The organism is Enterovirga aerilata, assembly GCF_013044135.1.
Lineage (GTDB): Bacteria > Pseudomonadota > Alphaproteobacteria > Rhizobiales > Beijerinckiaceae > Enterovirga > Enterovirga aerilata.
The window spans coordinates 999,505-1,056,049 of record NZ_JABEPP010000001.1; the positions used below are offsets into that span (position 1 = coordinate 999,505).

The 56,545-nt window shown below is 69.3% G+C and carries 53 protein-coding genes and 2 riboswitches (2 of these 55 running past the window's edge); of the genes, 30 read left to right on the plus strand and 23 right to left on the minus strand.

Translation table 11 applies throughout. The features are described from left to right. From HJG44_RS04935 to HJG44_RS04945, 3 genes are all read left to right on the plus strand, one after another. Window positions 1-361, plus strand: partial view of a hybrid sensor histidine kinase/response regulator gene (locus tag HJG44_RS04935; protein ID WP_430395033.1) — the 3' end only. The gene continues 5,888 nt to the left of window position 1, outside the view; the window shows 361 of its 6,249 coding nt (coding positions 5,889-6,249); its start codon lies beyond the left edge, outside the window; the stop codon is at window positions 359-361. Between the two features lie 19 nt (window positions 362-380). Further along, on the plus strand, window positions 381-2,519 hold the full coding sequence (locus HJG44_RS04940) for a response regulator (RefSeq protein WP_346767088.1): 2,139 nt from the start codon (window positions 381-383) through the stop codon (window positions 2,517-2,519). Between the two features lie 238 nt (window positions 2,520-2,757). Beyond that, window positions 2,758-3,852 (plus strand): HD-GYP domain-containing protein, encoded by a 1,095-nt coding sequence (locus HJG44_RS04945; protein WP_171217168.1) that lies wholly within the window; start codon window positions 2,758-2,760, stop codon window positions 3,850-3,852. Window positions 3,853-3,949: 97 nt separating this feature from the next. Here the strand turns inward: HJG44_RS04945 and aat are convergent, their stop codons facing one another. Further along, window positions 3,950-4,828, minus strand: coding sequence for a leucyl/phenylalanyl-tRNA--protein transferase (aat, locus tag HJG44_RS04950; RefSeq protein ID WP_246736077.1), 879 nt, complete (start codon window positions 4,826-4,828; stop codon window positions 3,950-3,952). Window positions 4,829-5,023: 195 nt separating this feature from the next. On the opposite strand from aat, the gene HJG44_RS04955 reads away from it, so the two are divergent. Then, a complete protein-coding gene (locus tag HJG44_RS04955; RefSeq protein WP_171217170.1) occupies window positions 5,024-5,656 on the plus strand; it encodes a glutathione S-transferase family protein in 633 nt (210 codons plus the stop codon). 13 nt (window positions 5,657-5,669) lie between these two features. Here HJG44_RS04955 and HJG44_RS04960 read toward each other — a convergent pair whose 3' ends face one another. Further along, window positions 5,670-6,410: an enoyl-CoA hydratase-related protein gene (locus HJG44_RS04960; RefSeq protein ID WP_171217171.1), complete on the minus strand. Its 741-nt coding sequence runs from the start codon at window positions 6,408-6,410 to the stop codon at window positions 5,670-5,672. A gap of 264 nt (window positions 6,411-6,674) precedes the next feature. Further along, on the minus strand, window positions 6,675-7,625 hold the full coding sequence (gene lhpI, locus HJG44_RS04965; RefSeq protein WP_171217172.1) for a bifunctional Delta(1)-pyrroline-2-carboxylate/Delta(1)-piperideine-2-carboxylate reductase: 951 nt from the start codon (window positions 7,623-7,625) through the stop codon (window positions 6,675-6,677). Window positions 7,626-7,717: 92 nt separating this feature from the next. Here lhpI and HJG44_RS04970 point away from each other — a divergent pair, with 92 nt between their 5' ends. Beyond that, window positions 7,718-8,902: an iron-containing alcohol dehydrogenase gene (locus tag HJG44_RS04970; RefSeq protein ID WP_171217173.1), complete on the plus strand. Its 1,185-nt coding sequence runs from the start codon at window positions 7,718-7,720 to the stop codon at window positions 8,900-8,902. Between the two features lie 45 nt (window positions 8,903-8,947). Here the strand turns inward: HJG44_RS04970 and HJG44_RS04975 are convergent, their stop codons facing one another. Next, a complete protein-coding gene (locus HJG44_RS04975) occupies window positions 8,948-9,598 on the minus strand; it encodes a YjbE family putative metal transport protein (protein ID WP_171217174.1) in 651 nt (216 codons plus the stop codon). A 344-nt stretch (window positions 9,599-9,942) separates the two neighbouring features. Here HJG44_RS04975 and HJG44_RS04980 point away from each other — a divergent pair, with 344 nt between their 5' ends. The 3 genes from HJG44_RS04980 to HJG44_RS04990 are packed head-to-tail and all read left to right on the plus strand — an operon-like array spanning window position 9,943 to window position 13,012. Beyond that, a complete protein-coding gene (locus tag HJG44_RS04980; protein WP_246736018.1) occupies window positions 9,943-10,929 on the plus strand; it encodes a Bug family tripartite tricarboxylate transporter substrate binding protein in 987 nt (328 codons plus the stop codon). A 48-nt stretch (window positions 10,930-10,977) separates the two neighbouring features. Next, on the plus strand, window positions 10,978-11,478 hold the full coding sequence (locus HJG44_RS04985) for a tripartite tricarboxylate transporter TctB family protein (RefSeq protein ID WP_171217175.1): 501 nt from the start codon (window positions 10,978-10,980) through the stop codon (window positions 11,476-11,478). A gap of 13 nt (window positions 11,479-11,491) precedes the next feature. Continuing rightward, window positions 11,492-13,012 carry a tripartite tricarboxylate transporter permease gene (locus tag HJG44_RS04990; protein WP_171217176.1) on the plus strand — a complete coding sequence of 507 codons (1,521 nt, stop codon included), beginning with the start codon at window positions 11,492-11,494 and terminating at the stop codon, window positions 13,010-13,012. An 11-nt stretch (window positions 13,013-13,023) separates the two neighbouring features. On the opposite strand, the gene HJG44_RS04995 is transcribed toward HJG44_RS04990, so the two are convergent. Beyond that, a complete protein-coding gene (locus HJG44_RS04995; protein ID WP_171217177.1) occupies window positions 13,024-15,006 on the minus strand; it encodes an AI-2E family transporter in 1,983 nt (660 codons plus the stop codon). Between the two features lie 104 nt (window positions 15,007-15,110). Here HJG44_RS04995 and HJG44_RS05000 point away from each other — a divergent pair, with 104 nt between their 5' ends. Continuing rightward, on the plus strand, window positions 15,111-16,319 hold the full coding sequence (locus tag HJG44_RS05000; protein WP_171217178.1) for a PQQ-dependent sugar dehydrogenase: 1,209 nt from the start codon (window positions 15,111-15,113) through the stop codon (window positions 16,317-16,319). A gap of 206 nt (window positions 16,320-16,525) precedes the next feature. Further along, window positions 16,526-17,164: a glutathione S-transferase family protein gene (locus HJG44_RS05005; protein ID WP_171217179.1), complete on the plus strand. Its 639-nt coding sequence runs from the start codon at window positions 16,526-16,528 to the stop codon at window positions 17,162-17,164. A 14-nt stretch (window positions 17,165-17,178) separates the two neighbouring features. Here the strand turns inward: HJG44_RS05005 and HJG44_RS05010 are convergent, their stop codons facing one another. Then, window positions 17,179-17,715, minus strand: coding sequence for a DUF924 family protein (locus HJG44_RS05010; protein ID WP_346767089.1), 537 nt, complete (start codon window positions 17,713-17,715; stop codon window positions 17,179-17,181). A 200-nt stretch (window positions 17,716-17,915) separates the two neighbouring features. Here HJG44_RS05010 and HJG44_RS05015 point away from each other — a divergent pair, with 200 nt between their 5' ends. The 10 genes from HJG44_RS05015 to HJG44_RS05060 all read left to right on the plus strand — a co-directional run bounded on the left by HJG44_RS05015 (window position 17,916) and on the right by HJG44_RS05060 (window position 27,459). After that, window positions 17,916-18,551, plus strand: coding sequence for a TetR/AcrR family transcriptional regulator (locus tag HJG44_RS05015; protein WP_346767090.1), 636 nt, complete (start codon window positions 17,916-17,918; stop codon window positions 18,549-18,551). 16 nt (window positions 18,552-18,567) lie between these two features. After that, window positions 18,568-19,587 (plus strand): ketol-acid reductoisomerase, encoded by a 1,020-nt coding sequence (gene ilvC / locus HJG44_RS05020; protein WP_171217181.1) that lies wholly within the window; start codon window positions 18,568-18,570, stop codon window positions 19,585-19,587. 143 nt (window positions 19,588-19,730) lie between these two features. Then, window positions 19,731-20,165 carry a nuclear transport factor 2 family protein gene (locus tag HJG44_RS05025; RefSeq protein WP_171217182.1) on the plus strand — a complete coding sequence of 145 codons (435 nt, stop codon included), beginning with the start codon at window positions 19,731-19,733 and terminating at the stop codon, window positions 20,163-20,165. Window positions 20,166-20,247: 82 nt separating this feature from the next. Continuing rightward, a complete protein-coding gene (locus tag HJG44_RS05030; protein WP_171217183.1) occupies window positions 20,248-20,655 on the plus strand; it encodes a nuclear transport factor 2 family protein in 408 nt (135 codons plus the stop codon). Continuing rightward, window positions 20,652-21,419 carry an FkbM family methyltransferase gene (locus HJG44_RS05035; protein WP_171217184.1) on the plus strand — a complete coding sequence of 256 codons (768 nt, stop codon included), beginning with the start codon at window positions 20,652-20,654 and terminating at the stop codon, window positions 21,417-21,419. The genes HJG44_RS05030 and HJG44_RS05035 overlap by 4 nt, the downstream gene beginning before the upstream one ends. Before the next feature lie 84 nt (window positions 21,420-21,503). Next, complete coding sequence (locus HJG44_RS05040; RefSeq protein WP_171217185.1) at window positions 21,504-23,354, plus strand: patatin-like phospholipase family protein; 1,851 nt, start codon at window positions 21,504-21,506, stop codon at window positions 23,352-23,354. Window positions 23,355-23,409: 55 nt separating this feature from the next. After that, complete coding sequence (locus HJG44_RS05045) at window positions 23,410-24,228, plus strand: ABC transporter ATP-binding protein (RefSeq protein ID WP_210260903.1); 819 nt, start codon at window positions 23,410-23,412, stop codon at window positions 24,226-24,228. After that, complete coding sequence (locus tag HJG44_RS05050; RefSeq protein WP_171217187.1) at window positions 24,228-25,013, plus strand: ABC transporter permease; 786 nt, start codon at window positions 24,228-24,230, stop codon at window positions 25,011-25,013. The genes HJG44_RS05045 and HJG44_RS05050 overlap by 1 nt, the downstream gene beginning before the upstream one ends. Window positions 25,014-25,088: 75 nt before the next feature. Continuing rightward, complete coding sequence (locus HJG44_RS05055) at window positions 25,089-26,117, plus strand: ABC transporter substrate-binding protein (RefSeq protein WP_171217188.1); 1,029 nt, start codon at window positions 25,089-25,091, stop codon at window positions 26,115-26,117. A 103-nt stretch (window positions 26,118-26,220) separates the two neighbouring features. Then, window positions 26,221-27,459, plus strand: a complete 1,239-nt coding sequence (locus HJG44_RS05060; RefSeq protein ID WP_171217189.1) for an MFS transporter — start codon at window positions 26,221-26,223, stop codon at window positions 27,457-27,459. On the opposite strand, the gene HJG44_RS05065 is transcribed toward HJG44_RS05060, so the two are convergent. Continuing rightward, window positions 27,452-27,967, minus strand: a complete 516-nt coding sequence (locus HJG44_RS05065; protein WP_171217190.1) for a DedA family protein — start codon at window positions 27,965-27,967, stop codon at window positions 27,452-27,454. The genes HJG44_RS05060 and HJG44_RS05065 overlap by 8 nt on opposite strands. 68 nt (window positions 27,968-28,035) lie before the next feature. Here HJG44_RS05065 and pdxY point away from each other — a divergent pair, with 68 nt between their 5' ends. The 3 genes from pdxY to HJG44_RS05080 are packed head-to-tail and all read left to right on the plus strand — an operon-like array spanning window position 28,036 to window position 30,521. Continuing rightward, on the plus strand, window positions 28,036-28,884 hold the full coding sequence (pdxY, locus tag HJG44_RS05070; protein ID WP_171217191.1) for a pyridoxal kinase PdxY: 849 nt from the start codon (window positions 28,036-28,038) through the stop codon (window positions 28,882-28,884). 27 nt (window positions 28,885-28,911) lie between these two features. Further along, entirely contained in the window at window positions 28,912-29,814 is a 903-nt protein-coding gene (locus tag HJG44_RS05075) for a PhzF family phenazine biosynthesis protein (protein ID WP_171217192.1), read from the plus strand. Next, entirely contained in the window at window positions 29,811-30,521 is a 711-nt protein-coding gene (locus tag HJG44_RS05080; RefSeq protein WP_171217193.1) for an NUDIX hydrolase, read from the plus strand. Before HJG44_RS05075 ends, HJG44_RS05080 begins: the two co-directional genes overlap by 4 nt. Here the strand turns inward: HJG44_RS05080 and HJG44_RS05085 are convergent. Beyond that, window positions 30,512-30,847 (minus strand): hypothetical protein, encoded by a 336-nt coding sequence (locus HJG44_RS05085; protein WP_171217194.1) that lies wholly within the window; start codon window positions 30,845-30,847, stop codon window positions 30,512-30,514. The two genes, HJG44_RS05080 and HJG44_RS05085, sit on opposite strands and share 10 nt — an antisense overlap. A 541-nt stretch (window positions 30,848-31,388) precedes the next feature. Between HJG44_RS05085 and HJG44_RS05095 the strand changes: the two genes are divergently transcribed. The 3 genes from HJG44_RS05095 (at window position 31,389) to HJG44_RS05105 (ending at window position 34,358) form a co-directional block, all read left to right on the plus strand. Beyond that, window positions 31,389-31,922: an NUDIX hydrolase gene (locus HJG44_RS05095; RefSeq protein WP_171217330.1), complete on the plus strand. Its 534-nt coding sequence runs from the start codon at window positions 31,389-31,391 to the stop codon at window positions 31,920-31,922. A 261-nt stretch (window positions 31,923-32,183) separates the two neighbouring features. Continuing rightward, the gene (locus tag HJG44_RS05100) at window positions 32,184-33,626 is read left to right on the plus strand and encodes a mannose-1-phosphate guanylyltransferase/mannose-6-phosphate isomerase (protein WP_171217196.1); all 1,443 of its coding nucleotides are present in this window, start codon (window positions 32,184-32,186) and stop codon (window positions 33,624-33,626) included. A gap of 24 nt (window positions 33,627-33,650) precedes the next feature. Beyond that, window positions 33,651-34,358, plus strand: coding sequence for a GDSL-type esterase/lipase family protein (locus tag HJG44_RS05105; protein WP_171217197.1), 708 nt, complete (start codon window positions 33,651-33,653; stop codon window positions 34,356-34,358). Between the two features lie 117 nt (window positions 34,359-34,475). Here the strand turns inward: HJG44_RS05105 and HJG44_RS05110 are convergent, their stop codons facing one another. The 9 genes from HJG44_RS05110 to HJG44_RS05150 all read right to left on the minus strand — a co-directional run bounded on the left by HJG44_RS05110 (window position 34,476) and on the right by HJG44_RS05150 (window position 42,894). Beyond that, window positions 34,476-35,426: a LysR family transcriptional regulator gene (locus HJG44_RS05110; RefSeq protein ID WP_171217198.1), complete on the minus strand. Its 951-nt coding sequence runs from the start codon at window positions 35,424-35,426 to the stop codon at window positions 34,476-34,478. 113 nt (window positions 35,427-35,539) lie between these two features. After that, on the minus strand, window positions 35,540-36,214 hold the full coding sequence (locus HJG44_RS05115) for a DUF1028 domain-containing protein (RefSeq protein ID WP_171217199.1): 675 nt from the start codon (window positions 36,212-36,214) through the stop codon (window positions 35,540-35,542). 5 nt (window positions 36,215-36,219) lie between these two features. Beyond that, window positions 36,220-36,636, minus strand: a complete 417-nt coding sequence (locus tag HJG44_RS05120; protein WP_171217200.1) for a RidA family protein — start codon at window positions 36,634-36,636, stop codon at window positions 36,220-36,222. A gap of 114 nt (window positions 36,637-36,750) precedes the next feature. Further along, complete coding sequence (locus HJG44_RS05125) at window positions 36,751-38,019, minus strand: flavin-containing monooxygenase (protein WP_171217201.1); 1,269 nt, start codon at window positions 38,017-38,019, stop codon at window positions 36,751-36,753. Between the two features lie 149 nt (window positions 38,020-38,168). Further along, window positions 38,169-39,317 carry an acetylornithine deacetylase gene (gene argE, locus HJG44_RS05130; RefSeq protein ID WP_171217202.1) on the minus strand — a complete coding sequence of 383 codons (1,149 nt, stop codon included), beginning with the start codon at window positions 39,315-39,317 and terminating at the stop codon, window positions 38,169-38,171. Window positions 39,318-39,322: 5 nt separating this feature from the next. Beyond that, window positions 39,323-40,021 (minus strand): ABC transporter ATP-binding protein, encoded by a 699-nt coding sequence (locus HJG44_RS05135; protein WP_171217203.1) that lies wholly within the window; start codon window positions 40,019-40,021, stop codon window positions 39,323-39,325. Further along, a complete protein-coding gene (locus HJG44_RS05140) occupies window positions 40,008-40,805 on the minus strand; it encodes an ABC transporter ATP-binding protein (protein WP_246736020.1) in 798 nt (265 codons plus the stop codon). Before HJG44_RS05140 ends, HJG44_RS05135 begins: the two co-directional genes overlap by 14 nt. A gap of 2 nt (window positions 40,806-40,807) precedes the next feature. Further along, entirely contained in the window at window positions 40,808-41,977 is a 1,170-nt protein-coding gene (locus tag HJG44_RS05145; RefSeq protein ID WP_171217204.1) for a branched-chain amino acid ABC transporter permease, read from the minus strand. Further along, the gene (locus HJG44_RS05150; protein ID WP_171217205.1) at window positions 41,977-42,894 is read right to left on the minus strand and encodes a branched-chain amino acid ABC transporter permease; all 918 of its coding nucleotides are present in this window, start codon (window positions 42,892-42,894) and stop codon (window positions 41,977-41,979) included. Before HJG44_RS05150 ends, HJG44_RS05145 begins: the two co-directional genes overlap by 1 nt. A gap of 282 nt (window positions 42,895-43,176) precedes the next feature. Here HJG44_RS05150 and HJG44_RS05155 point away from each other — a divergent pair, with 282 nt between their 5' ends. Beyond that, entirely contained in the window at window positions 43,177-44,292 is a 1,116-nt protein-coding gene (locus tag HJG44_RS05155; RefSeq protein WP_171217206.1) for a branched-chain amino acid ABC transporter substrate-binding protein, read from the plus strand. Window positions 44,293-44,470: 178 nt separating this feature from the next. On the opposite strand, the gene HJG44_RS23545 is transcribed toward HJG44_RS05155, so the two are convergent. The 6 genes from HJG44_RS23545 to HJG44_RS05185 are packed head-to-tail and all read right to left on the minus strand — an operon-like array spanning window position 44,471 to window position 51,105. Then, a complete protein-coding gene (locus tag HJG44_RS23545) occupies window positions 44,471-45,259 on the minus strand; it encodes an ABC transporter substrate-binding protein (protein WP_171217207.1) in 789 nt (262 codons plus the stop codon). Next, the gene (locus HJG44_RS23550) at window positions 45,256-46,011 is read right to left on the minus strand and encodes a (2Fe-2S) ferredoxin domain-containing protein (RefSeq protein ID WP_171217208.1); all 756 of its coding nucleotides are present in this window, start codon (window positions 46,009-46,011) and stop codon (window positions 45,256-45,258) included. The genes HJG44_RS23545 and HJG44_RS23550 overlap by 4 nt, the downstream gene beginning before the upstream one ends. 10 nt (window positions 46,012-46,021) lie before the next feature. After that, entirely contained in the window at window positions 46,022-47,110 is a 1,089-nt protein-coding gene (locus tag HJG44_RS05170; RefSeq protein ID WP_210260905.1) for a FecCD family ABC transporter permease, read from the minus strand. Beyond that, window positions 47,107-48,072 (minus strand): ABC transporter substrate-binding protein, encoded by a 966-nt coding sequence (locus HJG44_RS05175; RefSeq protein WP_171217209.1) that lies wholly within the window; start codon window positions 48,070-48,072, stop codon window positions 47,107-47,109. The genes HJG44_RS05170 and HJG44_RS05175 overlap by 4 nt, the downstream gene beginning before the upstream one ends. Further along, window positions 48,069-48,896, minus strand: coding sequence for an ABC transporter ATP-binding protein (locus tag HJG44_RS05180; RefSeq protein ID WP_210260906.1), 828 nt, complete (start codon window positions 48,894-48,896; stop codon window positions 48,069-48,071). The genes HJG44_RS05175 and HJG44_RS05180 overlap by 4 nt, the downstream gene beginning before the upstream one ends. Before the next feature lie 10 nt (window positions 48,897-48,906). Beyond that, entirely contained in the window at window positions 48,907-51,105 is a 2,199-nt protein-coding gene (locus HJG44_RS05185) for a TonB-dependent receptor (protein ID WP_346767091.1), read from the minus strand. 387 nt (window positions 51,106-51,492) lie between these two features. Further along, window positions 51,493-51,684, minus strand: a riboswitch (cobalamin riboswitch). 110 nt (window positions 51,685-51,794) lie between these two features. Continuing rightward, window positions 51,795-52,004, plus strand: a riboswitch (cobalamin riboswitch). 100 nt (window positions 52,005-52,104) lie between these two features. Here HJG44_RS05185 and HJG44_RS05190 point away from each other — a divergent pair. The 3 genes in view from HJG44_RS05190 to cobN are tightly spaced (at most 31 nt apart) and all read left to right on the plus strand, a layout consistent with a single transcriptional unit that may run on beyond the window. After that, window positions 52,105-52,530 carry a DUF1636 family protein gene (locus HJG44_RS05190; RefSeq protein ID WP_171217211.1) on the plus strand — a complete coding sequence of 142 codons (426 nt, stop codon included), beginning with the start codon at window positions 52,105-52,107 and terminating at the stop codon, window positions 52,528-52,530. A gap of 31 nt (window positions 52,531-52,561) precedes the next feature. Next, window positions 52,562-53,566 carry a cobalamin biosynthesis protein CobW gene (gene cobW, locus HJG44_RS05195; RefSeq protein WP_171217212.1) on the plus strand — a complete coding sequence of 335 codons (1,005 nt, stop codon included), beginning with the start codon at window positions 52,562-52,564 and terminating at the stop codon, window positions 53,564-53,566. Window positions 53,567-53,575: 9 nt separating this feature from the next. Next, on the plus strand, window positions 53,576-56,545 hold the 5' portion of the coding sequence (gene cobN, locus HJG44_RS05200) for a cobaltochelatase subunit CobN (protein WP_171217213.1). The gene runs 768 nt beyond the window's last position; 2,970 of the gene's 3,738 nt are visible here — the first part of the coding sequence; the start codon lies at window positions 53,576-53,578; its stop codon lies beyond the right edge, outside the window.

Sequence of the window (56,545 nt, forward strand, 5' to 3'; positions counted from 1 at the left end):
CGTGCTGCTCGTGGACGACGACGCCCGCAACATCTTCGCGCTGTCCAGCGTTCTGGAGCGTCGCGGCATGAAGGTGCTGACCGCGACCACCGGCAGCGAGGCGATCTCGATCATCGAGTCGCGGTCGGAAGTGGCCATCGTGCTGATGGACATCATGATGCCCGGGATGGATGGCTACGAGACGATGCAGGCGATCCGGGCCAACCCGTCTTTCCGACGGCTTCCCATCATCGCGCTGACCGCCAAGGCCATGAAGGGCGATCGGGAGAAGTGCCTGGAGGCCGGGGCGTCCGACTATCTCGCCAAGCCGGTCAACACGGAGCAACTCCTCAGCGCGCTCCGCATGTGGCTGCACCGCTAAGGGTCCGGAGACGCGCATCGTGCCCATCCAGGACCTCGATGATCGGGTGAATATCCTGCTCGTCGACGACCAGCCGGCGAAGCTTCTCAGCTACGAGGTGATCCTCTCGGAACTGGGCGAGAACCTGATCAAGGCGAACTCGGCCCGGGAGGCGCTGGAACTCCTCCTGAAGACCGAGGTCGCGGTCATCCTGCTCGACGTCTCGATGCCCGAGCTCGACGGCTTCGAGCTCGCGACGATGATCCGGGAGCATCCGCGCTTCCAGAAGACCGCGATCATCTTCGTCTCGGCCATCCAGATCACGGAGCTCGACAGCCTGCGCGGCTACGAGGCTGGCGCGGTCGACTACGTACCGGTCCCGGTCGTGCCGGAGGTGCTGCGCGCCAAGGTCCGTATCTTCGCCGAGCTCTACCGCAAGACGCGGCAGCTCGAGCGGCTGAATGCGGAGCTGGAACAGCGCGTCGCCGAAAGGACCGCCGCACTCGAGGCTTCCGCTGCGCGCCTCCAGGAGAGCGAGCGCCGCCGCAACCTCGCGATGGCGGCGGGCCGGATGGGGTCCTGGGAGTGGGACTTCGCGACCGATCGCTATATCTGGGACGAAGGCCAGTACCGCATCTTCGGGGTCGACCCCGCGAGCTTCGTTCCGACCGAGGCGGCCGTCGATGCGCTCATCCACCCGGAGGATCTGGATGCCGTGCGGGAGGCGGCCAGGAATGCGGCGGCGACGGGCGAGTATTACGATCGGGAATTCCGGATCTGCCGTCCCGACGGAAGCCTGCGCTGGTGCCTGGCGAGCGGTGCGGCGACGCTCGACGAGCGCGGGCGCCCGATCCGCCTTTCGGGCATTCTGCACGACATAACGGAACGCAAGCGCGCCGAGCAGGCGCTGCAGCTGCTCAACGAGGAGCTGGAGCATCGCATCGAGGAGCGCACGCGGGAGCGCGAGATGGCGCTCGCCCAGCTCTTCGAGGCGCAGAAGATCGACACGATCGGTCAGCTCACCGGCGGCGTCGCGCACGACTTCAACAACCTGCTCATGGCCGTGCTCGGCAGCCTCGAACTGCTCAAGAAGCGCATCCCGGCGGAAGATGCGCGCTCGCACCGGCTCCTCGACAATGCCGTCCAGGGCGCCGAGCGCGGCGCCGCGCTCACGCAGCGCCTTCTCGCTTTCGCCCGCCGGCAGGAGCTGAAGCCCGAAACGGTGGACGTCGCCAAGCTCATCGGCGGCATGGAGGACCTGCTCGCCCGCGCGCTCGGGCCTGCGGTGATGCTGGGCAAGCACCTGCCGAAGGACCTCGCGCCGGTCCGCGTCGATGCGAACCAGCTCGAGCTCGCGATCCTGAACCTGGCCGTGAATGCGAGGGACGCGATGCCGCTCGGCGGCTCCCTTTCAATCCTTGGCCGGGAGGAGCGCATCCCGTCTGAAGACGCGACCGCGCCGCGCGAACTGCCGCCCGGGCCCTATGTGCGGCTCGAGGTGGTGGATACCGGGCTCGGTATGGACGAGGCGACGCTCGCGCGCGCGACCGAGCCGTTCTTCACCACGAAGGGTCCAGGCAAGGGAACGGGGCTCGGCCTCTCGATGGTGCAGGGCCTGGCGGTCCAGTCCGGCGGCGCCATGACGGTCAGGAGCGAGCCAGGGAAGGGAACCACCATCGCGCTGTGGCTGCCGCAGGCCGAGCGCGCCGAGGCCAAGGCGGAGGCGCCGGAACTCGGCGCCGCGGCGGCCCTCGATGGAACGCCCGATGCCGGGCCGGAGCTGACGGTGCTCGTCGTGGACGACGACATGCTGGTCGCGGCCGGGACGGCCGCGATGCTCGAGGATCTCGGCCACCGGGTGATCGAAGCCAATTCCGGCTCGCACGCGCTCGATGCCTTGCGCCGGCACGAGCATGCGATCGACGTGGTCATCACCGACCATGCCATGCCCGGGATGACGGGGCTCGAGCTCGTGCAGCGGATCCGGGCAAGCTACCCGTCGCTGCCGGTGATCCTGGCCAGCGGCTATGCCGAGATCGAGGACGCAGCCGAGTATGGAGCGCTGCCGCGGCTCGCCAAACCCTTTCGGCAGGCCGAGCTTGCCGCAGCTATCGCCGTCGCGAGCGGCCGTGCCGCCGGCCGGGACGGGAACATCGTGCCGTTCCAGCTGCCCGCGTGACGGCCGGAGCTGATCGTCGCGCTCGCCAGGCCGTCGCCGAGCCGGCGGGAAAGATGTCGTATGCGGCTTCGATCTCGTCCGGCTTCAGACCTGCTCCGACGGGCGAGCCACATCCCGCCAAGGTTTGGTGAAGGCGATCGGGTGAATTGTCGGCGGGGGATGAGCCGATCGGTCAGACGGGCCATGCGAGAACGCGTCCGAACGCACGGAGGGCCGTGCCTGGAGACGAGAGTTCGGCATGATTGCGGCCGAAGCACAGGACCGAACCCGCATCCTGCTTCTCGTGTTCGAGCGGCCGGAGGCCAGCCAGGGCTTGGCGCGTCTGCTCGCCAATATCGCGATGGTGCGCGCGGTGCATGTCTCGGAGCTCGAGCGGCACCGTGCCGTCCCGGCCGTGGCGGTCGTCTGCGACTTCAACGTGAATTCCGGGCGGAGCTTCCGGGCCGTCCAGGCGGAGCTTGCCCGGCCGGAATACAGGCACGTCCCGCGCATGGTCGTGATGGACAAGGGCAAGGCGCTGGGCATCGTCGAAGCCGGGGCGCTCGGCGTGACGGGCACGATCTCGCGCCCGTTCGACGCCGAAGCGATCCTCGGCCGCTTCCGCAGCCTGTTCGCCTCGAGCTTCGAGAGGGACATAGCGGAGCTCGACGGGCCGCTGCGCAGCGGGGTCTCCTCCGCCCATTCGGTCGTGGCCAAGATGTTCGAGCGCCTGCCCGCCGGAGACCGCATCACGCTCGACGACATCGCCGTCCAGGAAGAGCCTACGATCGAGGCGCTCCGGGAAGCGAGCCTGCGCGGCTGGCTCGATGCCGTCCGGCGGCACCACTCCCAGAGCTACCGCCATTGCCTTTCGGTGACCGGGGTCGCGGTGTCCTTCGCCCAGCATCTCGGGATGAGCCATGCGGACCAGCGGCGGGTCGCTCGCGCCGCGATCATGCACGACGTCGGCAAGACGCATCTCCCGCTCACGATCCTCGACAAGCCGGGCTCGCTCACGGAGGATGAGATCGCGCTGGTGCGCGAGCATCCGCGGCTCGGCTTCAGGTCGCTGATCGAGACGGGAGAGCAGTTCGCCCGCGACACGCTCCAGGTCGTCCTGCATCACCACGAGATGCTGGACGGGTCCGGCTATCCGCACGGGCTTGCGGGGCGGGAGATCCCCGATCTCGTCCGTATCGTCACCGTCGCCGACGTGTTCTCCGCGATGATCGAGGATCGGCCCTACAGGCGGCCCATGTCGCGTGCGAAAGCCTACGAGGCCCTGCTCGGGATGGAAGGCCGGCTCGACCCCGACCTTGTGCAGGCGTTCCGGCCGGTAGCCCTCCACAACTGAGCCCGGGGGCGCCAGGGCATCGGGACGGCGTAGGCCCGGCGCTTCACGGACGCAACACGAGAAACCAATCCCCGCTCGGGTGTGGCCCGGCCTGGCCTCAGCGCAGCTCCGCCTCGGCCGCATGCGGGTCGAGCTCGGCGCGCCAGCGCCCGACGGAGATCACCTCCCGTGACGCCTTCAGGACGGCGAGGTACTCGCTCCGCGGAATGTCGCGGAAGCCCATCCGGGCCACGTTCTCCGTCATGAGCTTGTTGTCGAGCAGTGCGAAGCCCCAGCGGGCGAGATGGCGGGCGAGCACCGCAAAGCCGATCTTGGAGGCGTTGGGCTCCCGCGCGAACTGCGACTCGATCACGAAGACCCCGCAGGTCGCGACGCCGTATCCCCCGCCGATCAGCCGCCCCTCGCGGTCCCAGACCTCGAAGGAATGCGCGTGGCCCGCGTCGAACAGCTCGGAGAAGGCCCGCATAATGGTGGGCGTGATCCAGGTGAGCGGCGTCTTGCCCTCGCGCGGCTCGGCGCAGGCCGTGATGACGCTCTCGAAATCGCGGTCGAAGGTCACCGAGACGCGGTTCTGGCGCATGTGGCTGCGCAGCCGCTTGGACAGGTGGAGCTCCTCCACCGGCACCACGCAGCGCTGCGGCGGGGACCACCATTTCACCGGGCCGACATGGCAGAAGGGGAAGAGGCCGCGCCCATAGGCTTCAACTAGCGTCGCCACCGACAGCTCGTCCGCAAAGCCGGCGAAGCCGTAGGGGATGTCCGCCGCCTTCTCCGGATCGGGCAGGCCCGGCTCGGCCGCGAGGAGATGGGCGAGCCAGCGCCAGCCGAGCGTCGGCAGCCCGCCGATCCGCTCCGGTTTCGCCGCCCAGGCGAAGCCGAGCGCAAGCCGGCGCAACCTCTCGGACGGGCTTTCCCGGAAGAGAGCGGCGCGTCGCGACCGGGCGTCCTGCTGCGGCAGGGATCCCTCCAGGGCCATCGCGCTCACTCGTCCACTCCCTCGCCTGCCCGCTTCGGACAAGTTGAGCTTCATTGTGCCAAGTCTCCGCAAACCCGGCCTGAAGATGTCGATTCAAGGTTTATGGATCCGGGGCGGGCGCCGTTGCGGGCGAGCCGTGCTTGCCAAGGGCCGCCCGGCCCGACAACAAGATCGTGCCGGGGAACGGGGATGCGCATGGCCGAGGAACTCGTCTTCTACACCAACCCGATGTCGCGCGGGCGCATCGTGCGCTGGATGCTGGAGGAGGTCGGGGAGCCCTACCGGACGGAAGTCGTGGACTATGCCGCGATGAAGGATCCCGGCTACCTCGCGATCAATCCGATGGGGAAGGTTCCGGCGATCGTCCATGGCGGGACCGTGGTGACCGAAGCCGCCGCCATCTGCGCCTATCTGGCCGATGCCTTCCCTCGGGCCGGTCTCGCGCCCCCGCCGGCCTCGCGCGAGCGAGGCCCCTATTTCCGCTGGCTCTTCTTCGCGGCGGGGCCGCTCGAGGCGGCCGTGACGAACAGGGCGCTCGGCTTCGAGCTGCCGCCCGGCCGCGAGAAGATGGCCGGCTACGGCAGCTATGCGGACGTCATGGACACGCTCGAGGGCGCCCTGTCCGGCCGCGACTACATTGCCGGCGACCGGTTCACGGCCGCCGACCTCTATGTCGGCGCGCATCTCTCCTGGGGCATGATGTTCGGCACGATCGAGAAGCGCGCCGCCTTCGAAAGCTACTGGGCCCGCCTGGCGGAGCGTCCGGCGCATCGTCGGGCGGACGAGATCGACGATGCGCTGATACCGCCGCAGGGGCCGGCCTCCTGAGGCGGCGCAGGCGTCACTGACCGGAGAAGACGGGTTCTCGCTTCTCCAGGAAGGCTCGGATGCCCTCCTGGTAGTCGTGGCTCCCCACCGCCCGGAAGGGTTCGTCCTCGTCGAGCATCCGGATGCCAGGGGCGGCAAGTGCCGTCAGGGCAGCCTTGTGCCAGCGCACCGCGCGGGGCGGACCTTCGACGATGCGGGCGACCGTCGCGCTGACCTCCGCGTTCAGCTCGCTCGCCGGGACCACACGCGTGAGGAGACCTTTCTCGAAGGATTCCCGCCCGTCATAGGCCCGGCCTTCGAGCACGAGCTCCATCGCGGTCGCGAGACCGACGATCTCCAGGACGATCCGCAGATAGGGTGCGGGGATCAGATGGGCCGTCCGGCTCGCGCCCATGCCGAGGCGCGAGCTTCGGGTTCCGATGCGCAGGTCGCAAAGGAGCGCCAGGCCGAGGCCGCTGCCGAGGCAATAGCCCTCGATCTGCGCCACGACCGGATGCGGGCAGGCCCGAAGAGCGTCGAACATCCCGCTCGCCCGAGCCTCGTAGCGTCGCGCCTCGTCCGGCGTCGCGCGCTTCTCCGCGAATTCCCGCAGATCCGCCCCGACGCTGAAGGCGCGGGGCTCGCCCGAGCGCAGGATCACGCATCGCAAGGTCTCGTCGGCCGACACGGTCCGGAACGCGGCTGCGAGCGCGTCGGCCGTCTCCAGATCGATCGCGTTCAGCCCGTCCGGCCGCGTGAGGGTGATCGCGGCCACGCGCGCCCGAATCTCCGTCCGCACAACCCCCGCACTCATCCGCGACCCCTCGGGCTCGGACCCGATACCCTGTCGTTATCTCTTCCCGATTATCCTTCCATTCTGCCCGGATTCAACAACAAACACAACAAATTCGTGCTGTGTGGGTTGTTTTTGTACCCGGACGGGTTGTTGGCCTTGCTGTATTGCAACTGCGAGGCAAGATGAGCAGGATCGTTTTTCGATATTTGATATCTTTTGTACGAGGTTCCGAGACGTATTCGTCTATGTACGGTTGCGACCTTGGGCGGCCTGATAAGCCAGGATTGCCGCCGCAAGATCTTCCGCGGCCGCGCCGGTCGATTTGAACAGCGTGATCTCGTCGGGAGAGCTCCGGCCCGCATGGCGCCCCCCGCACAAGGCCGGCAGGTCGGCGAGGATGTCGCCTTCGGCGATCACGCCCGTCCGCAGCGGGACCACGATGTCGCCGGCCTCCTTCAGGGCGCCTTCGGTGTCGATGAACACGCGAGCGCGCCGGATCGCCTCGTCGTCGACCTCCCGCATGGCGGGCGTGAAGCCGCCAATCAGATCGAGATGCGTTCCCGGGCGGAGCCAGGCCCCGTTGACGAGCGGCTCGCGGGAGAGCGTGGCGCAGCTCACGATGTCGGCCTCCGCGACCGCTCCGGCGAGATCGGCCGTCGCACGGGATTCGAATCCGTCCCGAGCCAGCCGCTCGGCAAGGGATCGGGCCTTCACGACGTCGCGTCCCCACACGGTCACCTCTCGGACAGGCCGCACGGCCGCATGCGACTGGGCGAGATGGGCCGCGAGCTGTCCCGTGCCGACGATGAGGAGCCGCGCTGCATCCGGCCGGGCGAGATATCGCGCGGCGAGGGAGGAGGCGGCCACCGTTCGCCGCGTCGTGAGCTCGCCGCCATCCATCGTGGCGAGGAGCTCCCCCGTCCGGCCCGAGAACAGCAGGTAGATGGATTGCACGGCAGGGAGCCCGACCGCGCCGTTGTCGGGAAAGACGTTGGCGACCTTCGCCCCGACGAACTGTCCTGGCACCCAGGCCGGCATCAGGAGAAGCGTCGCGTCGGCGCCGCCGGGCACCTCGACCGTGTGGTGATGGCGGACCGGCGCCTCGCAGCCATCCCGGAAAATCGCCTCGATGGCGCCGATGAGCGAGGCGCGGTCGAGCAGGCGGGCAAGATCGGCGGCGGTGAGCGTGAGCAAGGGCGGTCGGTCCGGAAAGGCGGGACAGCTTAGCAGCCGAGCTCCCGCAGGCTAGAACCGGGGCGATAGCGAAGTCATGTCGGGACGGAAACATGAAGCCCTTCACCTTCCAGACCTCCCCCAACATCCTGTTCGAGCCGGGAGCAGCCCGGAAGGTCGCCGAGATCGTGACCGGGTTCGGCGCAGGCCGGGTGATGCTGGTCACGGACCGCGGCGTGCGAGGGGCAGGGCTGACGCAGGGAGCCGAGGCGGCGCTCTCGGCCGCGGGCGCCAGCGTCACGGTCTTCGAGGAGGTGGTCGCCGACCCGCCCTCGGAGATCGTCGAGCGCGCCGCCGCGCTCGCCCGGCAGGGCCGCGTGGAACTAGTCCTCTCCATCGGCGGCGGGAGCGCGCTCGATACGGCAAAGCTCGTCGCCTATCTCGCCGTGAACGACGAGCCGCTCGACGGGATCTACGGGGTGGGTCTCGCGAAGGGCCGGCGGCTTCCCCTCGTCCTCGTGCCGACGACCGCGGGCACCGGCTCGGAGGTCACGCCCATCGCGATCGTCACGACGCCGACCACGGAGAAGAATGGCGTCGTCGCGCCTCGCCTCCTGCCGGACTGGGCGATCCTCGATCCGGAGCTGACGCTGGGCCTGCCGGCGCATGTGACCGCCGCGACCGGCATCGACGCCATGGTTCACGCGATCGAGGCCTATACGAGCCGCCACAGGAAGAACCCGATCTCGGACCAGCTCGCGCGCCAAGCCGTGGCGCTGCTCGCCGCGAACATCCGGACGGCGTGCCGCCAGGGCGGAGACCTGGAGGCGCGCTCCGCCATGCTGCTCGGTTCGATGCTGGCCGGCATGGCCTTCGCCAACGCCCCCGTCGCGGCCGTGCATGCGCTCGCTTATCCGATCGGCGCGATCTTCCACGTGCCGCACGGGCTCTCGAACGCGCTCGTCCTGATGGGCGTGATGCGCTTCAACCTCGCTTCGCCCGAAGCCGAAGCGGCCTATGCCGAACTCGCGCCGATCCTCGATCCGGGCGCGTCCCGGCTGCCGCGGCCCGAGGCGGCGGCGCGCTTCGTCGAAAGCCTGGCGGCCATCTGCCGGGACTGCGGCGTGCCGGCCTCGCTCGCCGAGGTCGGCGTGCGCGAGGCGGACCTGCCGCGGCTGGCCGAGGACGCGATGAAGCAGACGCGCCTGCTCGTGAACAATCCGCGAGAGGTGACCTACGCGGATGCCTTTGCGATCTATTCGGAGGCGCTGGACGGAAAGCTCCGCCGCGCCGGCTGAGGCGAAGCGGCCCCGGGCGGCTCCTCGCCGGGGCCGCCGTCCCGGCTAGATCCCTGCCGCGCGGGCGAGGTGCGGCCAGACCTCGACGGCGCCGCGATAGATCATCTCGATCGCGACATAGAGGATGATCGCGAGGCCGACATAGGCGATCCAGCGGTGGCGGTTCAGAAGCCGCGCGATGAAGGTCGCCGCGATGCCCATGAGCGCGATGGAGAGCGCGAGGCCGAAGACGAGGATGATGGGATGCTCGCGCGCCGCGCCCGCCACCGCGAGCACGTTGTCGAGCGACATGGAGACGTCGGCGACGACGATCTGCCAAGCGGCCTGCGCGAAGGTCTTGCGCGGCTGGCCGGCCGCCGCCGCTTCGGTCGGTACGCCATGCTCGTCGAGCTCCTCGCCCTCGTGGCCGCCGCTGCGCAGCTCGCGCCACATCTTCCAGCAAACCCAGAGCAGCAGGACGCCGCCGGCGAAGAGGAGCCCCACGATCTGGAGGAGCTGCGTGGTCACCGCCGCGAAGGCGATGCGAAGCAGGGTCGCGGCAATGATGCCGATCAGGATCGCCTTCTTGCGCTGCTCGATGGGCAGCCCGGCGGCCGCAAGGCCGATGACGATCGCGTTGTCCCCAGCGAGAACCAGGTCGATCATGATGACCTGGAGCAAGGCGGTCAGCGCCTCCGCAGTCAGTAACTCGTTCACAGCCCCTCCCGTGCCAGTTGAGCGCGCCTCGCGCCTGGGTCGAACATTGCCCGCCGTCAAGGCCGCCGCGTCCGCCCCGCCACCTGCGAGCGCACGCCAGCCCGCCCGAAGGCGTCTCCGCCGCAACGAGCACCGCGTCACATGGTTGCAGCACGCGCATTCGTCGAGATCACCGTCCGGCCTGTGATGCTGCCACTTACAAAGTTCAGGCCTGGGCGCGGCGGATCGGCAACACTCGGGACCGCAGTAGAAGTGAGGGCCACACTGTCCAGCGAAAGTGTATATTGAATTCAGATTGGTGCCATGCGAGTTTTCGAGCCAAGCACGATTATCGGGAGAAGCGCATGCGCAGGGCGTTCTGGACGATGGCGGCCGCGGCGGCCGTGATCAGCGGCACGGCGGCGGCCGCCTGGGAGCCGAGCCGTCCGATCGAGATCATCGTCCCGTTCCCGCCGGGCGGTTCCTCCGACCAGATGGCGCGGACCATCCAGGCGGCGATCCAGAAGAACAACCTGGTCAAGCAACCCATCATCATCCTCAACAAGCCGGCCGCCGCCGGCGGCGAGGCCATGATGGAGATCCAGAAATCGGCCGGCGACCCCCACAAGCTCATCACCACGTCGAGCGGCATCTACATGACCCCGCTCGCCACCAAGCTTCCGGTGAACTGGCGCGACTTCACGCCGGTCGCGATGCTCGCGCAGGACGACTTCGTCCTCTGGGTGAACGCGCAGAAGCCCTACAGGACGGCCAAGGATTTCATCGAGGCGGCCAAAAGCGCGAGCCCGCCGCTCAAGACCGGCGGCAACGGCTCCAAGCGCGAGGACAACCTCCTCTCCGTCTATATGGAGCAGCAGGCCGGGATAAAGCTCACCTACATCCCCTATCAGGGCGGCGGCCCGGCCTCCGTGCAGCTCGCCGGCGGGCATATCGAGGCCAACATGAACAATCCGGCCGAGGAGGTCGCCAATTGGCGCGCCGGGAGCTCGCGGCCGCTCTGCGTCTTCGCCAACAAGCGCATGAGCTACACGGCCAAGATCGCCGGCGACATGTCCTGGGCGGACATCCCGCCCTGCCCGGAGCAGGGGCTGAACGTCACCTACCAGATGCTGCGCGGCATGTTCATGCCGGGCAAGGTCACGGCCGAGCAGCAGCTCTTCTACGTCGATCTGTTCAAGAAGATCGTCGAGACGCCCGAATGGAAGGAATATCTGGAGCGCAACGCGCTCGTGCCCGACTTCCGGTCCGGTCCGGACTTCGTGAAGTTCCTCGAGGAGGACGAGGCCCGGCACAAGGACCTGATGACCAAGGCCGGCTTCATCGCCAACTGATCGGCGCGGCCGGGCGCCCCCGACCGTCTCCTCTGTCCGGATATCGCAATGTCGGTTGATGCCCTGCCGAGTGCCGAGCGCGGCCTCTCGCGCCGGCTGGTCGAGATCGTCGTCGCCCTGGCTCTGATGGGGCTCGCGGGCCTCGTGCTCTGGGACAGCTACGGCCGCGGCGCGGGCTGGGAGGGCGGTCCGCAGAACGGCTATTTCCCTGCCCGGGTGGGCTGGCTGCTGATGATCGCCGCCGCCTTCGCGCTGATCTCGGCCGTGAGGGCGCGGCGGCGCGAGATCTTCGTCACCTGGGAGCAGCTCCGGCAGGTCGCGCGCGTCTTCGTCCCGCTCCTGCTCTTCGTGCTCGGCGTCGCGTATCTGGGGATCTACATCTCCTCGCTGCTCTTCATGGCGCTCTTCATGCTGACGGTCGGCTCCTTCCGCCTCTGGACGGTCGCGGCGGCAAGCGTCCTCGTGCCGCTGGTCATCTTCTGGGTCTTCGAGATCCAGTTCCTCGTGCCGCTCCCGAAGAGCCCCTTCGTGGCGACGCTCGGCTTCTGACGGATCGACGCCCTTGGACGACCTTCAGCAACTGCTTCTCGGCTTCCAGGTCGCGCTGACCTGGCAGAACGTCGCCTTCATGATCGTGGGCGTGCTGCTCGGGATCGTGGTGGGCGTGCTGCCGGGGCTCGGCGGGCCGAACGGCGTGGCGATCCTCCTGCCGCTGACCTTCGGCATGGACCCGACCTCGGCGATCATCCTCCTGTCCTCGATCTATTGGGGCGCGCTGTTCGGCGGCGCCATCACGTCCGTGCTCTTCAACATCCCGGGCGAGGCCTGGTCGGTCGCCACCACCTTCGACGGCTATCCGATGGCCGTGCAGGGGAGGGCGGCCGAGGCGCTGACGGCCGCCTTCACGGCCTCCTTCATCGGGGCGCTCGCGGGCGTGCTCCTCATCACCTTCGTAGCCCCGCTCGTCGCCAAGTTCGCGCTGCGCTTCGGCCCGGCGGAGTTCTTCGGCGTCTTCTTCCTCACCTTCTGCTCCTTCGTGGGCATGGGAAAGGAGAACAAGGCGAAGATCGTGGCGTCGCTCTCGATCGGCTTTCTCCTCGCGGCCGTCGGGCTCGACACGATCTCGGGCGACCTGCGCATGACCTTCGGCCAGACGGAGCTGATGAAGGGCTTCGACTTCCTGGTGGTGGTGATCGGGCTGTTCGGCGTCTCCGAGATCCTGCTGACCATCGAGGAGGGCCTGCACTTCAAGGGCAAGCGCGCGGCGATCGACCTCAAGGTGGTGCTGAAGACCTGGGCCCGCCTCCCGGCCTACTGGGCGACGCTGCTCCGCTCGTCCGTGGTGGGCATGTGGATGGGCGTCACGCCGGGCGGCGCGATCGCCGCCTCCTTCATGGGCTACGGCCTGGCCAAGCGCTTCTCGCGCCGGCGCGAGAATTTCGGCAAGGGCGAGATCGAGGGCGTGCTGGCGCCGGAAACCGCGGCGCATGCGGCCGGGACCTCGGCGCTCCTGCCGATGCTGGCGCTCGGCATCCCGGGCTCGGCGACCGCGGCCGTGCTGCTCGGCGGCCTCCTCATCTGGGGCCTTCAGCCCGGCCCGCTCCTCTTCGTGGAGAAGAAGGAATTCGTCTGGGGCCTGATCGCATCCATGTATCTCGGCAACGTCGCGGGGCTTCTGATCGTGCTCGCCACCGTGCCGGTCTTCGCCTCCATCATGCGCATCCCCTTCGCGCTCGTCGCGCCGATCATCCTGATCGTCTGCGCGATCGGCGCCTATACGGTCGAGGGCTCGCGGTTCGACATCTGGCTGATGCTGGTCTTCGGCTTCGTGGGCTACGTCTTCAAGAAGATCGAGTACCCGCTCGCGCCCCTCGTCCTCGCGCTCGTGCTCGGCGACCGGGCGGAGGACGCCTTCCGGCAGGCCATCCTCGGCTCGGGGGGCGATCTCTCGGTGTTCTTCTCCAACGGTCTCGTCTCGACCCTGATGATCCTGGCCGTGCTGCTGCTGTTCTGGGGCCCGATCACCGACCTGTTCGGGCGCGTTCGCGGCCGCCGCCGGCTCGATCCCCGCCTCGCCGAATAGCCCGCCGCTCCTCAGGCCATCTCAACCGCCGGGGCGGGAGCCTGGATGGGCTCCGCCGAAGCGGCCGCGTCGGCGGCCTCCATGCAGATGCGCAAGGCCTCCCGCAGGCTGACGACGTAATGGTCCGCCCCGACCTGGCTCCGCAAGGCGGCGTCGGTCAGGATCGCATCCTCCCGCGGCCACAGCCCGACGAGGAGCGGCGCACGGGGCAGCTTCTGCCGGAGGCGGCGCAGCAGGTAGCGCAGATGCGCCGGGCTGCCGCTGATCTCCAGATACGAGATGCAGACCATCGTCACGCCCGTGGTGTCGAGGCGCCGGATGTTGTCGCGCGACACCGCTTCGTGCGGGACCACGCGCGCCCCGAGCCCATGCTTGCGCAGGAGCTGCGCCAGCATCGCGGCCGCACCTTCGTCCAGGGTGCCCCGCCCAGCGATGCAGAGGATCGCGCCGTCCTGCCGCCATTGCGGCGGAAAGCGCTCCTCGGCCGTGCGCTCGTCCTGTTCGAGCGGCGGCTCGGCCGGGATCTCGCGCTCGCGGCGCGGCGGGGCGACCGGAGCCGCATCCGCTTCCTCGGACGGGGGCGACACGTCCTCCTGGTCCTCCAGGTCCTCGACGAGATCCCTGATCGCGCCCCGGATCGTCTCGAGCTGCGGCCGGGTCAGCACGCCCCGGGTCGCGTCGTTGGCGGCGAGCTGGAGCCCCTTGAGCGCGACCTCGTCGTAATAGGCCGAGAGCGAGCGCTCCTTGAGCAGGAGCTCGGCATGTTCCAGCGCCTCGTCGGAATCGCCTGCGAGCATGCGCTGGTAGAAGCTTTCGACCGGCGTCAGCGCCGGCCTGTCCCCGAAGAGCACGTCGAGGAATTCAAGCCGCTCGACGTGGCGGCCGAGCACCACGAGCACCACCGTGAAGGGGGTGGAGAGGAGGAGGCCGATCGGCCCCCAGAGCCATGTCCAGAAGATGGCCGAGATGATCACCGCGAAGGGCGAGAGCCCGGTCGAATGGCCGTAGACCATCGGCTCGACCACGTGGCCCATCAGCGGCTCGGTCACGGCGAAAAGGGCCAGCGTCCAGAGCGCCATGGACCAGCCGCTCGGGTCGACCGCCGCGGCGAGCGCGATGGGAAAGACGGCCGAGACAAGCGCCCCGATATAGGGCACGAACCGCATCAGCCCCGAGAAGACGCCCCAGAGGATCGGGCTCGGCACCCCGATGGCCCACAGCCCGAGGCCGATGACGACCCCGAAGGCCGTGTTCAGCGCGAGCTGCGTCAGGAAATAGCGCGAGAGCCGGCGCGCGGCATCGTCCATGGCCACCGTGGTGCGGTGCAGGTCCTGCGAGCCGAAGAGCCGGATGAGGCGGTCGCGCAGATCCTCCCGCTGGAGCAGAATGAAGATCGCGACGATCAGCACGATGCCCGCGGTCGCGAGCGGATGGACGACCGGACCCAGCACGCGCTGGGCGATCTCGACGGGGGTCGCGGCGCGCTCCTTCACCTCCACGGGGAGCGGCGGCGGGGCGGCCTCGCCGGTGGCGCTCGGCGTGGCGGGCGACGCGGGCGGCTGCTCGTTCGTCGCCTGCTCGATCTGGCGGCCGACGCGCCGGATCAGGTCGTTCACACGTCCGAGCGTGACGTCGCGCAGGTGGTCGACCTTGCTCGTGATCGTCGCCTGGTAGCGCGGCACGTCCTCGGCGAGCTGCGCCACCTGCAAGCCGATGATTCCGCCGGCGGCCACCATCAGGGTGAGGGCGAAGAGGACGGCCAGCACGACGGCCGGCGCGCGCGGCACGTGGATGCGCCGCAGGAGGCTCACCAGGGGCGCCAGCACGAAGCTGAGCAGGATCGCGAGCACGATCGGGATGAAGACGTCGCGGCCGATATAGAGCGCGGCGACGATCACGACGCCGACGACGACGGTCATCAGACCGGACAGGCCCGGAACTTCCGCCGGCGCGACGCGAGTCTCGGCAGGTGGCGTCGGCACGGCGCCCGGCATAACGATCACATCCCGTACGCGGCCACGCTTGCTGCCGCAGCGGTGGAACGCGACCGAGCCTCGTTGGTTCGCCGCAGAACCGGACGCAGCGGAAGAGAGACGGCATGAGGATCACGATTGCGGCGCTGGCGGCTTCGCTCGCGACCTTCTCCGGTGCGCCCATCGCGGCCCAGACGGCCGAAACCCGGGAGCCGAACGCCCCGAACCAGAGGCCGGCCTTTGCCGGCCAGACCCGGGCGCCGCTCCCCGACGGGCCGATCGCGGTCGCGACCGCGACGGTCGCGGAGGGCATCCAGGGCGGCTGGGCCTTCGAGTTCATGCCCGACGGGCGGATGATCGTGACCGAGAAGGCCGGGCGGCTCCGGATCGTCGGACGGAACGGCCGGCCGGGCGGTCCGGTGGCCGGGGTGCCGGCGGTGGATTCGCGCGGGCAGGGCGGACTGCTCGACGTGGCGCTGAGCCCCCGCTTCGCCGAGGATCGGCTGGTCTACCTGTCCTTCACCGAGCCTCGGCAGGGCGGCGGCAACGGCACGAGCGTCGCCCGGGGGAGGCTCGTCGAGGAGGGCGCGCAGCCGCGGCTGGAGAAGCTGGAGGTGATCTTCCGGCAGGTGCCGGCCTGGGACAACAACATGCATTTCGGCTCCCGCCTGGTCTTCGCGCCGGACGGCAAGCTCTTCGTCACGGTCGGCGAGCGCTCCGACCGCGAGCCGCGCGTCCAGGCGCAGTCCCTTTCGAGCGGGCTCGGCAAGGTGTTCCGCATCAACCCGGACGGCAGCGTCCCGCCCGACAACCCCTTCGTGGGCCGTGAAGGCGCCCAGGGCGCGATCTGGTCCTTCGGCCACCGCAACGTGCAGGCGGCGACGCTGGACGGGGCCGGCCGGCTCTGGATCGTGGAGCACGGGCCGCGCGGCGGCGACGAGCTGAACCGCCCCGAGGCGGGGAAGAATTACGGCTGGCCGGAGGTGACCTACGGGCTCGAATATAGCGGGCAGTCGGTCGGGGGCGGGGTCACGCAGCGGGACGGGACGGAGCAGCCGGTCTATTACTGGGACCCGGTGATCGCGCCCTCCGGCATGGCATCCTACGAAGGCGACCTGTTCCTGGGCTGGCGCGGCGCGCTTCTCGTCGGCGGGCTCGTCAGCCAGGGGATCGTGGTGCTGCGAATGGCGGGGGATCGCGTGGCGAGCGAGGAGCGCATCCCCCTCGGCGCCCGCATCCGCGACGTCAGGGTCGGGCCGGACGGCGCCGTCTACGCGATGACCGAGACGCGCGGCGGCGGCGCCTCGCGGATCCTCCGCCTCTCGCCGAAGTAGCGGCGGGTCGCTCGTCCGCGATTGCGCAGGATCGGCCGCATCGGAGCCGCCGGGGCAGGAACCGTTCCCCATAGGCGTCCTGCAGGGTCGCCCGTACCGTGAGGCAGGGGCTTGACGAGCAGCGCCTGAAACCATCGTCCGGGAGGGTCGACACAAGCTCGCCGGGCTGCTTGGAAATCTGGCACGTCCAGGAGTGACCCGCGACCATGAAGCTCTACTACTCCCCCGGCGCCTGCTCGCTCGCGCCGCATATCGCTCTGGAGGAGGCGGCGGCGGATTACGAGCCGGTGCTCGTGAAGCTGGCCGAAGGGGCGCAGCGGCAGCCTGACTACCTCGCCATCAACCCGAAAGGGCGCGTGCCTGCGCTCGCCGACGACGGCTTCGTGGTGACCGAGAACCCCGCCGTCTTGCGCTACATCGCCAGGAAGTTCCCGACCGCTTCGCTGTGGCCGGACGACCCGCGCGACGAGGCACGCTGCGTGGAATGGCTCGGCTGGTGCGCCTCGACCATCCACGTCGCCTATGCGCATGTCCGCCGTCCGGAGCGCTATGCCGCGAGCGACGCCGCCAAGGCTGACGTCGTCGAGAAGGCGCGCGAGACCTGCCGGGACGTCTGGGGCCAGGTGGAGAAGCGGCTCGCGGCCTCCTCGTCCGACTGGGCCGCCGGTGGCGAGTATTCGGTCGCAGACCCGTATGTGTTCCTGTTCTGGACATGGGGCCGGGGACCGGCGCTCGGCTTCGACATGGCGCGCGATTTCCCAGCCTGGACGGCCCACGCCACGCGGATGGGCGAGCGGCCGGCCGTGCAGCGCGCACTGGAGCGGGAAGGCATTGCGCTGCCCTGAATGGCGATTCCCGGTCAGCCCCGGAACGGGTCCGTCTCCAGGTAAGCCGCCTCCTCGGGCGTCGTCTTGCGGCCAAGGACTTCGTTGCGGTGGGGAAATCGCCCGAACCGGGCGATGACGTCCCGGTGATGACGAGCCCATTTCAGGTTCTCGGGATCGCCATGCGCCTCGTAGATCCGAACCGAGCGTTCCTGCGCCGCGAGGTCCTCCGCGTGCATGAAGGGCAGGTAGAAGAATTGCCTCAGCTCCCTCGGGACGTCCTTGTCATAGCCCTTCGCGAGCGCCCGCTCTGCGGCCTCGCGGGCGAGGGGGTCCGTCGCCCAGGTGCGCGGGTCGCCGCGGAACATGTTGCGCGGCATCTGGTCGAGCAGGATCACGAGCGCCAGCGCCCCCTCGGCCGAGCCTTCCCAGGCTGCGAGTTCGCCCCGGGCGGCGGCCTCGTAGGCCGGAAGGAAGCGCTCGCGGCAGAGCGCATCGAACTCCGCGCTCTTCGTGAACCAGGCGCCAGGCCCGGCTTCGGTCCAGAATGCGACGATCTCCTGCGGTGTCACGCCGTTCTCCAAGCTCGCCTCCCGATCACGTGGCCCGGCGCCCGGCGTAGCACGATCTCACGCCCGCGCAGCCGGCGTGAATGCATTCCGGCATTTGCGCTTGACCGAGCCGACCCCGTCCCCTAATCGACCGGGCATCGTACCGTACGTTACGGTACTGCCCTGGCGGCGCCGGCCGTCTTCGCACGGGAACGGCAGGCGTGGAGCTCACGGAACGGCAGCAGGAAGTGCTCGACGCTGCGCTTGCGCTTCTGGTCGAGCGCGGCGAGGCGCCGACCATGAACGCCGTCGCCGAGCGCGCCAGCTGCTCGAAGGAGACGCTGTACAAGTGGTTCGGCGGCCGTGAGGGCCTGCTGACGGCGACCGTGCAGCGTCAGGCCTCGCAGGTGCAGGGCCTGCCGGTCCCGGAAAGCGGCGTCGACGAGGAGGTGCTGCGCACGAGCCTCGTCCAGTTCGCCCGCAACTGGCTGCGGACGATCACGGGAGAGGCCTCGATCGCGCTGAACCGTCTCGCCGTGGGAGAGGCCGGGATCGAGGGGCGGGCGCTCGGCCGGATCGTGCTGGAGAACGGCCCCCTGGCGATGCGGCGGCGTCTCGAGCCCGTGCTGGAGGCGGGCCGCGATGCGGGGCTGCTCGACTTCGCCGACAGCGAGGAGGCGTTCCGCGTCTTCTTCGGGCTGGTCGTGCGGGACACCCAGATCCGGCTGCTGCTCGGGGACGCGAAGCGGCCGAGCCGGCAGGCTATCGACGATCATGCCGTCCAGGCGACGGCGCAGTTCTTCGCCCTGTTCGGGGCGGATCACCGCGGGGCCGATGGGCGGCGCCGCAAGACTTGAGCCGGAGGAAGCCTCTATGCGCGTCTATTACGATCGGGACGCCGACATCAATCTGATCAAGGGCAAGAAGGTCCTGATCGTCGGCTATGGCAGCCAGGGCCACGCGCATGCGCAGAACCTGCGCGATTCCGGCGTGAAGGAGATCGCGATCGCCCTGAAGGCGGGATCGCCTACGCGCGCCAAGGCGGAGGGTGCCGGCTTCAAGGTCTTCACGCCTGCCGAGGGCGCGAAATGGGCCGACCTCGTGATGATGCTCACGCCGGACGAGCTTCAGGCCGACATCTACCGGGACGAGCTGCACGAGAACATGAAGGAGGGTGCGGCGCTCCTCTTCGCGCATGGGCTGAACGTCCACTTCAACCTGATCGAGCCGCGCAAGGACCTCGACGTGCTCATGGTGGCGCCGAAGGGACCCGGCCATACGGTCCGCTCCGAGTACCTGCGCGGCGGCGGCGTGCCGACCCTCATCGCCATCCACCAGGACGCGACCGGGAACGCGCATGACCTCGGCCTCTCCTACGCTTCGGCCAATGGCGGCGGCCGCGCCGGCATCATCGAGACGAACTTCAGGGAGGAATGCGAGACCGACCTCTTCGGCGAGCAGGTCGTGCTCTGCGGCGGTCTGGTCGAGCTGATCAAGGCCGGCTTCGAGACGCTGGTCGAGGCGGGCTACGCCCCCGAGATGGCCTATTTCGAGTGCCTGCACGAGGTGAAGCTGATCGTCGACCTCATCTACGAGGGCGGCATCGCGAACATGAACTACTCGATCTCGAACACGGCCGAGTACGGCGAATACGTCACGGGTCCGCGCATCATCACGGACGAGACCAAGGCGGAGATGCGGCGGGTACTGAAGGACATTCAGTCGGGCAAGTTCACTCGCGACTGGATGCTGGAGAACCGGGTCAACCAGACCTCGTTCAAAGCGACGCGCGCCCGCATGGCCTCCCATCCGATCGAGGAGGTGGGCGAGCGCCTGCGCGGCATGATGCCGTGGATCAAGGAGAAGGCGCTCGTCGACAAGAGCCGGAACTGAAGATTTCGAGGCCGCCGCGAAGGCGGCCTTCCCGTCCCGGAGGGCGGGGGATCTCGCGCCGCGCGGGGTCCCCCAGTCAAGGCCTTTTGCGTTCGGTTCGTCTGTCTCTACTCTGACGCGCAACAAGCGCGAGGGAGGGGCAGATGGCGGACAAGGCTGCGCTCGAGAGGGTGATCCGCGAGATCTACGATGCGCGGATTCGCGGCGATGTCGACGGCATCCTCCGGCACACGGCCGAGAGCGTCGAGTTCTCGATCGCGGGCTGCGGCGCCTCGAGCGCGATCCCGTGCAGCGTCACCGGCCAAGCGCCGCTGCGGGATCTGATGCGGCACTTGATCTCGGCTTTCGAGTTCCGCAACGGCCGCATCCTCGACCTGATGATCGACGGTGACCGGGCCATCGTGCATTGGCGCGTGCATGTGAAGGCGCCGGCTTCCGGCGAGGAGGCCCATACCGAACTCGTCGACCTGATCCGGTTCTCGGGAGAGAAGGTGCTGTCCTTCAGGCAGTTCGCGGACACCGCGCTCGCGAGCCGGCTGCTGGCACCGACCCGCCAGGCCGCCGCCGAGGCCGGATGAGGGCGGCCCGGCACGTCCCGTTACGGACCATGGTTGGCCTCGCGGTTGGCGGAGCGCTAGTCTCCTTCCAGCGGAGGGGGTCATGGAGGAGAGGGCGGAAATCGAGGCTGTCCTGAGGGCGGCGTACGACGCGCGGCGGCGAGGCGACCTGGACGGCGTCATGGCGCATTTTTCGCCCCGGGCGGAATTCATGCTCTTGGGCTCGCCGGCTGCAAGCCCGGTCCCGCTGAGCGCGCTCGGCATCGCGGCCGTGCGGGAGGTGCTGCGGCGGCTCATGGCGAGCTTCGAGTTCCACGACCTGGAACTGCGCACGGTTCTCGTCGAAGGGAACAGGGCGGCGGTCCATTGGAGCGCCCGCGTGCGGGCCCCCGCAAGCGGGCTCGAGGCTTCGACCGAGCTTCTCGACCTCGTCCGGCTGGAGGCGGGGAAGATCGTGTCCTTCAAGCAGTTCGCCGACACGGCGCTCGCCTCCCGGCTGCTTCGCGCATGACGCGAGCCGCGCGGCGGGTGGCGATTGGGGCGCATGCAATCCTCGTCGCCGACGACCAGCCGACCTTCTGGAACCGGGTCGAGGCCGGCACCTGGGAACCGGGCACGCTGCGCGTCCTCGAGGCCTGCCTTGGGCCGGGCTCTCTGTTCGTGGATATCGGCGCCTGGGTCGGAACGCTTAGCCTCTACGCCGCTTCGCTCGGCGCGGAGGTCGTGGCGCTCGAGGCCGATCCCCGGGCGCTGGATCAGCTTCGGCGCAACCTGGACGCCAATCCGCTCCTGGCCGAGCGCGTCAGGGTGATCGGGCGGGCGCTTTCGGCGGATGGAGCTGCGGTCGGCATGGGCGCGCCCCGCAAGGCCGGCGATTCGATGTCGAGCACGCTGCTGGCCGGCAGGGGCGAGACCTGGACCAGCCCCGGCATCGGCGCGCGCGAGCTCGCGTCCGAGCTCGGCGGCCGCCGTCCGGACCTCGTCAAGCTCGACATCGAGGGTGGGGAATACGCTGTCCTGCCGACGCTCGGGCCGCTGCTCGGATCGGGCTCGCCGCTGCTTCTCGCCCTTCACCCGGAGAGCCTGGGTGCCTCCGGGGAGGCGGATGTCGCCGCCGCGACCCGGAGAGCGCTCGCCGGCCTGCACGGGCGGGACGTGGCGCGCGTCGAGGCAGGCGGGCTCGTGCCGGCGGAACTCGGCGACATCGCGGCCGCCCGCGCCGCGGAATGGCTGCTGACCTCCCCGGACGGCGAGGCTACACGGCCAAGCCCTTGACTTCCGGCGAGGCTCGACGCCGCTTATCCCGAAGGCCTCGCCGGGCCGGCGGCGCACCGGCGGGGCGGGCTTCGGGGGAAGCTGATGGCGGATGATCTCGCGGGTCCCAGGCAGCATCGCGAGGAGCTGCGCGCCGCCTTCCGCGAGTTCTTCAAGACGCCGGACGACAGCCTCTTCGAGCAGGTCGAGAAGGACCTGACCGTGCTGGCGCTCCGGGCCGGCGAGACGCTCGTGCGCGAGGACGAACGCTCGGAGGAGCTGTTCTTCGTGGTGAGCGGCCGCCTGCGCGCCACCCGCAGGCTCGGACAGCTGAAGCAGCTCCTGGGGGAGATCGTCCGCGGCGAGACTGTGGGCGAGCTCGCGCTCATCACGGGCGAGCCGCGATCGGCGACGGTCGTCGCGGTACGCGATTCGCTGGTCGCCCGGATGAGGCGCCCGACCTTCGAGCGGATCCTCGCCGGGGGGCCGGCGATCTCGATGAGCGTGATGCGCACCATCATCGAGCGCTTCCGCCGCGAGGAGACCCGCCGCCGGGCCTCCGGACGGGTCACGATCTGCATCCTGCCGGTGACCGCCGTGAAGGACCTGCGCGGCTTCGCCAACGCGCTCACGGACGCGGTCGGCTCCTTCGGCGGCAGCGTGCGGCTGCTGACGGCGGAGGATTACGAGGCGCTGCCCGCGGCCGACCGGGCCGAGCAGGGCAATCCGCACGGCTCGCTCGCCAGGTGGTTCGACGCCGCGGAGGTGACGAGCGCGGCCCTGCTCATGCTCGCCGACCGCGATGCGACAGATTGGACGCGCGCCTGCCTGCGCCGCGCGGACGAGATCCTCCTCTTGGCGGATGCGGAAGCGTCCGTGGAGGTGTCGGAGGTCGAGTCGCGCCTGCTCGACGACGGCAGCAGTGCGGTCAGACCCGTGCAGAGCCTCGTCCTGCTGCATGACGCGGTGAAGCGGAGCCCGCTCGGCACCCGCGCCTGGCTCGACCGCCGGGCGGTGGCCCGCCATATCCACATCCGCCCGGCGCTCGACCGCGACCTGAAGCGTCTTGCCCGTCTGGTGACGGGGCGGGCCGTGGGGCTCGTGCTCTCGGGCGGCGGGGCGCGCGGCTTCGCGCATGTCGGCGTCATGAACGCGCTCAGCGACGCCGGACTGGTGGTCGACGTCGTGGGCGGCGCCAGCATCGGGTCCGTCATGGGCGGCCTGCGGGCCATGGACCTGGTCGGGGAGGACCTGGTTCGTGCCGCGCGCCGCATCTTCGTGGAGCACGGCACGCCCACGGGCGACTACAACCTCTTTCCCCTGATCTCGCTGGCCAAGGGCAAGCGGACGCGCCGCATCATCGAGGCGGCGGTCGCCGAGATCGCCGGGCGCGACATCGGCGTCGAAGATACCTGGATCACCTATTTCTGCGTCGCGGCGAACTATTCCACGGCATCCGAGGCGGTGCTGACGCATGGCTCCCTGTCGCGGAGCCTGCTTGCGAGCTTCGCCATCCCGGGCGCGCTCCCGCCGGTCGTGATCGACGGGCACCTCTATGTGGACGGCAGCACCGTCAACAACCTGCCGGTCGACGTGATGCAGCGCTACGGCGTCTCGAAGGTGGTGGCCGTCGACCTCCAGACGGACCGGATCCGCAAGGTCGATTTCGACCGCATGCCGAACACCCTGTCGCTCCTCCTGGACAAGCTCAGGGGGCCTAGGCGCCACTACGACCTTCCGACCCTTCCCGAGATGTTGCTGAATGCCAGCGCGCTGCAATCCACCGGCCGCCAGCGCGAGATGCGGGCCAAGGCCGACCTCTGCGTGAGGCCGCGGCTGAACGGCGTCGGCCTTCTCGACTGGAACAGGTTCGACGAAGCGGTCCGGGGCGGCTACGAAACGGCGCGGGAGGACGTCGCGCTGCTCGATCCGCGCGAGCTGGTCGCCTATCGCTAGGAAGCCGCTCGGCCGGAAGGTCGAGGGTGGGAGTCGGAACAGGGCAGCGATGTTGATGCAGACGCCTTCGTCGGGGAGTGCGGCCGTGAGGCTGGACGGGGTCGCGATCACCTTCCCGCTGAAGGGGGGTGCCGTCTACTGCGCCGTCGAGGGGATCGATCTCGCGGTCGGCCCCGGCGAGTTCGTCGCGATCGTCGGGCCGACCGGATGCGGAAAGTCCACTCTCCTCAACGCCTCGGCGGGCCTTCTCGCCCCGAGCGCCGGCCGCGTGGACGTCTTCGGCCAGCCGCTCTCCGGCCTGAACGGCCGCGCCGGATACCTCTTCCAGGCCGACGCGCTGATGCCCTGGAAGAGCGCCCTCGACAACGTCGCGGTCGCGCTCGAGCCGAAGGGCGTGCCGCGCCGCGAGGCGCTGGACCAGGCGCGGGCCTGGCTCGGCCGCGTGGGCCTGAAGAGTTTCGTCGAATCCTATCCGCACATGCTCTCCGGAGGGCAGCGCAAGCGCGTGGCGCTCGCCCAGATGCTGATCCGGGATCCCGAGATCCTTCTGATGGACGAGCCCTTCGGGCCGCTCGATGCGCAGACGCGCCAGCTCATGGGCAACCTGCTCCTCAAGCTCTGGGCGGCCGACCGGAAGGCGTGCCTCTTCGTGACGCACGACCTGGAGGAGGCGATCGCGCTGGCCGACCGCGTCGTCGTCATGTCGGCCGGTCCCGCCGCCCGGATCATCGGCGACTTTCCGGTCCCGCTGGCCCGCCCGCGCGACACCGCCGAGATCCGGCTCGATCCGGATTTCCACCGCATCCATAAGGAGATATGGGCCAGCCTTCGCACGGAAGTACAGAAGGCCTACGGGGCCGAGGAGATCGCCTGATGAACCGCGCCAAGCTCCTCGTCCTGCAGGTCCTCGTGGCCGTGGCGCTGCTGGTCGTCTGGCACGTCGTGACGGTCTATCCGATCGTCGGCCAGCCGAAGAACCTCCAGTTCTTCTTCTCGACGCCGCTCGACGTGCTCTCGCGCGTCTGGCGCGAGCTCTCGGGCGGCGAGATCTGGGGCCATCTCTGGATCACGCTGCAGGAGACGATCCTCGCCTTCGTGTTCGGGGCGGGCGGCGGCATCCTGGTCGGCTTCGTGTTCGCCCGGAACGACCTCCTGGCGGCGGTCTTCGACCCCTACATCAAGGCGGCTAACGCATTGCCGCGCGTGGTGCTCGCCCCTATTTTCGCGCTGTGGTTCGGCCTCGGCATCTGGTCGAAGGTGGCGCTCGGCTTCACGCTCGTCTTCTTCATCGTCTTCTTCAACGTGTACCAGGGCGTGCGCGAGGTCTCGCCCACCGTCCTGGCCAATGCCCGCATGCTCGGCATGAACGAGCGCCAGCTCCTGCGCCACGTCTACTGGCCGGCCGCGCTCACCTGGATGTTCTCCTCCCTCCACACCTCCGTCGGCTTCGCGCTCGTCGGCGCGGTGGTGGGCGAGTATCTCGGCTCCTCCGCCGGCCTGGGCTACAAGATCCACGAGGCCGAGAGCGTGTTCGACGTCACGGGCGTCTTCGCCGGCATGTTCATCCTGGCGATCTTCGTGATCCTGATCGACTCGCTCGTGACGGTGATCGAGAACCGGCTCCTCGCCTGGCGGCCGGGACCTTCGGGGGCGCGGTAAGGATCGACGAAAGCGGCGATTGCGCCCTCGCGGCGCCTTGTGCGAGAGACGCCGCAAGACAATCGGAGGATCGCCATGGAACGCCGTTCATTCCTTGTTGGCGCCAGTGCGCTGACGCTCGCGGGGAGCCTGTCGGAGCGCAGCTTCGCCCAGGGAGCGGGCGCGCCCGAGAAGGCCAAGGTCACGCTCGGCGTCGGCGGCAAGCCACTCCTGTACTACCTCCCGCTGACGATCGCGGAGCGGCGCGGCTTCTTCAAGGAGGAAGGCCTCGATGTCGAGATCAACGATTTCGGCGGCGGCGCGAAGTCGCTCCAGGCCCTGATCGGCGGCTCGGTCGACGTGGTCACCGGCGCCTATGAGCACACCATCCGCATGCAGGCGAAGGGTCAGGAGATCCAGGCCGTCTGCGAACTCGGCCGCTTCCCAGCCATCGTCATCGCCGTGAAGACGGAGAAGGCCGGCGAGATCAAGACGATCGCGGATCTCAAGGGCAGGAAGGTCGGCGTGACGGCGCCGGGCTCCTCGACCGCGATCACGATGCAATACGCCCTGGTGAAAGCCGGGCTTAGGCCGAACGACGTTGCCTTCATCGGCGTGGGGGGCGGTGCCGGCGCCGTCGCGGCGATGCAGAAGGGCGAGATCGACGCCATCTCGCATCTGGACCCGGTCATCGCGAAGCTCGAGGGCGACGGCGCGATCAAGGTCCTCATCGATACCCGTACCGAGTCCGGCACGAAGGAGCTGTTCGGCGGCTCGAACCCGGCGGCCGTGGTCTATCTCAAGAAGGACTTCATCGCCGCGAACCCGAACACGACGCAGCGGCTCGTCAACGCGCATGTGAAGGCGCTGAAATGGCTCGCCTCGGCCACTCCCGAACAGGTCGCCGACACGGTGCCCGGCGAGTACCATCTCGGCGACAAGACCCTTTATCTCAGGGCCGTGAAGAATTCCCTCGAGAGCTATTCGCGCACCGGCATCATCCCGAAGGAAGGCCAGGAGAGCGTGCTCGACATGCTGCGCAAGCTCGATCCCGAGCTCGCCAGCGCCAAGATCGACCTCGCGGCGACCTTCACGGACCGTTTCGTGAAACAGGCCTCCGCCTGACCGAAGTCGCATAGTCCCGGCGCAGCGCAGCCTTGCGCCGGGCGCGTGCCGGCCGGCGCTCCCGGGCGTTTATGACGGGCGCCTGCCCGGAGACCGCCCGCCGATGAGTGCCGACACCGCCAATGCGGAGCTGCTGCCGCCTGCCGCTCCCAGGGCGGTGCGGCAGCAGGACAGCCTCGCGCTCGGCGCCATCGCGGCGATCAGCCTCTCGCACTGCCTGAACGACCTCATCCAGTCGCTCGTCCCGGCGATCTACCCGATCCTGAAGGAGAGCTATGCGCTCGACTTCGCTCAGATCGGGCTGATCACGCTGACGTTCCAGTTCACGGCCTCGCTGCTGCAGCCGCTCGTCGGCATGTACTCCGACCGCAGGCCCCAGCCCTTCTCGCTCGCGGTCGGGATGGGCTTCACGCTCGCGGGGCTCGTTCTCCTCGCCTATGCGGGCAGCTTCTGGGCGATCCTGTTCGCCGCCGCGCTCATCGGGACCGGCTCCGCCATATTCCATCCCGAGGCCTCGCGGATCGCCCGGGCGGCGTCCGGCGGCCGGCACGGACTGGCGCAGTCCGTGTTCCAGGTCGGCGGCAATTTCGGGCAGGCGGTCGGGCCCTTGCTCGCGGCCTTCATCGTCGTGCCGCGCGGCCAGGCGAGCGTCGTCTGGTTCTCGGCCGTGGCGCTTCTCGCCATCGCGATCCTGACCGCGGTCGGCCGATGGTATCGCCGCCACCTCGCCGCCGCGGCGTCCCGTCCGCGCCCGTCCGCGCCGCATCACGGGCTGTCCGGCCGCCGGGTCGCCTGGGCGATGGCGATCCTGGTCGCGCTCGTCTTCTCCAAGAATTTCTATTCGGCGAGCCTGACCTCCTACTACACGTTCTATCTCATCCATCGCTTCGGCGTGCCGGTGCAGACGGCGCAGATCTATCTCTTCGTGTTCCTGGGCTCGGTCGCGCTGGGCACGATCCTCGGCGGACCGATCGGCGACCGGATCGGCCGCAAGCTCGTGATCTGGGTGTCGATTCTCGGCGTCCTGCCCTTCGCGCTCGCACTGCCCTACGTCGACCTGACCTGGACCGTGATCCTGACGATCCCCATCGGGTTCATCATGGCCTCCTCCTTCCCGGCGATCGTCGTCTTTGCGCAGGAACTCCTGCCGGGGCGGATCGGCGTCGTCTCGGGGCTGTTCTTCGGCCTGTCTTTCGGCATGGGCGGGCTCGGCGCGGCAGTCTTCGGCGAACTCGCCGACCGGACCTCGATCGAGTTCGTGTATCAGGTCAGCGCGCTTCTCCCGGCGATAGGCGTCGTCGCGATCCTGCTGCCGAACCTGCGTCGCCGGGGCGTCACCTGAGAAGGCTACCGACGGTGCCAGACGCGTAGAAGACGCCGAAGCTCCAGCCGAGCGAGCCGACGAGGTTCGCGATGTGGAAGGGCAGGGGGGACATCTTCACGATCCCGGCGACCAGCGGCGCGAGCGGGCGCACCTGCCCCCAGAAATGGGAGATCAGGATGCCGACGGCTCCCCAGCGCTCGAAGAAGTCGTGCGTCTTCCGGACGAGATCCGGGCGGCGGTTCAGGGGCCAGCGCTCGAGAATCGCAGGGCCGAGCCACAGCCCGAGCCAGTACGAGACCCAGTACCCTGCAACGCTGCCGATGGTGGCCGTGAGCGCGAGCGGGACGAGGCCGATTCCCGCCGCTCCCGCCACCGCGCCGAGCGCCGTGAACAGCACCGTCGCGGGCGCGATGATCGACACGAAGGCCAGGCATTCGAGGAAGGCGATCACGAGGATCATCGGCAGGAGGAGGCTCTGGTTCGCCTGCGCGAAATCCGTGACGGTCTTGACGAATTCCTCAAGCATCCGGCCTAGCTCTCCGGCGGGCACCAGCCCCGCCTGCCCGCCATAGCCTCTTTTCGGCCGGAGCGCCCGTGAACATCCTGTCGATCCAGTCGCATGTCGCCTATGGCCATGTGGGCAACGCCTCGGCGACCTTTCCCATGCAGCGGCTCGGGCACGAGGTCTGGCCGATCCACACCGTCCAGTTCTCCAACCACACCGGCTACGGGTCCTGGACCGGCCGCGTCTTCGACGGGCAGGCCGTCGAGGAACTGGTGGACGGGATCGCGGCGCGCGGCGTGCTGCCCACCTGCGACGGCGTGCTCTCCGGCTATATGGGCTCGGCCGATATCGGCCAGGCGATCCTCGGCACGGTCGCCCGGGTGCGGGAGGCCAATCCGAAGGCGGTCTATTGTTGCGATCCGGTCATCGGCGATGTCGGCCGCGGAATCTTCGTGCGGCCCGGCATCCCGGAATTCATGCGCGACCACGCCGTCCCGGCCGCCGACCTCGTCACCCCGAACCAGTTCGAGCTCGAATACCTCACCGGGCGCGAGACGGGTACGGTCGCGGCCGCCAAGGCGGCCATCGCCACGCTGCAGGGGATCGGGCCGCGCGTCGTCCTGGTCACGTCCCTGCACACGGAGGAAACGCCGGCCGACGCGGTCGACCTCGCTGCCGGTGAAGCCGGGGACGTCTGGCGCGTCCGTACCCCGAGGCTCGGATTGTCGGTCAACGGTGCGGGCGACGCCATCGCGGCTCTGTTCCTCGTTCACCACCTCGCGACGGGCTCTGCCCGGGTCGCGCTCGAGCGCGCGGCCTCCTCCGTCTACGGCCTGCTCAAACGGACGGCGGAGGCCGGTTCGCGCGAGATCCTGACCGTTGCGGCGCAGGACGAGTTCGTCTCGCCCAGCTGGACCTTCGCGGCGGAGCCGGTCTAAGCCCGCCGCTCACCTCCGAGGTCCTCCATGCGCCGCCGCTTCGCCACGCTCGACGTGTTCACCACCCGCCGTTTCGCGGGCAACCCGCTGGCGGTCGTTCTCGACGCGGAGGGCCTCGACGGCGACGCCATGCAGACGATCGCCCGCGAGTTCAACCTGTCGGAGACGGTCTTCGTGCTGCCGCCCGAGGATGCGCGCCACAGGGCGAGGCTGCGCATCTTCACGCCCGGCCGCGAGCTGCCCTTCGCGGGCCACCCCACGGTGGGGACCGCCGTTCTGCTCGGTCTCGCCGGGCGGAACGGGGCCGACGCGCAGGCCTTCGGCCTGGAGGAGGGCGTCGGCGTGATCCCGTGCATCGTCGAACTGCGCGGCGAGGGGGCCGGCTATGCCCGCTTCCGCCTGCCGCGCCTGCCGGAGGTGATGGAAGGCGAGCCGGCGGTGGCGGATGCGGCCTGGGCGCTCGGGCTCGATCCGGAGGAGATCGGCTTCGCCCGGCACATGCCGAGCCGGCATTCGGCGGGGAACCCGTTCGACTTCGTGCCGGTCGCGTCCCGCGCCGCCGTGGCCCGCGCCCGCCCGAACGGCGAGGCTTTCGCCAAGGCGCTCGGGGCGGACGGGCCGGGGGTCTATGTCTATACCCGCGAGACGGCCGAGGCCGGCCACCATTTCCACGCGCGCATGTTCGGCTCGCCCCGGACCGGCATCCCCGAAGATCCGGCGACCGGTTCGGCGGCCGCGGCCTTCGCGGGCGTGCTCATGCAGTTCGAGCCGCTCGGCGAGGGCACCCATTCCGTCGTGATCGAGCAGGGCTACGAGATGGGACGGCCGAGCCAGATCGATCTGCAGATCGTGATCGCGAGCGGCGCGCTCACCGCGGCGGAGATCGGTGGCGGCGCGGTGCTCGTCTCCGAGGGCGAGATCGAGGCGTGAGCGAGATATGTCGGGTCGCGCAGGTCGAGGCGCGGCTCGTGGAGCATCGCTGGGCCTGGGCGGAGCGGAACCGCGCCGCCATCGCGGAGAACTGGGCGCGGCGGCGGGAGAGGACGCCCGCGATCTTCAACGGCCGCGTTCTCATGGTGGCCGGAACGGAGCGAAGCGGAGACAGGCTCCGGGCCGAGTTCTTCGCCGTCGACTATGCGGAGCTGATCGGCTGGATCGATGCGGGCCAGCCCGACCCGTCCGTCGCGAACGGCTTCGCCATGGGCGCGCTCCGGACGGCGGACGGAGCCTTCATCCTGGGACGCATGGCGGACCACACGGCCAATGCCGGCCGCCTCTATTTCCCCTGCGGCACGCCCGACCTCGCCGACGTGACCCCGTCAGGCGAGGTCGACCTCGCCGGGAGCCTCGTGCGCGAGATCGGGGAGGAGACGGGGCTGGGGACCGCGGAACTGGCCGTCGAGCCAGGCTGGACGATCGTCCGGGCGGCCGGGCTTCTCGCCTTCATGCGCCTCGTCCGGATCGGGCTCCGGGCCGAGGAGGCGCGGGCGCGCATCCTCGTCCATCTCGCGGCGGATCCGAAGCCGGAACTCTCCGACATCCGCATCGTGCGCGCGCTCGCCGATCTCGGCGATGCGCCGGTGCCGCCGGTCGTCCCGGCCTTTCTGCGCGACGCCTTCGGGCGCGATCAGCGATAGCCGTAGCGGGTTTTCGTCGAGGCAACGAGCGAGCGCGCCTCGCCGTCGCGTCCTGCCGCGCAGGCGCTCTCGGCGCGCCCGAGATCGGCCGTGGCGCGGCTATACACGCTCTGGCCGACATTGCCGGTATCGGCGTCGTTCTTCAGCACCGCCTTGAACTGCGCGATCTCGGCCGCGCAGCCCGCACCCTCGGGCATGCGGAAGGTGCTCGGGGTGACGCCCGGCGCGGCGCCCGGCGGCGGTGAGGGCGGCGTCGCGGCGGTCTGGTTGCAGGCCGCAAGGGCGAGGCAGGCGAGCGCTGCTGCGATGATGCTGGCGCGAGGCATGGGACAGGGGGCTCCGTCTGGATGGCGTCGGCCAAGTAGCATGATTGTCTGCGCCGTCCGACCCGCAGCCGCTTGGCGGTGCAGGGGACCGCTCGCCGTTGACTACTCCCGTGATATCGCACGAAGGGAGAGCGGGGGCGCGATGTGGATGTCGGGCGGAGCCCGACCTCGCGAGGTCAGAAACCCGGGAAAGCTCTCGAGAGCGTCAGAGCCGCAGCCAGGGCGACAAGCCCTGTGCCGATACTGAGGGCCGGGCGAACGAAGCGCACGTACGGTGCAGGCTCGTCGAGCAGCTCGAAACAGGCGGGTGTTGGCGCGGGTGCGGACCTTGCGAGTTCCTGCTCCAGTTTCACCAGAAGCTGATCGGACGCATCCAGCCGGCCGGCAGGCTCAGATCGGATCTGCAGCGGTTGGGAGGGCATGTCCCACCTCCGTGCCGGAGCAAGTTGATCCCTCGCGGCTGCAACGACAACAGGCCTCCTTGCTGTCGATTCCAAACTCGGCCTTGATAGGCGTCGCGAAGACGTGCGGGGTACACGCCGTGGAATGGAGGGTACGAAGCTCCCGCTACGTCGTTCGAGACCGATGGATCAGCGTACGCGCCGACGAGTGCTTGACGGCCGAGGGAATCGAAGTCTCGCCGTATTACGTGCTGGAGTATCCCGATTTCGTCCATGTCGTCGCCTACGATGCCGACGACCGCATCGTTCTGGTCAGGCAGTACCGGCACGGGCTCGGCGGCACATCTCTTGAGCTGCCGGGAGGAGTTGCCGAGCCGTCGGACGCGGACGCGCTCGCGACAGCCAGGCGAGAGCTCCGCGAGGAGACCGGGTACCAGGGGGGCTCGTTCGCGCTGCAAGCGACGCTTTCGCCGGATCCGGCGAAACTGACCAATCGGCTGCACCTCGTCGTGGCGCACGGCGTGTGCCCGGGACGGTTCTCGCCGGATCGTTCGGAGCAGATCTCGGTTGAACTGGTCTCTCGCGCACAGGCCTACGAGCTCGCTTTGTCAGGAGCGATCATGCACGCTCAGCACGTTGGCCTGCTTCTGACCGCGCTTCAGCGGAGGTTCTGATGGGCGGTTCGCTCGGGCTCGCGCCCTGTCCGTCGGCAGATGAAGCGATCTTTTCGAACTGCTTGAGGAGTGCCCCAAATCAGTCGATTTATGACCGGTCAATGCACGACCGAGCGCGTCATTGATCCTCCAGGCGGGCTGTCCAATAGGAGTGTACTGCGGCGGAGCAGGGTAAGACGTGAGTGATCAAAAATTGGCTGTCCGTCTTGGCCGGGCTGCTGGGGCCGATTACAAGCACCGGGACAATTCTACCGCGCTTCGATGACAAACTCCGAAATTCCGTCGGCGATCACGCCTTTCATCATGTGCGGCGGGAGCGGCACGCGGCTTTGGCCCGTCTCGCGTGCCTCCATGCCGAAGCAGTTCCAGTCCTTCTTCGGCGCGCGCAGCCTCCTGCAGGACACCGCCGTCCGCGTGACCGGGCCGGGCTTCGCGCCGCCGGTCTTCGTCGCGAGCGAAGCCCATCGGTTCCTGGTGGCCGACCAGATCGAGGCGCTCGGGATCCCGCGCGGGCCGATCGTCCTGGAGCCGGTCGGACGGAACACGGCCGCGGTCGCGCTCGTCGCGAGCCTGATGACCGAAAAGCACGACCCGGACGGGCTCGTGCTGCTCCTGCCCTCGGATCATCTGGTCAAGGACGCCGACGCCTTCAGGGCACTCGTCCTCGAGGCAGCTCCCGCGGCGCGAGCCGGGTCGATCTGCCTGTTCGGCATCGCGCCGAACCGGCCCGAGACGGGATACGGCTATATCGAGGTGGGCGACGACCCGGTTCCGGACCAGGGCTCGCCCGTCCGAAAGGTCGTGCGCTTCATCGAGAAGCCGGGCCGGGAGGCCGCCGAGCGGCTGCTGGAGGCGGGCAACAACGTCTGGAACTCGGGAATCTTCCTTTTCTCGGCCCGGGCGATGCTCGCCGAGGCGGAGGAGCGCCGGCAGGACCTTCTGGCGGGCGTCCGCCATGCCCTCGACACGGCGGATCGCGACCAGGACTTCGTCCGGCTGGAGGCGGCGGCTTTCGGGGCGGTGGAATCGATCTCGGTCGACTACGCGATCATGGAAGGAAGCCAACGCACGGCGGTGCTGCCGGCGACGATCGACTGGAATGACCTCGGTGCCTGGGATGCGATCTACGGCGCCCATGTCGCGGACGGGGCGGGCAACGTCCTGCTCGGCCGGGCGGTCGGGCACGACACGAGAAACTCCATCATTCGATCGGACCGGCAGGTCGTCGCGACGGTCGGGGTCGAGAACCTCGTCGTCGTCGCCACGGACGATGCCGTGCTCGTCGCCGACAAGGCGCAGGCGCAGGGCGTCAAGCAGGCGCTCGAACTCCTGAGGACCAAGGGGTTCGCGGAGGCGGACACGCATAGCGAGATGCACCGGCCCTGGGGCAGCTACCGCTCCCTCATCTCGGGCGACCGATTCCAGGTCAAGCTCATCACGGTGAAGCCGGGCGGCCGCCTCTCGCTCCAGCTGCACCGGCATCGTGCCGAGCACTGGGTCGTCGTGAAGGGGACCGCCCAGATCACCTGCGGCGAGCGCGTGTTCATGCTCTACGAGAACCAGTCGACCTACATCCCGCAGGGCGAGACGCACCGGCTCGAGAATCCCGGCCACATCCCGCTGGAGATGATCGAGGTCCAGTCGGGAGCGTATCTGGGCGAGGACGACATCGTCCGCGTGGAGGATGTCTATGGCAGGTCGTGATCGAGCGAATGCCATGCCGGCGGCATGAGGCGCCTGTCCGGTCTCGTCCTGGTGATGTCGGCTTTCGCCGCAGGCGGAGCCTATGGGTACGGCATGGGCCGCTTTGCCTGGCCGCCGGCGCGGAGCGTCGATGCCTTCTACCGGAGCCTGAGCCCGAGCCTCAGGCCCGCAACCTGGGCCGAGCGCCACTTCCAGGAGAGGCTCGGCTACTTCCGCTCCCTCCCCGGCACGGCGCAAACCGTGATGCTGGGAGATTCGCATACGGAGCGGGCCCACTGGGACGAATTGCTGCCCGATGCGAGGCCCCTGAACCGCGGCATCGAGGGAGATACGTGGGACGGCCTGGTGGCGCGCTTGGACGAGGTCGTCTCCCGCAGCCCCAGGCGCGTCTTCGTGCTTTGCGGAACGAACGACGTGGCGGCTGGAATCCCTCCCGAAAGGATCGTCGCCGCGCTGGCGACGATCCACGAGAGGCTCCGGGCGATCGGCGCCGACCTGGTTGTGCAGAGCGTGCCGCTGACGGATTCGCCATCGCGCAACATGCGCACCCAAGCCCTGAACGTCGCGCTTCAGGATGCCACAAAACGCCTCGGTCTGCGCTATGTCGACCTGAACCGGGCGCTCGCTCCCGACGGCGCCATTCTGCCCCATCTTACGACGGACGGCGTCCATCTGACGGGCGAGGCCTATCGTCTGTGGGCCGGCCAAGTGCGGGACGAGCTGGGGAGCTGAACCTGCCGGGCGATGGCAGGGGACGATATCCGTCAGGCGCACAGACGAGCCGCGATCGATGCGGCCGCTTTGCCGGTATCGTCTCGGCCGTCTCGCCGGACGGCCCGAGGGCGGAAGCTAGCCTCTCTTCTCTCGACGCTCGAAATGGGGCGCGATCATCCCCGAGATGTAGCTGTCCGAGATGAACGAGCGGCAATGCGCCTCGAAGGCGCGGATCAGCCGGGAGGGCTGAAGCTCCTTCGGGATCGCGGTGCCGACCACCATCGGGCGGTGATCTCCGGCGAGACGCACACGTACCAGCCGCCGCCCGTCCAGGGCGAAGTCGGAGCGCGGGCGCACGTTGAAGAGCGAGTAGCCGTAGCCGTTCGCGACCATCGTGCGCACCACCTCCTGATGCGCCGACCGCCGGCCGATCAGGGGCGTCACGCCCTCCTTCATGAACAGGCCGAGGAAATATTCCCGCGACAGCGGCAGGTCGAGCAGGATGAGCGGTTCGGATTCAAGATCCTTCAGGGTCAGAGCCGCATGTTTGGCGAGCGGGTGGGCCTCGCTCAGGACGACATGCGGCGGGAGTTCGGCAAGCGGCGAAAACAGGATGTCGCCCGGGATGTCGAGGTCGTACGTGATGGCAAGGTCGATCTCGGAGCGGCGCAGCCCCTCCAGCAGCTGTTCCTGGTCCGCCTCGATGTGATGGATCTGCGTGGCCGGGAACGCGGCCTCGAAGGAATGCGACAGCTCCGGGGCGATCATCGGGGCCAAGGTCACCATGCAGCCGACCGACAGCCGGCCGCGGACCTGGCCGTCCGACTCCGACGCGACCGCGTAGAGACCCTCCGCCTGGGCGATGAGCTTCTTGGCCTCGCGCAGGAGGTCGCGGCCGACCGGCGTGAGCGACAGCCCCTGGGCATGGTGCCGGATGAAGAGCTTCACGCCGAGTTCCTTCTCGAGATGCGCGATCGCGGTCGAGATGGAAGGCGGCGAGATGTGGACCCGCTCGGAGGCCTGGGTGATGCTCCCGCTCTCCCCGGCCGCGATGAAGTATTCGAGCTGCCGGAAGGTGTAGCGCATCGCTGGTCGAATCGGTCCGGAGGCTGGCCGCCATGCGGGCGGTCAGGCTTCCGGACGATAGGCGGCCTCGCCGGCTTGCGGAAGCGGTGCGGCGCCGCCCGCTTCCCGGGCGATTACGGGTCGCCGGGGACGCCGTAGCTCGGCGCGGCCGAGGGATCGAGCGCGCGCGTGACATAGGCCTCGAGCTGCGGGCGGTAGAGATCCCACAGCGCCGAGAGCCCCGCGATCGGGCAATCCTCGGTCCAGTCGACGCGCAGGTCCGCAACCGGCCAGGAGACCTTGTCGACGAGCCTCAGCCCCGCCGAATGGACCGGGCCCTGCTCGCCGCCGAGAGCGAGGGCGGCCCTCATGGCGGCGAGCAGGCGATCCCCGAGATGACCCTCCGACTTCGTGAAGGACTCCACCATCGCGGCCGGGATGCCCGCATCCGCCAGCATGTTGCCGCCGCAGGCGACGTTCTCGGCCTTGGCATCGGCGAAGATTCCGAGTGCCTTTGCGCCCGAATGGATTGCGCTGCGGCCATGCGCATCCACGGCCAGGACCTGGCGATAGTCCAGAAACTCGGTCGAGCCCCGCAGGGCCTCGATGGCCTGGGGCGCGCTCGCGCCGAGCTCCATCAGGTCGAGCATCCGCGGACCGAGCGTCGGGTCGGTGACGTTCTGGCTCGCGACCGCACCGACGCCCGCCCGTGCATAGGCGCAGCGCGCCGCGACGGCCGGGGAGGACGAGGAGACCGCGACGCCGAACATCCCGGTCCGCGCGCAGCGTGCGACGATCGAGAAGGTCATGCGGGTCAGTCCGGAATGACGGCGGTCGCGTCGATCTCGACCAGCCATTCCGGCCGGGCGAGGGCCTGCACGACCAGGCCCGTGGAGACCGGGTGCACGCCGCGGATGTACTCGCCCATAGTGCGGTAGACGGCTTCGCGGTGGCGTACGTCGGTGATGTAGACCACCACCTTAACGAGGTGCTCCATCGTGCCCCCGCATTCCTCGATCAGCTGCCGGATGTTCTGCATGACCTTGTGGGTCTGCTCCACCGGATCGTGGCTCTCGATGTTCTTGGCGGTGTCGAGATCCTGCGGGCATTGTCCCCGCAGGTAGACGGTCCGGCCGCCGCGCGTGACCACGGCGTGGCAGAGGTCGTTATCGAGCCTCTGCTCCGGGTACGTGTCCTTCGTGTTGAACTTGCGGATTCTCGTATGCGCCATGTCCATCTCCTGCATTGCGGTCGGCGCCGGGATCCCCGATGCCCGGGGCGCGGTCCCGCTCCCCGCTCCGGCCGGCATGGGCCTGCCCGCGAGGAGGGTCCGCGCGAGGCCCCGTCACCCGGCCCGGCGGCTTGCGGCCGCGTGGTACTCCAGGTAGCTGCGCTGCGTCGCGATGTGGTCCGCCACGTGCTTGGCATCGTGCCAGACGCCCCAGATGAAGCTGGAGCCCCTCCGGGACTGCCAAGGCAGGCCCAGGAAGTAGATCCCCGGCTCGACCGAGACCCCGCGCTGGTGCCTGGGCCTGCCCTTCTCGTCCAGCAGATCGAGCTTGAGCCAGCTGTAGTCCGAGACGAAGCCGGTGGCCCAGACGATCGCCGTGATGTTCGCCTCGGACAGATCGAGGCTCAGGATCGGATTCGTGACGCAGTCGGGATCCGGCCCGATCTCGCGGGCCTCGGGCTCCTCCGGCAGGTCGAGGCCATAGCGGGCGACATAGGCATCCGCCTCGTCCAGCACGGAGAGGTAGTTGGCATCGCCGCGGGCGATGTTGGCCGCCAGGTCGTTCGCGAAGGTCAGCGCGCCGTTCTCGAAGGATTCGGTGCGGCCGACGAGCGTGATCCCTTCCGCGGCGAAGCGCCTGAAATCGACCGTCTCGCCGCCGCGCGCGCCGCTGACGGCGATCGTCACGTGTTCCGTTCCGGGCAGCGGCGCGGCGATGTCCCACTTGCCGAGCACCCCCAGCCACCAACAGTAATCGCGCTTGCGGTAGGCGCGCGGGGGGCGATCATGCGGCCCGACCGACAGATAGACCTTCTTCCCGGCACGGCGCAGCTCGTCCGCGATCTGCGATCCGGAAGAGCCCGCGCCGACCACCAGCACGGCGCCGTCCGGCAGCTGCTGCGGGTTGCGATAGGCGCTGGAATGGATCTGCATCACCCCGGTATCCTCTGGAACGAGGGTCGGGATGACCGGCTTTTGGAAGGGACCGGTCGCCACGATGACGTTGCCGGCCTCGATGACGCCGTCGGAGGTCGTGACGCGAAAGCCGGACCGGCCCGCCGGCCTCTCGACCTCCTTCACCTCCACCCCGCAGCGGATCGGCGCATCGATCATCTTCGCGTAGGCCGCGAGATAATCCGCAACCTTCTCCTTGGCGATGAAGGCGTCCGGATCCGCGTCGGGGAACTCCATGCCCGGGAAGCGGTCGTGCCAGGCCGGCCCGTTGGCGACGAGGGAATCCCAGCGCTCCGAGCGCCAGCGCTCCGCGATGCGCTTCCGCTCGAGGACGAGATGAGGCACGCGGTTGTTCCGCAGGTGCTCGCTCGCGGCGATGCCCGCCTGGCCGGCGCCGACGACAAGCGTATCTATTCTCTCGATAGACATTCGCCACTCTTCCAAGATCTGCGGAAAGTACTCGACGGAGCACTTAGGGCGAGGGCCCGCCGGGGCCAATTTCGAATTGGGTTTGCGGTGATTAGCTTTTCCCGAACTGCCGGCGAAACGGGGATGCGCCCGCGAAGCGGCCCGGCGCCTCAACGCCGGAGCTCGGCCGCAAGGCGGTCCATCATCCGGTCGCAGGCTGCCAGCTCGCTCAGCGCGACGAACTCGTCCGGCTTGTGGCCCTGATCCATGGAGCCCGGCCCGCAGACGACCGTCGGCACGGCGAGCTCGCCGGAGAAGAGGCCTCCCTCGGTCCCGAACGGGACCTTGAAGGTCTCGCTCTCCCCCAGGAGAGCCTTGGCGAAGCGCACGACCTCAGCGTCCGGCGGCGTCGCGAGGCCCGGATAGGCGTTGAGCGCGTCGATCCGTATGTCGGCCTGCGGGAAGGAAGCGCGCCGCTGCGCCGCCAGCGCTGCGGCATCGTCCATGAGCCGGTTGAGGATCGTGGCGGCGTCGTCCTCGGCTATGTTGCGGATCTCGAAGTCGACCGTGCAGAGATTGGGCACGATGTTGAGCGCGGTGCCGCCGCCGATCCTGCCGACATGGAGCGTCGTGTAGGGGACCTCGTAGCCCTCGTCCCGCAGACCCTCGGCCGCGATCGCGTCCTGGCGCCGCCGGATCGCCCCCACGAAGTCGCAGGCGAGATGGATGGCGTTCATGGCCTTGGGAGCGAGCGCCGAGTGCCCCTCCACCCCGCAGCATGTTGCGCGCGCGGCGATCTTGCCCTTGTGGCCGGTCGCGATGCGCATGCGGGTCGGCTCGCCGACGATCGCCAGGCGGGGCTTCACGCTGCGCGTCCGCAGCGCCTCGACGAGCGAGCGCACGCCGACGCAGCCGATCTCCTCGTCATGGCTGAAGGCGAGGTGGATCGGGGTCGCGAGCCTCGCCCCGTCGAGCCGGTCGACGAGCGAGAGCACGCAGGCGATGAAGCCCTTCATGTCGGCGGCGCCGCGCCCATAGGCGCGCCCGTCCGACACGGTCATGCGGAACGGATCGGACGACCAGGTCTGGCCGTCCACGGGCACGACGTCGGTATGGCCCGAGAGCATGACCCCTGGAATGTCGCCAGGGCCTATCGTGGCGAACAGGTTCGCCTTGCCGCCGTCCTCCGCCAGGAACAGCTCGGAGGCGATGCCCCGCGCGGCGAGGAAGTCGCGGATGAAGTCGATGAGCGCGCGGTTGGGGTCGCGGCTGACGGTCGGGAAGGCGATCAGCCGTTCCAGGAGATCGAGGGTCGTCACGGCGCTCACAGGTAGAGGTGGCGCACGGCGTCGTTGGCGAGGAGCTCGGCGGCGACGCCCGAGGCCACGACCCGTCCTTTCACCAGGAGGACGCCGCGATGGGCGATCGAGAGCGCGGTTTCCGCGTTCTGCTCGATCAGCAGCACCGTGGTGCCGCGCCGGTTGATCTCCGCGACCGTGTCGAAATACTCGTCGATGAGCTTCGGCGACAGGCCGAGCGAGGGCTCGTCCATGACGACGAGCCGCGGTGCGCCGACGAGGGCGCGGGCAAGCGCCACCATGGCCTGCTCCCCGCCCGAGAGCGTGCCCGCGCGCTGGCCGATGCGGTCGCGCACGCGGGGGAAGAGCTCCAGCATCGCGCCGAGCCGCGTCTCGAAGTCGCCCTCGGCGCGCTGGGCCTCGAAGCCGAGGCGGATGTTGTCCCGCACGGAGATGTCGGCGAACAGGCGGCGGCCCTCGGGCACGAAGCCGATGCCGAGCGCGCTCAGTTTCTCGGTCGGCGTCGAGGCGAGGTCGCGCCCCATGATCTCGATCCGCCCGCCCGCCAGCGGGAGAAGGCCCGACAGGGCCCGGAAGGTCGTGGTCTTGCCGGCGCCGTTCGGCCCGAGGATGCAGACCAGCTCTCCCGCGGCGACCTCGAACGAGACGCCGCGCAGCATCGCGACGACGCCGTAGTTCGTGTCGACGTTCTCAACCTTGAGCATGGCTGGCCCCTCTGCGGCCGAGATAGGCCTCCTGCACGCGCGGGATCAGGCGCACCTCCTCGAACGGCCCGTCCGCGAGCTTCTGCCCGTAATCCAGGACGATCACGCGGTGCGGCAGGGCCGCGACGAGGCGCATGTCGTGCTCGATGATCATCAGGGACAGGTCCGGCCGCGCGGCGCAGACCGCACGGATGTCGTCCATCAGCGCGTCGGTGTCCGCATCGTCCATGCCGGAGGAGGGCTCGTCCAGCAGCAGGACCTTCGGGTCGCTGGCGAGCGCGCGCGCGATCTCGAGGCGGCGGCGGTCCGCCTGGGGCAGCTCGGCCGCCGCCCGGTGACGCTGGTCGTAGAGCCCGCGCGAGACGGCCTTGAGCAGGCCCTCGGCGTGGGCGGCGGCCTCGGCGAGCTCCGCCTCGGCACGGCGGCGCCGGAAGATCGCGTCCAGGACGCCGGAGCGGGTGTGGATGTGCCGGCCGATGATGACGTTGTCGAGAACGGAGAGGTCGCCGAAGAGCCGGCTCGACTGGAAGGTCCGGGCGATGCCGCGCTTGACGATCTGGTGCGGCGCGACGCCGTTGATCCGGCGGCCCTCCAGCCGGACCTCGCCGGAGGAGGGGACATAGATCCCGCTGATGATGTTGAGGAGCGTCGATTTTCCGGCCCCGTTCGGACCGATGATGCCGAGGATCTCTCCCCGCTTCAGGTGGAAGTCCACCTCGGCCATGGCCACGAGCCCGCCGAAGCGCTGGGTCAGGCTCTCGCCTTCGAGGACGATCGGGGCCAAGGTCAGCCTCCGTACCGGCGCAGGCGCTGCGGGAAGATCCCCTGCGGCCTGATCATCAGGAAGGCGATCACGGTCACGCCGAAGAACAGGATGCGGTAGTCGGAGAAGGCGCGCAGCTTCTCGGGCAGCAGGGTCAGCAGGACCGCGCCGACGATCACGCCCAGGATGTTGTCCATCCCGCCGGCGATCACCATCGTCATGATGGTCACCGATACGAGGAAGGTGAAATTGTCGGGCGAGATGAACCCGACATAGAAGGCGTAGACCGTCCCGGCGAAGCCCGCCAGGAACGCGTCAACCGCGAAGGCGAGCACCTTGTACCAGGTGGTGTTGATGCCCTGGCAGCGGGCGGCGAGCTCGTCCGCCCGGAGCGCGTTCCAGGCGAGGCCGACGCGCGAATCGTGCAGCCGGCCCGCGAACACGATCGCGATCAGGACCAGGACGGCGGACAGGTAGTAGAAATTGGCCTGCGACGGCAGCTCGTATCCGAGCACGGCGAGCGGCGAGGCGAAGGAATGGCCGAAGAGCTCCGGGGCCGGGATGCCGACGAGCCCGTTCGGGCCGCCGGTGACCTCGAGGTTGTTGAGGAGCTGGTGGATGACCACCCCGAACGCGATGGTGACGAGCGCCAGGTAGCTGTCCTTCGTGCGCATCGAAGGAAGGCCGAGCAGGAACCCGAAGATCGTGGCGACGACGGCGGCGGCAGGCAGCGCGAGCCAGAAGCTGACCTCGAAATTCAGCGCCAGGAGGGCCGACGCATAGGCGCCGATGCCGTAGGAGGCGCCGGTCGCGAAGTTCGGGATGTTGGCGCTGCCGAGCTGGAAATTCAGCGCCAGCGCGAGCACCGCGTAGAGCTGCGCGATCACGCATAGATGAAGGGCGTAGCTGCTCTTCTCGAGCACGAAGGGAAAGACGAGCGCGATCGCGATGCCGAGGAGGGTCGCCGCCCTGCGGTGGCGGGCGAAGGCTTCGGCGATGCGCGCCTCGAGGGCCGGACGCCGCTCCAGGGCGACGAGCACGGCCCCGAAGGCGGCCAGCAGGACGAGCACCCAGCGCCAGTCCTCCGCGAGGAGGAACTCGCGGAGGGCGGCGGCGCCCACGATCTCGACGAGGGCGACGATGAGAAGCCCGCCGAGCGGACGGGCAGGGGGCGGGGCGGACGCGTGGGCCATCACACCTTCTCGGTGACGGTGCGGCCGAGGAGGCCCGCAGGCTTGAAGACGAGCACGCCGATCACGAGCAGGAAGACGAAGACGAGGCGATAGGAGGCTCCGTTCGGGACCGTCGCCTGCACGAGCGTGTCGAGCCCTGAGATGAGGAGGCTGCCGATGATCGCCCCGGGCATCGAGCCGAGCCCGCCGACCACCGCGGCCGAGAAGCCGATCAGCCCGATATCGATCGAGAAGTCGAACCGCACCATGCCGGCATAGGAGGAGAAGAAGAGGCCGCCGATCGCGCCGATGGCGGAGGCGATGAAGAACGTCGCCCGGAAGACCCGGCCGGGGTTGATCGCCATGAGGCGCGCGGCGTCGCGGTCGAGCGAGACGGCGCGGATGTGGAGCCCGAGCCGGGTCCGGTTGAGCATCAGGAACAGGAGGGAGACCGCCACGATCGCGACCAGGATGGCGGTGGCGTTGAAGGCCGGGACGCGGAAGCCGAAGAGCATCGCGTCGCCGGTGACGAGGCGCGGAAAGGCGTGCGGGTTGCTGCCGTTCGGGAAGAGGTGCCTGATCAGCTCGCGCAGCACGATGCCGAGCGCCACGGTCGCGACGAGGGCCATCATGGCCGGGGCGGTCCGGAAGCGCTGGATGATGAGGATGTCGAGCAGGACCCCGAGCAGGCCCGTGAGGGCGATCGCCACGATCGCGAAGGCGACCATGGCGGCCGGGGACGAGATGCCGCCTGCGCCCGCCCCCAGCGCCTGCACGAGGCCGAGCGCCAGGAAGGGCGACATCAGCGACACGTCGCCGTGCGAGAAGTGAATGATGTTCAGCACGCCGAAGAGAAGGCTGAACCCGACCGCGACCAGGGCATAGATGCTGCCGAGGGTAAGCCAGTTGAGTATCTGTTGGGCGACGAGGTCCGTCATCGCATGTCCTCGCCCGTGCTCCCTGATGCCTCTATGACACCGGCGACGGAATGCATGAAGCGGCGCAGAGGGGAGATTCGTATTTTCCGAAAGGCTGGGTCGGGCCTTCCGAAGCTGCGCCGGGCCCGCCGTCGTCCTGGTTCCGAAAAGTCGACGAAACGCTTTCGAATATCCAATTTGCCGAGCCCGGTGCATTATGCCGCTCTTCTGAGCTGGGCGGACGAGGTCGCCTACCCGGTGCCGGACGGGCGCCCGGAACCCACTGTCTTCGGGAGATTGAGCATGTCAGATTCCCTTTCGCGCCGGCACGTTCTCCTGTCCGCGCTGGCTGGCCTCGCGCTCTCCGTCTCGGCGGCCCGGGCGCAGGAGACGATCAAGATCGGCTTCATCGGGCCGCTGTCGGGCGGCAACGCACAGCAGGGGCTCTCCGCCCGCAACGGCTTCCAGCTTGCCATCGACCAGGCGAACCGCGCCAACCTGCCGTTCAAGATCGAGCCGGTGATCCTCGACGACGCGGCCAATCCCCAGACCGGTGTCTCCGCGGCCCTGAAGCTCACGAACGACCCGAAGGTGGTCGCGGCCACGGGGCACTGGAACAGCGGCGTCGCGCTCGCGACGATCCCGGTCTTCAGCCGCGCGAACGTGCCGTTCGTGATCTGGGGTGCGATCAGCCCGAAGGTGACGGAGAAGAACAACCCGATGATCTCGCGGGTGGTGACGACGCTCGTGAACACCAACGCGCCGCTCGCCGCCTGGGCGGCGGCGAATGTCGGCAAGCGGATCGCCATCGTCTCCGACACGAGCGATTACGGGGCGGCCAACGTCCAGGCCTTCGAGCGCTTCTTCAAGGAAGCCGGGGGCACGATCGTCGCGACCGAATCCGCGCCGGTCGGCACGACCGATTTCCGCGCGATCCTGACCAAGATCTCGTCGAGCAATCCGGACGCGATCTATTTCGGCGGCGTGGTGACCGAAGCCGGTCTCGTGCGCAAGCAGATGGTCGAGCTCGGCCTGAAGCAGCCGATGATCGGCGTCGACGGCTTCCACGATCCCGAATTCATCAAGATCGCCGGCGCGGCCGCCGAGGGCACGATCTCCGGTATCGCCAAGGAGAAGGGCAATCCGAAGCTCGACCAGCTCGTCAAGGATTACGAAGCCGCCAAGTTCGCCGAGCCGATGGGGACGTACACGAAGAACGCCTATGATGCCGCGAACATCATCATCGCGGCGATCCAGAAGGCGGGCACGAAGGACAAGGCCGCCATCGCCAAGGCGATCCGTGCCACCGAGCACGACGGCGCCATGGGCCACACGAGCTTCGACGAGAACGGGCAGACGAAGCTGCCGGTCGAGCTCGAACTCCGCGAGGTCAGGAACGGCGCCTGGGTGACGCGCTGAGACCGAGCGGCCGCCAGGCACGCATTCGGCACCCGGACGATGCCCGATCGTCCGGGGAGCTGCCGCCGAGATCGAACCGATCCGGCTGTCCCACGCCGACCGCGCGCATAGGGTCGACCCGCACGGTTGCGGGGTCGGCTCCGACTTCCGGGTCGGGGAACGATCAGCAGGCGGTCCGCTACGGACGTGAGCGTGCGATCGCGGCACAGATCGCATCGAGGCCGTCGGTCAATGCGGCCGGGCCTGGCTGCAGGATGAGCGGGGACTTGATCTCGACGATGTTTCCGGCCCGCACGGCCGGGATCGTGTCCCAGCCCGGTCTTGCGGAGATGCGGGCGGGCACGACCTTCTTGCCGCACCACGAGGCGAGGATGATGTCCGGCGCCGCGGCGATCACCCGCTCGGGATCGACGATGCGGTCGCGAGCGGAACCCTGCTGCCGCAGGTGAGGGAAAATGTCCTCGCCGCCCGCGATCTCGATCAGCTCCGACACCCAGCCGATCCCGCTGATCAGCGGATCGTCCCATTCCTCGAAATAGACGCGCGGACGCGCCCGGCCGAAGGGCAGCGTCCGCACGGCGTCGAGCCGATCCTCGTAGCTCCGCGCGAGCGCCTCCGCCTTCTCTCCCGCCCCGACAAGCGCGCCGAGAGTTCGGATCATGGCCAGGATGCCCGCAACATCGCGTTGATTGAAGGCATGGACGGCCACCCCGGCTCGGACGAGGTCGGCCACGATGGCGGCCTGAAGATCCGAGAAGGTCAGGACGAGGTCGGGCTCGAGCGCAAGGATCTTCGGAATGTCCGCGGACGTGAAGGCCGAGACGCGCGGCTTCTCCCGGCGAACCTGCGGCGGCCGCACCGCATAGCCGGACACGCCCACGATCCGGCTATCCTCGCCGAGGAGGTAGAGGGTCTCGACCGTCTCCTCGGTCAGGCAGACGATCCTCTCGGGCGGGAAGCGCCTCACCCGCCGACTGCCCCATCGGCGGTCGTGCGATGCACGATCCCCTCCGCGACCGGCCGGTCGGACAGAAGGTGATCCGACACGATCCGGTCGATGCCGTCGCGGGTCAGCCCGCCGTACCAGTGCCCGTCCGGATACACGATCATCAGGGGCCCCAGATTGCAGGGATAGAGGCAGCTCGACCGGGCGCACATCGCCCGCCTGGGCCCGGCCGCGAGCGGCCGATGCTGCTTCATGCGGTTTCGCAGATGCTGGTAGAGCGGCTCCGCGCCGCGATGCAGACACCGGGCTCCGACGCAGAAGAAGATCTGGCGGCCGTGTTCGGGGATCTTCGACCAGCCGGGCTTGCCCAGGCTCGGCGGCGTCAGCGTGACCTCCGCGGCAGGCCGGCCGAGCACGTCCCGGATCGCGGCCGGCAGATCCAGCGCCGCCTCGATCGCCGGCGCCAGACGAACCGCGACCTGGGCGCCGCGATCGGCGCTCCATTGGCTGAGCGCACCGGCAAGCCAGGTGGCGTGTGTCGGGTCGGCCGGCACCATGCAGGTCACGACGATTGCTTCGCGGACGCCCTCCGCCGCGAGCGCGTCCAGCACGTCGGGCAGCGACGGGCCGGTCAGGTCGGCAAAAGCCCAGGCGACCCGTGTGCCTGGCGGCAGGGTCGGGGCGAGACGACCCGCCATTGCGGGAAGGCCCTGCGCCTTGTCGAACGAGGCGCGGCCGTAGAGCACGATGGCGGAAGCGGCGGGCTGGAGCATCGGGGTCGCCTCACCGGCCGGCACGCCGGCGCATGAGCCACAGGAAGAAGGCGCCGCCGACTGAAGCCGTCATGACGCCGAGCGGGATTTCGCGCGGCGCGAACAGCGATCGCGCAAGGACGTCGACCCAAAGCAGGAAGATCGCCCCGAGCAGGGAGGCGAGCGGCAGGAGCCGGCGCAGGTCGCCGCCCACGACCATTCGGACGATGTGCGGCATGACGAGTCCGACGAACCCGATCCCGCCGCTGGCCGAGACGATGGCGCCGGTCACCAGCGAGGAGACGACGAACATCTCGGCCCGGAGCCTAGCCGGATCGACGCCGAGGCTGCGGGCGGTGTCGTCGCCGAAGGCGAGGGCGTTCACCGAGGGCGCCCGCAGGCACATCCACACGACGCCGGCCACGGTGATCGCCAGCGGCACCGGCACCGTCGCCCAGCGGGCAGCCGAGAGTCCGCCCATCATCCAGAAGAGCGCCGCCTCCGCGGCGCCGCGATCGATGGCCCCGAAGATGAGGAAGTTCGTCGCCGCATGGAGTATGAAGCCGATCGCGACGCCGGTCAGGATGAGCCGCTCGCTCGTCGGCGGACCGTCGCGACCGCGCGCGGCGCCGAACACGAGCGCCATGGCGCCGAGCGCGCCCAGAAATGCGGCGCCCGGCAGCGTCCAGGGGCCGGCGAAGGTGCCCGCGTAGAGGATCACGAGCACGGCCCCGAAGGCGGCTCCGGCCGACACTCCGAACAGATAGGGGTCGGCGAGGGGATTGCGGGTGAGGACCTGCAGCACGCCGCCGACGGCCGCGAGCCCCGCGCCGGCCGCCGCGCCGAGCAGCGCCCGGGGAAGGCGCAGTTCCCAGACGATGTTGCGCTCCGCGCGCGTCCAGGCCGGCTCCGCCGCCGGCGGAGCCATGCCGAGTTCCGCGCCGACAACGCTCCAGGTCGTCCCGAATGGGATCGACACGGCGCCGAGGCCGATCGCCGCGAGGGCGGAGAGGCAGAGCGCCGCGCCGAGCCCGAGGCAGCAGAGGACGAGCATCGGCTGCCGCCGAAGCGCGCTCATCCCGGAGCCGTTTGCGCCGAAGCGGCCGCGGGCCCGCGTCACGGTCTGAACCGCTCCGGGTGAATGGCGCGGGCGATCTTCTCCAGCCCGTCGACGCTGCGGGTCGAGGGCGTCTGCTCCGCATAGGTGAGCGGGATGAAGCGGCGCTCCCGCACCGCCTCGACATGCGACAGCTGCGGATCGCTCGTCAGATGCGCGATCGTCTTCTCGAGAGGAATGTGGTGGTCGCTGATGACGATCCACTGCGGATCGCGCTTCGCCACCTCCTCCCAATTGACCCGGATATAGCTGTTCGGGACGTCGTCGAAGATGTTCTCCCCGCCGGCCAGCCGCATCAGAAGCGAGGTCATGCCCTCGCGCCCGACCGAGACCGGAGGATTCGTCGTGAAGCAATCGTCGCAATACATCACGCGCGGGCGCTCGCTCACGTCGCGCACCTTCCGCTCGACCGCGGCGACGCGCGCCCGCAAGGCCGAGATCGCGGCGGCGGTATGGTCCCGGATTCCGAAGATTGCGCCCAGAGCATCGAGATCGGCGTAGAGCGTCTCCATGCTGATCGGCTCGCGCTTGCCGATGCGGATGCAGCTCTCGCGCAGCGTGTAGGTCTTCACCCCGAATTCCCGCAGCGCGGCCGGGGTGAGCCCCCGGGCGGCCGTGAAGCCGTAGTTCCAGCCGGCGAACATGAAGTCGGGGTTCTGGCCGAGCACGGCCTCCAGGGTCGGATAGCGGTCGATGAATTGCCGAAGGCCGGCGACGACGCCGGGCGGAGCGACCAGGTGCCGTTCCACTCCCGCGATGCCGGAGACGCCGACGAAGCGGTCGGCGAGGCCGAGATCGAGGATCGTCTGCACCATGTTGGTGTCGTTCACGAGCGCCCGCCGCGGCGGGCCGTCGAAGCGCTCCGTTTCGAAGCAGTTCTGCACCTCGACCGGATAGGTCTGTGCCGCCGCCGCGCCGACCTCGAAGGACAGGACACAGAGCAGGGCTAGCCCGTACCTTTTCACGTGAGTGCTCCGTCGAGCGGCTGAAGGTCGATCCGGATCTGACCCGTGCCAGGCTGCCGATCGACGACGGCCGACACGCCGTAGACCTCCCGGATCACCGCCGGCGAAAGCGCCGCTGGCGGGACACCGTCTGCGATGACCCGGCCCTCGCGCAGGAGAACGACGCGATCCGCCACTCGGCCGGCCAGCTCGACATCGTGCAGCGTAGCGATCACCGTCAGGCCGAGGCTCCGGACCAGGCGCAGGACCGAGAACTGGTGTCTGATGTCGAGGTGGTTCGTCGGCTCGTCGAGGAGCAGGATCGAGGGCTCCTGGGCGAGCGCCCTCGCGATCATGACCCGCTGGCGCTCCCCGCCGGACAGCGTCTCGACCGGACGCTTCGCGAAGCCGGTCAGATCGAGGGCCGACAGGCAGCGGTCGATCGTGGCGGCATCGCGCGCGGTCTCGCCGGCGAAGAAGCCGGCGCGATGCGCGAGCCGCCCCATTCCGACGACCTCGCGCACCGTGAAGCCCAGCGCGGCATCCGTGTCCTGGGCCTGGAGGGCGAGCCGCCGGGCCAGGACCGCGGGGGCGAGCCGGCTCACGTCGTCTCCATCGATCCGCACGTGCCCAGCCGACGGCGCTTGCAGCCCCGCCATGCAGCGCAGGAGCGTAGTCTTCCCGCTCCCGTTGGGACCGAGCACGGCGACGAACGATCCGGCATCGACCACGAGGTCGATCCCGCTCAGCGCCTCGCGGTCGCCGAGGCGACAGGTCAGGCGCTCGACGACGACCGCCGGCAAATTGCAGGGGCCCGCGGGCGCGTTCGGGATCGGATGGCCCACGAGCATGGTGTCAGAACGTTATCGTGTAGGCCGCCTCGACCGTCCGGGGCGGACCCAGGAACCACGTATTGGCCGAGCCGGTGATCGGATAGATCTCGTCCGTCAGATTGTAGCCCCGGATGCTGAGCTTCGAATTGTCCGTGATCCGGTGATCGAGGCTCGCGTTCAGGATCGTGTAGCTCGGCCGCTTCACGGTGTTGGCGAAATCCGCGAAGGTCGGACCGACATGCTGGACGCCCACACGCGCCTCCCAGCGCGGCAGGAAGGCCCAGGAGATCCAGGCATTGGCGATCTGTTCCGGCACGTTGGTCGGCTGGTTGCCGCGGTAGGAGACGACCCGGCCGGCGACGGCCTGGTCGAAGCGGTCGTACTGCGCCTGGAGCAGCGCAAGGTTCCCCTCGAGCCGCAGCCCTTCCAGGATCTCCACCGATCCCGACGCCTCGAACCCGGTGGAAGACTGGCTGCCGACCTGGATCGTCACGCCCGGCCGGAGCGGGTCGACGGTGAGGAGGTCGTCCTTCTCGATATGGTAGCCCGCGAGCGTGAACTCCGCCCGGCCGCCCCAGAGGGTCTGCTTGAGCCCGCCTTCGATCTGACGCCCCGACGAGAGACGGAACGCCTGCTGCGTGACGTTGAGCGTGATCAGGCTGGTCACCGGGTCGACCGCGGTCGAATAGGACACGTAGAGCGCGGTCTCGGGCAGCGGGTTGTAGACCGCGCCGAACCGGTAGCTCAGGGCCGAGAGGCTGCGATTGAAGCTGTTCGCCGGGTTGACGAGATCCTCCCGCTGCACCCGCGGGACCTCGTAGCGGACGCCCGCGATCAGGGCGAGCTGATCGGTGATCTCCAGCCTGTCTTCGGCAAAGGCGGAGACCTGGTCGGTGCTCGACCGGAAGCCGGGGCGGGTCGGCGAGGTGTTCAGGAACAGGCCGGGATCGAAGTTGAACAGGCTCACGTTCGACATGCCTGCATAGGGCGAGTTGTTGGTGTGCTTGAAGTCGATGTGGTTGGCGTCGAAGCCCGCCACGAAGGTGTTCTTCATGCCCCAGAAACCGTGCCGGAAGGTGGCGTCGAATCGGTTGCCGACCTGGTCCTGGTCATGGAGGATCTGGATGTAGTCGCTCCGCCGCACGAGGCCGGTCGCCGGCACGAAGGCATAGCTCTCGACGTTCCGGTAGCGGCGCTCCGAGCTGAGATAATACGCCGTGTTGCGCAGCGTGACGTTCTCGTTGGGGTTCCACTCGACCTTGAGCTGGGTCCAGTTGTCGGTGAACAGGTTGCGGTCGTCCCGCACGTTGTAGTTCTGGAAGCGGAGCGAGCGCGGCACGGTGCCGTTGATCAAGGGCGTGCCGAAATAGGCGAGCGGCGCCTGGAAGCCGTAATCGTGCTGAAGCGTGACGGCGAGTTCCGGGGTGACCTTCCAGAGGAGCGCCGCCGAGATCGCGGCGTTGGAGAAGTCCCCGTTCTGCCTGAGCCAGCCGTCGCTCTGGTTGGCGCTGACGTTGAGGCGATAGGCCACGTTGTCCGAGATCGCTCCGCCGCTGTCGATCGCGGCCCGGCGGGTCAGGTTCGTATCGATCGCGACGCGCGCCTCGTTGAGCCGGACGAAGGTCGGCTTCTTCGGCACCACGTTGACGACGCCCCCGATCGCCCCCTCGCCATAGAGGAGCGAGGCGGGCCCGCGCAGCACCTCGATCCGGTCGACGTTCCAGGTGTCGAACGGGAATGTGATGGTGCCGGACGCCACGTACAGACGGGTGCCGTCGTAGAGGTTCATCACCGAGTTCACGCCCGCGAAGCCGCGCGAGGTGAAGGACGAGAAGCCGTTGCCGGGCGTCCCGAGCGTCGTGATGCCGGTCGCGTTCTGCGTCACGGCTTCGTTGACCGTGTTCTGCCCGCGGTCGCGGATCTTCTGGCCGGGGATGATCTCGATCGAGGCCGGCGTCTCGAACGGCGTCAGGTCGAGCCTGCTGCCGCTGCGGTTCGGCGTCGAGAGGTTCAGGCCGACTGGCGCTGCCGTGCCATCGGCATCGCTCGTGGATGTGATGGCGGGAAGAGTTTCCGCGGACGACGAGATCCCCTGTCCGGCGCTCGGGGAGCGGGACTGCGCGTGCGCGGCGGTGGCGAGGCAGTCCGCCCCGTAGGCCAGCCCCATCGCGAGCCCGATCAAGGATCCGCTGTGAAGGAGCGCCCGCAGCGCGCTGCGCACGTCCGGATCGCTGCCGGGCAGATGCCTCTGCCTGGATCGCGCAAGCTCCCAACCTCGTTCCGACACCGACATGCGTCTCAAAGTATGTAATGTAATAACATTACAAACATCCGATCTGACGTCAACCTTCGGGCGGGCTGTTTTGGCCGGCATGGCTCGGGATGGCGGCCGCCCAAGGGGCCAGTTGCTCGGGGATTTGCCGGAGAGGAGCAGCCTGGTCGAGGAGGGAAGCGGAAGCGGACTTGGCGCGCTGGAGCGCGAGATGGTCGAGACAAGCACGGGACGGCCTCGGAAAGAGTGGCACGTCACCGCGAACGAGGCCTCCGGAAGACGCTGTTGCGCCTCCGGCCCGCCACCATCGGGACACCCCGCCCGACGTGTTCGCGCGTGACCACACGGCTGACGGCAGGTCTCCTGGCTCGCGGGTCCGTGCCGCTCGTCGCCTTCCCGGGCATCGGCCCAGTGGCGTCGTGACGAGCGACTCGCCGCTTACAGTTGCGGGGGCAGCCGCGGCATCGGGCGAGCCCTCACCGCGTTCCCTTTTGATCCCCGAAGGGAGCCGTCGAGCGCGACCATCGTGGCTTCGGTCGCGGCGGTCAAAGTCTTTGATGCTGTAGGCCGCTCTCGGAACGGCACCGTGGCAGATTGGCAACGCCGGCCAGGCGCTTGCGGGCCTCAGCGGATCATGGTTCAACACCATCGCTTTCGGTGCCCCGGTCCAACCGGGGTGAAACGGGAACGCGGTGCGGACGGGATCGCATGATCCTTGCCTCATGCCGCGGCTGCCCCCGCAACTGTAGGCGGAGAGCCGGGTCCACGACGTCACTGGCCGAAGGCTGGGAAGACGGAGCCGGCGCGGATTCGCGAGCCAGGAGACCGGCCGAAGGCGCAACGACGTGATCCGGCGGTGGGCCGGATGGAGACCGTCATGTGCCGAAATGCCGGGCGCCTTCGCGCGCTCTCTCTCCCTGCCTTCGCTCCGGCAAGGATCACGTCCCGGTGAGCGGCGGCGACCCTTCCGGGAACGCCGAGGGCCGCGCACCCGTGGTGATCAGCGTCTGCGTGTCCTGCCGTCCCCCCGATGGCGGCGACGGCTCGCCCGGCGACGCGCTGCTCGCGGCGCTCCGGATGGCCCAGGCGAGGGGCGAAGCGCGCGACGTCCTCATCCGGCCCGTCCAGTGCCTGAGCGTGTGCAAGCGCCCCTGCACGATCGCGCTCTCCCGTCCGGACGGCTACACCTATGTGTTCGGAGATCTCGACCCGGCCATCCATGCCGACGCGGTTCTCGAATGCGCGGAGAGCTATGCTGCGCAGGAGCACGGATACCTGCTCTGGCGCGAGCGCCCCGGGCCGCTGAGGCGCGGCATCGTCGCCCGTATCCCGCCGATGACATGGACCACCGAGGACGGTCGCCACCCGCGCTGACCGGCCGCGCTCCGTCCGCAGAGGATTTTCCATGAACGCCCAACGTGTCCCCGTCACCGTGCTGACCGGCTTTCTCGGCGCGGGCAAGACGACGCTGATCCGATCGCTCCTCGAGAACGCGAAGGGGCGCCGCATCGCCGTCATCGTCAACGAGTTCGGCGATATCGGCTTCGACGGCTCGCTCGTCGAGGATTGCGCCGCCGGCGCATGCGCGCCCGGCGACATCGTCGAGCTGACGAATGGCTGCATCTGCTGCACGGTGGCGGACGACTTCATCCCGACCATGGACAAGCTGCTCGGCCGCGACCGGCCGCTGGACGCGATCGTCATCGAGACATCGGGGCTGGCGCTGCCGCAGCCGCTGCTGAAGGCTTTCGAATGGCCGGGGGTGCGGACCCGCGCCACCGTGGACGGCGTCGTCACTGTGGTGGACGCGACCGCCCTGGACGAGGGCCGCATCCCCGAGCACGATCCGACGCCCGATCCGGCGCGCGAGCACGACGACCCGGTCGAGGAGGTCTTCGACGACCAGCTCGCCTGCGCCGACCTCGTCGTCCTGTCCAAGGCGGACCTCCTCCCGCCGGACCGCCTGGACGAGATCGAGCGGCGGCTCAGGAGCGAGCTCCGCGACGGCGTCCGCATCGTCCGCTCGCGCTCGGCCGATCTCGCGCCGGAGGTGCTGATCGGACTCGCAGCCGCAGCCGAGGACGACCTCTCGGCCCGCGCCGGCCACCACGGCGACGAGGAGGAGCACGACCACGACGATTTCGACAGCTTCGTCGTCCGGCCGCCCGCGATGGATAGCGCCGATGCTGTCCGGAACTCGGTCCTGCGCACGCTCGCCCTGCCGGGCGTGTTGCGCGTAAAGGGCTATGCGGCGGTCGCCGGCAAGGCGGCGCCGCTCGTCGTCCAGGGCGTCGGCGGGCGCGTCGAGACGGTCTTCGCCCGGCCCGGCGCAAGCCGGGCCGCCGGCCTCGTCGTGATCGGCCTCAAGGGCATAGACCGTCGGGCCGTCGAAGCCGCGCTGGCCGGCTAAGCCCGTCCCGTGCACCTGCAGGTCGCACTGCGACAGGAGATCGACGACGGGGGCACTGCGCGCGACCTGGAGCAGCCGCCGGCGGACATCGTCATCCTGTCGGCCGCGGATACGGAGCTTGCGACGCTGCAGCGAGTCGTGGCCGAGCGGCCGCCCGACGCGCCAACGGTGGCGCTGACCAACTTCCTGCATCTCGGCCATCCGATGTCCGTCGACCTTTACGTCGAGCGGACGCTTGCCCGGGCGCGTTTCGTCCTGCTCCGCCTTCTCGGCGGCGAGAGCTACTGGCCGCACGGGATCGAGTCGCTTCGGCGCGAGGCGCTCCGCCGCCGGATTCCCTTCGCGTGCCTCCCCGGCGATGCCCGCTGGGACGCGGACTTCTCCCGCCGCGGCACCCTGCCCGAACAGGATTCGCAGGCGCTGTGGCGCTACTTTGCGGAGGGCGGGCGGGACAATATCCGTGAGGCGCTGCACTGGATCGACCATGCGCTCGGCCGCGGACCCGCGCCCGAGCCGGCGCGTCCGGTCCCGAGTGCCGGCTTCTGGCCCTCCGCCAAGCCCACGGACGAGGGACCCCGCGCGGCGATCCTGTTCTACCGGGCGCTCCTCCAGGGCGGCATGACGGAGCCGGTCGAGGCGCTCGCGACGGCGCTCCAGGCCCGCGGCGTGTCGGCCCAGCCGATCTTCGTCACGAGCTTGAAGGATCCCGCCTCCGATGCGGTGCTCGCCTCCGCTTTCGCCGCCGGGCCGCCGGATGTGATCGTCAACGCCACCGCCTTCGCGGTCGGCACGCCGGACGCCACCGCGGGCGGAGCGGTCGAGCGGGCGGGCTGCCCGGTCCTTCAGGTCGCCCTGGCCGGGTCGAGCGAGGCAGAATGGCGCGCCTCCTCGCGCGGCCTCTCCCCGCGCGACCTCGCCATGCATGTCGTCCTGCCGGAGGTGGACGGCCGCATCTTCGCGGGCGCGGTCGCCTTCAAGGAGCGCGACCCGGGCGCGCCGCCATTCGCGACGCCCGTGAGCCGGCCGATCGCGGACCGCATCGAGGCGGCGGCCGATCTCGCTCACGCCTGGATCCGCCTGCGCCGGACGCCCGCGCCGGAGCGCCGCGTCGCGTTGGTCGTCGCGAATTACCCGAACCGGGACGGCCGCCTCGCCAACGGCGTCGGCCTCGACACGCCGGAGAGCTGCATCGCCCTGCTCCGGGTCCTCCGCGAGACGGGCTACAGCCTCCCCGGCGCGCCGGACAGCTCGGCCGAACTCATGGACCTCCTGACCGCGGGTCCGACCAACGACATCGCAGCCCGCCCGCAGCGCTCGGGCGGGACGCGATGGCCCGTCGCCGAGTACCTGCGCGTCTACGGCGAAATTTCGGCCGGGGTCCGGTCCGCCATCGAGGCCCGCTGGGGCCCGCCGGATGCCGATCCCCATGTTGAGAGGGGCGAGTTCCGCCTCGGCCTGCACCGCTTCGGACACATCGTCGTCGGGATCCAGCCGGCGCGCGGCTACAACATCGATCCCAAGGAGACGTATCATGCGCCGGACCTCGTGCCGCCGCACCACTACCTGGCGTTCTATCTCTGGCTCCGGAGGAGTTTCGGCGCCCATGCCGTGCTCCATGTCGGCAAGCACGGCAACCTCGAATGGCTGCCCGGCAAGTCGGCCGGCCTCTCCGCCGAGTGCCTGCCGCAGGCCGTGCTCGGGCCGGTGCCGAACATCTATCCTTTCATCGTCAACGATCCCGGTGAGGGCATGCAGGCGAAGCGCCGCACGGCCGCGGTGATCGTCGACCACCTGACGCCGCCGCTCGCGCGGGCAGAGCTGCACGGCGAGCTCGCTGAGCTCGAACGGCTCGTCGACGAATACGCGCTCGCCTCCGATCTCGATCCGCGTCGGGCCGACCGGCTGGCGCGCGACATCGCGGCGAGCGCCGGTGCTCTCAGGCTGGACGCCGATCTCGGGTTGGAGCCCGGCCTCGGCGAAGCCGAGGCGCTTCGCCGCCTCGACGCGCATCTCTGCGATCTCAAAGAGATGCAGATCCGGGACGGGCTCCACGTCCTCGGCCGGTCGCCCGAGCCGGCTCTCCGCGATCCGCTTCTCGTGGCCATCGCGCGGCTGCCCCGGTCCGAGTTGCGCCTCGAGGATGCGTCTCTTCACCGGGCGATCGCCGCCGATCTCGGTCTCGGCCGTTTCGACCCGCTCGCCCGCGATCTTGGCTCTCCCTACGACGGTCCTCGGCCGAGCGCATTGGCCGACCTGTCCGATCGACCCTGGCGCAATGCCGGCGACACCGTCGAGCGCATCGAAGAGCTGGCTTTACGCCTGGTGTGCGGCCGGGTGCGTCCGGAGCCCGGCTGGCATCGCACGGCCCCGGTCCTGCGCTGGATCGACGAAGATCTTCGGGCCCGGATCGAGCGGAGCGGCGAGGCCGAGATCCGCGCGGTCCTGACGGCGCTGGACGGACGGTTCGTCCCGCCGGGACCGGCCGGCGCGCCCTCGCGCGGCCGGCCCGACGTGCTGCCGACGGGCCGCAACTTCTTTGCGGTCGACCTGCGGGCGGTGCCGAGCGAGGCGGCCTGGCGCACGGGCCGGGACGCGGCAGAGCGCCTGGTCGAGCGGTACTGGCAAGAGGAGGGGGAGTGGCCGCGCTCGGTCGCGCTCTCGGTCTGGGGCACGGCCAATATGCGGACGGGCGGCGACGACGTCGCGCAGGCGCTCGCGCTGATCGGCGCGCGGCCGGTCTGGGAACCGGGCTCCGGGCGGGTCACCGGCTTCCAGGTGATGGATGGCGGCGAGCTGAAGCGCCCGCGCGTCGACGTGACCCTCCGGGTCTCCGGCCTGTTCCGCGACGCCTTCCCGCTCCAGATCGACCTGTTCGATTCCGCGGTCCGCGCGATCGCGGCGTTGGATGAAGCGGATGAGGACAACCCGATCGCCGCGCATGTTCGGAGCGAGACGGCGCGGCTCCGCGAAACCGGCCTT

Coding starts and splice junctions, on each gene's coding strand:
- HJG44_RS04945 (WP_171217168.1), top strand. CDS start 2,758: ATGATTGCGGCCGAAGCACAGGACCGAACCCGCATCCTGCTTCTCGTG.
- aat (WP_246736077.1), bottom strand. CDS start 4,828: ATGGCCCTGGAGGGATCCCTGCCGCAGCAGGACGCCCGGTCGCGACGC.
- HJG44_RS04955 (WP_171217170.1), top strand. CDS start 5,024: ATGGCCGAGGAACTCGTCTTCTACACCAACCCGATGTCGCGCGGGCGC.
- HJG44_RS04970 (WP_171217173.1), top strand. CDS start 7,718: ATGAAGCCCTTCACCTTCCAGACCTCCCCCAACATCCTGTTCGAGCCG.
- HJG44_RS04980 (WP_246736018.1), top strand. CDS start 9,943: ATGCGCAGGGCGTTCTGGACGATGGCGGCCGCGGCGGCCGTGATCAGC.
- HJG44_RS04985 (WP_171217175.1), top strand. CDS start 10,978: ATGTCGGTTGATGCCCTGCCGAGTGCCGAGCGCGGCCTCTCGCGCCGG.
- HJG44_RS04995 (WP_171217177.1), bottom strand. CDS start 15,006: ATGCCGGGCGCCGTGCCGACGCCACCTGCCGAGACTCGCGTCGCGCCG.
- HJG44_RS05000 (WP_171217178.1), top strand. CDS start 15,111: ATGAGGATCACGATTGCGGCGCTGGCGGCTTCGCTCGCGACCTTCTCC.
- HJG44_RS05005 (WP_171217179.1), top strand. CDS start 16,526: ATGAAGCTCTACTACTCCCCCGGCGCCTGCTCGCTCGCGCCGCATATC.
- ilvC (WP_171217181.1), top strand. CDS start 18,568: ATGCGCGTCTATTACGATCGGGACGCCGACATCAATCTGATCAAGGGC.
- HJG44_RS05025 (WP_171217182.1), top strand. CDS start 19,731: ATGGCGGACAAGGCTGCGCTCGAGAGGGTGATCCGCGAGATCTACGAT.
- HJG44_RS05030 (WP_171217183.1), top strand. CDS start 20,248: ATGGAGGAGAGGGCGGAAATCGAGGCTGTCCTGAGGGCGGCGTACGAC.
- HJG44_RS05035 (WP_171217184.1), top strand. CDS start 20,652: ATGACGCGAGCCGCGCGGCGGGTGGCGATTGGGGCGCATGCAATCCTC.
- HJG44_RS05040 (WP_171217185.1), top strand. CDS start 21,504: ATGGCGGATGATCTCGCGGGTCCCAGGCAGCATCGCGAGGAGCTGCGC.
- HJG44_RS05045 (WP_210260903.1), top strand. CDS start 23,410: ATGCAGACGCCTTCGTCGGGGAGTGCGGCCGTGAGGCTGGACGGGGTC.
- HJG44_RS05050 (WP_171217187.1), top strand. CDS start 24,228: ATGAACCGCGCCAAGCTCCTCGTCCTGCAGGTCCTCGTGGCCGTGGCG.
- HJG44_RS05055 (WP_171217188.1), top strand. CDS start 25,089: ATGGAACGCCGTTCATTCCTTGTTGGCGCCAGTGCGCTGACGCTCGCG.
- HJG44_RS05060 (WP_171217189.1), top strand. CDS start 26,221: ATGAGTGCCGACACCGCCAATGCGGAGCTGCTGCCGCCTGCCGCTCCC.
- HJG44_RS05065 (WP_171217190.1), bottom strand. CDS start 27,967: ATGCTTGAGGAATTCGTCAAGACCGTCACGGATTTCGCGCAGGCGAAC.
- HJG44_RS05075 (WP_171217192.1), top strand. CDS start 28,912: ATGCGCCGCCGCTTCGCCACGCTCGACGTGTTCACCACCCGCCGTTTC.
- HJG44_RS05085 (WP_171217194.1), bottom strand. CDS start 30,847: ATGCCTCGCGCCAGCATCATCGCAGCAGCGCTCGCCTGCCTCGCCCTT.
- HJG44_RS05100 (WP_171217196.1), top strand. CDS start 32,184: ATGACAAACTCCGAAATTCCGTCGGCGATCACGCCTTTCATCATGTGC.
- HJG44_RS05105 (WP_171217197.1), top strand. CDS start 33,651: ATGAGGCGCCTGTCCGGTCTCGTCCTGGTGATGTCGGCTTTCGCCGCA.
- HJG44_RS05110 (WP_171217198.1), bottom strand. CDS start 35,426: ATGCGCTACACCTTCCGGCAGCTCGAATACTTCATCGCGGCCGGGGAG.
- HJG44_RS05115 (WP_171217199.1), bottom strand. CDS start 36,214: ATGACCTTCTCGATCGTCGCACGCTGCGCGCGGACCGGGATGTTCGGC.
- HJG44_RS05120 (WP_171217200.1), bottom strand. CDS start 36,636: ATGGCGCATACGAGAATCCGCAAGTTCAACACGAAGGACACGTACCCG.
- HJG44_RS05125 (WP_171217201.1), bottom strand. CDS start 38,019: ATGTCTATCGAGAGAATAGATACGCTTGTCGTCGGCGCCGGCCAGGCG.
- HJG44_RS05135 (WP_171217203.1), bottom strand. CDS start 40,021: ATGCTCAAGGTTGAGAACGTCGACACGAACTACGGCGTCGTCGCGATG.
- HJG44_RS05145 (WP_171217204.1), bottom strand. CDS start 41,977: ATGGCCCACGCGTCCGCCCCGCCCCCTGCCCGTCCGCTCGGCGGGCTT.
- HJG44_RS05150 (WP_171217205.1), bottom strand. CDS start 42,894: ATGACGGACCTCGTCGCCCAACAGATACTCAACTGGCTTACCCTCGGC.
- HJG44_RS05155 (WP_171217206.1), top strand. CDS start 43,177: ATGTCAGATTCCCTTTCGCGCCGGCACGTTCTCCTGTCCGCGCTGGCT.
- HJG44_RS23550 (WP_171217208.1), bottom strand. CDS start 46,011: ATGCTCCAGCCCGCCGCTTCCGCCATCGTGCTCTACGGCCGCGCCTCG.
- cobW (WP_171217212.1), top strand. CDS start 52,562: ATGAACGCCCAACGTGTCCCCGTCACCGTGCTGACCGGCTTTCTCGGC.